Annotated in this window: 44 protein-coding genes and 3 pseudogenes (1 of these 47 running past the window's edge); 21 read left to right on the forward strand and 26 right to left on the reverse strand. The window is 67.2% G+C overall.

The genetic code is table 11. From position 1 onward, the window contains the following. Nucleotides 1–466 precede the first annotated feature (466 nt). Nucleotides 467–1261 (forward strand): pyridoxamine 5'-phosphate oxidase family protein, encoded by a 795-nt coding sequence (locus B0I32_RS59305; RefSeq protein WP_219912468.1) that lies wholly within the window; start codon nucleotides 467–469, stop codon nucleotides 1259–1261. Nucleotides 1262–1289: 28 nt separating this feature from the next. Beyond that, nucleotides 1290–2894, forward strand: coding sequence for an MFS transporter (locus tag B0I32_RS52120; protein WP_106252545.1), 1605 nt, complete (start codon nucleotides 1290–1292; stop codon nucleotides 2892–2894). Between the two features lie 438 nt (nucleotides 2895–3332). Here B0I32_RS52120 and B0I32_RS52125 read toward each other — a convergent pair whose 3' ends face one another. The 3 genes from B0I32_RS52125 to B0I32_RS52135 form a co-directional block, all read right to left on the reverse strand. After that, a complete protein-coding gene (locus tag B0I32_RS52125) occupies nucleotides 3333–4553 on the reverse strand; it encodes an ABC transporter substrate-binding protein (RefSeq protein WP_146178636.1) in 1221 nt (406 codons plus the stop codon). A gap of 173 nt (nucleotides 4554–4726) precedes the next feature. Then, nucleotides 4727–7291: a DUF7824 domain-containing protein gene (locus tag B0I32_RS52130; RefSeq protein WP_146178637.1), complete on the reverse strand. Its 2565-nt coding sequence runs from the start codon at nucleotides 7289–7291 to the stop codon at nucleotides 4727–4729. 275 nt (nucleotides 7292–7566) lie between these two features. After that, entirely contained in the window at nucleotides 7567–8298 is a 732-nt protein-coding gene (locus B0I32_RS52135) for an SDR family NAD(P)-dependent oxidoreductase (protein WP_219912469.1), read from the reverse strand. A gap of 851 nt (nucleotides 8299–9149) precedes the next feature. Between B0I32_RS52135 and B0I32_RS52140 the strand changes: the two genes are divergently transcribed. Then, the gene (locus B0I32_RS52140; protein ID WP_106252550.1) at nucleotides 9150–10073 is read left to right on the forward strand and encodes an LLM class flavin-dependent oxidoreductase; all 924 of its coding nucleotides are present in this window, start codon (nucleotides 9150–9152) and stop codon (nucleotides 10071–10073) included. Nucleotides 10074–10149: 76 nt separating this feature from the next. Here B0I32_RS52140 and B0I32_RS52145 read toward each other — a convergent pair whose 3' ends face one another. Continuing rightward, nucleotides 10150–10800, reverse strand: coding sequence for a winged helix-turn-helix transcriptional regulator (locus B0I32_RS52145; protein WP_146178638.1), 651 nt, complete (start codon nucleotides 10798–10800; stop codon nucleotides 10150–10152). A gap of 176 nt (nucleotides 10801–10976) precedes the next feature. Between B0I32_RS52145 and B0I32_RS52150 the strand changes: the two genes are divergently transcribed. The 7 genes from B0I32_RS52150 to B0I32_RS52175 all read left to right on the forward strand — a co-directional run bounded on the left by B0I32_RS52150 (nucleotide 10977) and on the right by B0I32_RS52175 (nucleotide 19242). After that, nucleotides 10977–11672 (forward strand): DUF899 domain-containing protein, encoded by a 696-nt coding sequence (locus B0I32_RS52150; RefSeq protein ID WP_106252553.1) that lies wholly within the window; start codon nucleotides 10977–10979, stop codon nucleotides 11670–11672. Further along, nucleotides 11669–13108, forward strand: a complete 1440-nt coding sequence (locus B0I32_RS52155; RefSeq protein WP_106252555.1) for an MFS transporter — start codon at nucleotides 11669–11671, stop codon at nucleotides 13106–13108. The genes B0I32_RS52150 and B0I32_RS52155 overlap by 4 nt, the downstream gene beginning before the upstream one ends. A gap of 1528 nt (nucleotides 13109–14636) precedes the next feature. Beyond that, the gene (locus B0I32_RS52160; RefSeq protein ID WP_106252556.1) at nucleotides 14637–15515 is read left to right on the forward strand and encodes an SDR family oxidoreductase; all 879 of its coding nucleotides are present in this window, start codon (nucleotides 14637–14639) and stop codon (nucleotides 15513–15515) included. A gap of 109 nt (nucleotides 15516–15624) precedes the next feature. Further along, entirely contained in the window at nucleotides 15625–15855 is a 231-nt protein-coding gene (locus B0I32_RS57075) for a hypothetical protein (RefSeq protein ID WP_146178639.1), read from the forward strand. A 163-nt stretch (nucleotides 15856–16018) separates the two neighbouring features. Further along, nucleotides 16019–16369, forward strand: a complete 351-nt coding sequence (locus tag B0I32_RS52165; RefSeq protein ID WP_106252558.1) for a winged helix-turn-helix transcriptional regulator — start codon at nucleotides 16019–16021, stop codon at nucleotides 16367–16369. Nucleotides 16370–16660: 291 nt separating this feature from the next. Beyond that, nucleotides 16661–17308 (forward strand): TetR/AcrR family transcriptional regulator, encoded by a 648-nt coding sequence (locus B0I32_RS52170; protein ID WP_106252560.1) that lies wholly within the window; start codon nucleotides 16661–16663, stop codon nucleotides 17306–17308. Between the two features lie 341 nt (nucleotides 17309–17649). Then, on the forward strand, nucleotides 17650–19242 hold the full coding sequence (locus tag B0I32_RS52175; RefSeq protein WP_106252562.1) for a glycoside hydrolase family 99-like domain-containing protein: 1593 nt from the start codon (nucleotides 17650–17652) through the stop codon (nucleotides 19240–19242). Between the two features lie 289 nt (nucleotides 19243–19531). Here the strand turns inward: B0I32_RS52175 and B0I32_RS52180 are convergent, their stop codons facing one another. From B0I32_RS52180 to B0I32_RS62070, 12 genes and pseudogenes are all read right to left on the reverse strand, one after another. Next, entirely contained in the window at nucleotides 19532–20119 is a 588-nt protein-coding gene (locus B0I32_RS52180; RefSeq protein ID WP_106252564.1) for a cupin domain-containing protein, read from the reverse strand. A gap of 63 nt (nucleotides 20120–20182) precedes the next feature. Further along, nucleotides 20183–21070 carry a zinc-binding dehydrogenase gene (locus B0I32_RS52185; RefSeq protein WP_181308734.1) on the reverse strand — a complete coding sequence of 296 codons (888 nt, stop codon included), beginning with the start codon at nucleotides 21068–21070 and terminating at the stop codon, nucleotides 20183–20185. Nucleotides 21071–21200: 130 nt separating this feature from the next. After that, nucleotides 21201–22022, reverse strand: coding sequence for an SDR family NAD(P)-dependent oxidoreductase (locus tag B0I32_RS52190; RefSeq protein ID WP_281262676.1), 822 nt, complete (start codon nucleotides 22020–22022; stop codon nucleotides 21201–21203). Continuing rightward, nucleotides 21982–22443 carry a 2,4'-dihydroxyacetophenone dioxygenase family protein gene (locus B0I32_RS52195; protein ID WP_219912470.1) on the reverse strand — a complete coding sequence of 154 codons (462 nt, stop codon included), beginning with the start codon at nucleotides 22441–22443 and terminating at the stop codon, nucleotides 21982–21984. The genes B0I32_RS52190 and B0I32_RS52195 overlap by 41 nt, the downstream gene beginning before the upstream one ends. A 167-nt stretch (nucleotides 22444–22610) precedes the next feature. Continuing rightward, entirely contained in the window at nucleotides 22611–23528 is a 918-nt protein-coding gene (locus tag B0I32_RS52200; RefSeq protein ID WP_106252569.1) for a LysR family transcriptional regulator, read from the reverse strand. Between the two features lie 206 nt (nucleotides 23529–23734). Then, on the reverse strand, nucleotides 23735–24496 hold the full coding sequence (locus tag B0I32_RS52205) for a glucose 1-dehydrogenase (RefSeq protein WP_106252571.1): 762 nt from the start codon (nucleotides 24494–24496) through the stop codon (nucleotides 23735–23737). 21 nt (nucleotides 24497–24517) lie between these two features. After that, nucleotides 24518–25576 carry an ABC transporter permease gene (locus tag B0I32_RS52210; RefSeq protein WP_106252573.1) on the reverse strand — a complete coding sequence of 353 codons (1059 nt, stop codon included), beginning with the start codon at nucleotides 25574–25576 and terminating at the stop codon, nucleotides 24518–24520. Continuing rightward, nucleotides 25573–27054: a sugar ABC transporter ATP-binding protein gene (locus tag B0I32_RS52215; RefSeq protein ID WP_181308736.1), complete on the reverse strand. Its 1482-nt coding sequence runs from the start codon at nucleotides 27052–27054 to the stop codon at nucleotides 25573–25575. The genes B0I32_RS52210 and B0I32_RS52215 overlap by 4 nt, the downstream gene beginning before the upstream one ends. Before the next feature lie 68 nt (nucleotides 27055–27122). Then, nucleotides 27123–28322 (reverse strand): sugar ABC transporter substrate-binding protein, encoded by a 1200-nt coding sequence (locus B0I32_RS52220; protein WP_106252577.1) that lies wholly within the window; start codon nucleotides 28320–28322, stop codon nucleotides 27123–27125. 174 nt (nucleotides 28323–28496) lie between these two features. Then, nucleotides 28497–28811, reverse strand: a complete 315-nt coding sequence (locus tag B0I32_RS52225; protein WP_106252579.1) for a putative quinol monooxygenase — start codon at nucleotides 28809–28811, stop codon at nucleotides 28497–28499. Between the two features lie 63 nt (nucleotides 28812–28874). After that, complete coding sequence (locus tag B0I32_RS60655; protein ID WP_483870148.1) at nucleotides 28875–29249, reverse strand: IclR family transcriptional regulator C-terminal domain-containing protein; 375 nt, start codon at nucleotides 29247–29249, stop codon at nucleotides 28875–28877. Nucleotides 29250–29497: 248 nt separating this feature from the next. After that, nucleotides 29498–29743: pseudogene (locus tag B0I32_RS62070) on the reverse strand (helix-turn-helix domain-containing protein); the annotation flags it as partial. Nucleotides 29744–30034: 291 nt separating this feature from the next. Between B0I32_RS62070 and B0I32_RS52235 the strand changes: the two are divergent. Further along, nucleotides 30035–30271, forward strand: a complete 237-nt coding sequence (locus B0I32_RS52235) for a hypothetical protein (protein WP_106252581.1) — start codon at nucleotides 30035–30037, stop codon at nucleotides 30269–30271. Nucleotides 30272–30668: 397 nt separating this feature from the next. Here B0I32_RS52235 and B0I32_RS52240 read toward each other — a convergent pair whose 3' ends face one another. Beyond that, nucleotides 30669–31253, reverse strand: a complete 585-nt coding sequence (locus tag B0I32_RS52240; protein ID WP_146178641.1) for a hypothetical protein — start codon at nucleotides 31251–31253, stop codon at nucleotides 30669–30671. A 343-nt stretch (nucleotides 31254–31596) separates the two neighbouring features. Then, nucleotides 31597–31755 carry a hypothetical protein gene (locus B0I32_RS59310; RefSeq protein WP_219912471.1) on the reverse strand — a complete coding sequence of 53 codons (159 nt, stop codon included), beginning with the start codon at nucleotides 31753–31755 and terminating at the stop codon, nucleotides 31597–31599. A gap of 385 nt (nucleotides 31756–32140) precedes the next feature. Here B0I32_RS59310 and B0I32_RS52250 point away from each other — a divergent pair, with 385 nt between their 5' ends. Further along, on the forward strand, nucleotides 32141–32815 hold the full coding sequence (locus B0I32_RS52250) for a DUF3558 family protein (protein WP_106252585.1): 675 nt from the start codon (nucleotides 32141–32143) through the stop codon (nucleotides 32813–32815). Nucleotides 32816–33675: 860 nt separating this feature from the next. Here B0I32_RS52250 and B0I32_RS52255 read toward each other — a convergent pair. The 4 genes from B0I32_RS52255 to B0I32_RS52275 form a co-directional block, all read right to left on the reverse strand. Beyond that, the gene (locus B0I32_RS52255; protein WP_106252587.1) at nucleotides 33676–35121 is read right to left on the reverse strand and encodes a family 43 glycosylhydrolase; all 1446 of its coding nucleotides are present in this window, start codon (nucleotides 35119–35121) and stop codon (nucleotides 33676–33678) included. Nucleotides 35122–35192: 71 nt separating this feature from the next. Next, the gene (locus tag B0I32_RS52260; RefSeq protein WP_146178644.1) at nucleotides 35193–38306 is read right to left on the reverse strand and encodes a discoidin domain-containing protein; all 3114 of its coding nucleotides are present in this window, start codon (nucleotides 38304–38306) and stop codon (nucleotides 35193–35195) included. A 184-nt stretch (nucleotides 38307–38490) separates the two neighbouring features. Further along, nucleotides 38491–41943: a DUF8189 domain-containing protein gene (locus B0I32_RS52270; RefSeq protein WP_181308738.1), complete on the reverse strand. Its 3453-nt coding sequence runs from the start codon at nucleotides 41941–41943 to the stop codon at nucleotides 38491–38493. 230 nt (nucleotides 41944–42173) lie between these two features. Beyond that, nucleotides 42174–43358 (reverse strand): ROK family transcriptional regulator, encoded by a 1185-nt coding sequence (locus tag B0I32_RS52275; protein ID WP_181308740.1) that lies wholly within the window; start codon nucleotides 43356–43358, stop codon nucleotides 42174–42176. Nucleotides 43359–43566: 208 nt separating this feature from the next. Between B0I32_RS52275 and B0I32_RS52280 the strand changes: the two genes are divergently transcribed. The 7 genes and pseudogenes from B0I32_RS52280 (at nucleotide 43567) to B0I32_RS52305 (ending at nucleotide 49693) form a co-directional block, all read left to right on the forward strand. Beyond that, nucleotides 43567–44868: an ABC transporter substrate-binding protein gene (locus B0I32_RS52280; protein ID WP_106252597.1), complete on the forward strand. Its 1302-nt coding sequence runs from the start codon at nucleotides 43567–43569 to the stop codon at nucleotides 44866–44868. Further along, entirely contained in the window at nucleotides 44868–45800 is a 933-nt protein-coding gene (locus B0I32_RS52285; RefSeq protein WP_106252598.1) for a carbohydrate ABC transporter permease, read from the forward strand. Before B0I32_RS52280 ends, B0I32_RS52285 begins: the two co-directional genes overlap by 1 nt. After that, nucleotides 45781–46596 carry a carbohydrate ABC transporter permease gene (locus B0I32_RS52290; RefSeq protein ID WP_106252600.1) on the forward strand — a complete coding sequence of 272 codons (816 nt, stop codon included), beginning with the start codon at nucleotides 45781–45783 and terminating at the stop codon, nucleotides 46594–46596. Before B0I32_RS52285 ends, B0I32_RS52290 begins: the two co-directional genes overlap by 20 nt. A gap of 16 nt (nucleotides 46597–46612) precedes the next feature. Next, nucleotides 46613–48478, forward strand: coding sequence for a DUF5107 domain-containing protein (locus tag B0I32_RS52295; RefSeq protein ID WP_106252602.1), 1866 nt, complete (start codon nucleotides 46613–46615; stop codon nucleotides 48476–48478). A 138-nt stretch (nucleotides 48479–48616) separates the two neighbouring features. After that, a pseudogene (locus B0I32_RS61900) lies at nucleotides 48617–48841 on the forward strand (helix-turn-helix domain-containing protein); the annotation flags it as partial. A gap of 34 nt (nucleotides 48842–48875) precedes the next feature. Continuing rightward, complete coding sequence (locus B0I32_RS60660; RefSeq protein ID WP_245956675.1) at nucleotides 48876–49163, forward strand: helix-turn-helix domain-containing protein; 288 nt, start codon at nucleotides 48876–48878, stop codon at nucleotides 49161–49163. A 146-nt stretch (nucleotides 49164–49309) separates the two neighbouring features. Next, nucleotides 49310–49693: a transposase gene (locus B0I32_RS52305; RefSeq protein WP_219912477.1), complete on the forward strand. Its 384-nt coding sequence runs from the start codon at nucleotides 49310–49312 to the stop codon at nucleotides 49691–49693. Between the two features lie 1193 nt (nucleotides 49694–50886). On the opposite strand, the gene B0I32_RS52310 is transcribed toward B0I32_RS52305, so the two are convergent. Next, on the reverse strand, nucleotides 50887–51465 hold the full coding sequence (locus B0I32_RS52310) for an MBL fold metallo-hydrolase (protein WP_106252603.1): 579 nt from the start codon (nucleotides 51463–51465) through the stop codon (nucleotides 50887–50889). A gap of 475 nt (nucleotides 51466–51940) precedes the next feature. Between B0I32_RS52310 and B0I32_RS52315 the strand changes: the two genes are divergently transcribed. Beyond that, nucleotides 51941–52579: a transposase gene (locus tag B0I32_RS52315; protein ID WP_106252605.1), complete on the forward strand. Its 639-nt coding sequence runs from the start codon at nucleotides 51941–51943 to the stop codon at nucleotides 52577–52579. Here B0I32_RS52315 and B0I32_RS52320 read toward each other — a convergent pair whose 3' ends face one another. The 3 genes and pseudogenes from B0I32_RS52320 to B0I32_RS61905 all read right to left on the reverse strand — a co-directional run. Continuing rightward, the gene (locus B0I32_RS52320; protein ID WP_146178646.1) at nucleotides 52580–53707 is read right to left on the reverse strand and encodes a hypothetical protein; all 1128 of its coding nucleotides are present in this window, start codon (nucleotides 53705–53707) and stop codon (nucleotides 52580–52582) included. A gap of 1870 nt (nucleotides 53708–55577) precedes the next feature. Next, nucleotides 55578–56954 carry an IS1380 family transposase gene (locus tag B0I32_RS52330; RefSeq protein WP_106252608.1) on the reverse strand — a complete coding sequence of 459 codons (1377 nt, stop codon included), beginning with the start codon at nucleotides 56952–56954 and terminating at the stop codon, nucleotides 55578–55580. Nucleotides 56955–57216: 262 nt separating this feature from the next. Then, nucleotides 57217–57588 (reverse strand): annotated as a pseudogene (locus B0I32_RS61905) (transposase); the annotation flags it as partial. Here B0I32_RS61905 and B0I32_RS62075 point away from each other — a divergent pair. Then, nucleotides 57473–57671 carry the 5' end (the start) of an NB-ARC domain-containing protein gene (locus B0I32_RS62075; protein ID WP_483870149.1) on the forward strand. Its footprint extends 263 nt past the window's final position, so the window shows 199 of its 462 coding nt (coding positions 1–199); it begins with the start codon at nucleotides 57473–57475; its stop codon lies off the right edge, out of view. The pseudogene B0I32_RS61905 and the gene B0I32_RS62075 sit on opposite strands and share 116 nt — an antisense overlap.

The following is a 57671-nucleotide window of genomic DNA, read 5'->3' on the forward strand; positions in this document are numbered from 1 at the left end:
GTCAAGGGCGCGGGCGGCGGCGCAAGGGTCACCATACGAACGAGCTGACGACACTCACCGATACTACACCCAACCAAGTTGCTACTTGTTTTTCCTTATCTTAACTACTATTTTCGCAGCTATGCTGCTTGCCGCCGGAACCACCAGATTCAGCGGGATGGACGTCATGCGCAAATACGCCCGGCAGGTAGTGCCGGTTCGCGCCCAGTTAAGACCCTGGGGCAAGTCGCTCCACTCGCTCGCACCCGTGGCTGGAGATTCACCAGTCCTTCCAGACTGAGCCGGGCCCTTTGTCGACTCCGCCCGCCGCAACGCCGAAGCGCTCCTAGTCACTTCAGCTGATCGCGGCAATCGCCCCCCTGTGAAGAAGACACCCGATGGGCAAGTCCGCCCACTCGCCGCATGTCCGGGCGCCTGGCCGGCGCTGGCCGCGTCGCCGCTGGAGTCATCGCTCGCTGGGACACACTTGTCCGTCGCACGCGAGGCCGGGGACATTGCGGCGGCGCTGACGCAAGACCGCCACAGCAGCCAGAGCTACCAGCTGACCTGCCCGCATGCGATCAGCTTCGGCAAGACAGCGGATCTGGCCGGCAAGGCCGCCGAGCGCATGGTCCGTCACATCAACGTCGCAGCCGTCGGCACACCTCCCCACAGCTTGTCTGATGGGCCGCGGCGTTGCGTCGACACGGGCTCGGCGTCCCCTCCCCTGCCTGATCCACCCCGTTCGAAAAGAAGTCCGAGAGGAGCAATGACGGTGAATGTCAAGGAGCCAGCCGCCGAGCAGGTGCTGGGCGTCGACGGGGAAAGGCCGGCACCGTGGGCGGAGGCGCGCGAGCGGCTAGCCGGGGCACATGCCTACTGGACCGCGACGAACCACCCAAGCGGCCAGCCGCACGTGCGGCCCGTGTTCGCGGTCTGGGTGGACGAGGCGCTGTACCTCTCGTCAGATCCGACCGCCCGCAAGAGCCGCAACCTCGACGGCGACGCCCACTGCTCGATCGCGACGTCCTGCCACGATCTGGACCTGGTGGTCGAGGGCAAGGCCGAGCGGGTCACCGACCCGCGGCGGCTCCAACGCATCGCCGCCGCGTACAAGGCGAAATACAACTGGCCGGTGACCGTCGATGGCGCCGCGCTCACTGCCCCCTACGCGGCGCCGACTGCGGGCGAGGGCCCTTTCGCCGTCTACGAGGTCGACCCGGTCATCGTGTTCGGCTTCCCGACCAGCGGCAAGTTCGCGCCAACGCGTTGGCGCTTCTGACGACGGCAACGTCTGAGAGGAAATAATCATGGACACCACACCGACGACTGGTTCCGGCGCCCGTGCCGGGCGCAGAGAGTGGCTGGGACTGGCCGTGCTGGCCCTTCCCACCATGCTGTTGGCGCTCGACTTCAGCGTCCTGTTCCTCGCACTTCCCCATCTGAGTGCCGACCTGGCCCCCGACGGCGCGCAACAGCTGTGGATTATGGACATCTATGGCTTTATGATCGCCGGGTTCCTCGTCACCATGGGCACCCTCGGCGACCGCATCGGCAGGCGGAGGCTGCTGACGATCGGCGCCGTCGCCTTTGCCGGAGCCTCGGTGCTGGCGGCCTACTCGACCTCGGCCGAGATGTTGATCGCCACCCGGGCGCTGCTCGGAATCGCGGGCGCGACGCTGATGCCGTCCACGCTGTCGCTCATCACCACGATGTTCACCGACGGCAAGCAGCGCGCCGCGGCGATCGGCGTGTGGATGGCGTGCTTCATGGGCGGCACGGCCATCGGCCCGGTGCTCGGCGGCGCGCTGCTGCAGTGGTTCTGGTGGGGCTCGGTGTTCCTGATGGGTGTGCCCGTCATGGTCCTGCTGGTGGCGACCGCGCCTGTGCTGCTGCCCGAGCACCGCGACCCTGCCAGCGGCAAGCTAGACCTGGCCAGCGTCGCGCTGTCCCTGGCGGCGATCCTGCCGGTCATCTTCGGTCTCAAGGAGATCGCCAAGGACGGGTTCGCCATCGTGCCACTCGTGGCCGTCGTCGCCGGTGTCGTGTTCGGCGTGCTGTTCGTACGCAGACAGCGCGAGCTCAACCACCCGCTGATGGAGGTGTCGCTGTTCGCCAACCGCGCCTTCAGCGGCGCGCTCGGCATCATGCTGCTCGGTGTCCTCACCGTCGGTGGAAGCACGCTGCTGTTCGCCATGTACCTGCAGGACGTGCAGGGCATGTCGCCACTAGCGGCTGGGCTGTGGATGCTGCCGCACACCGCGGCGCAGATGATCGGTGTGGTGCTGGCGACGATGCTGGTCCGCACGATCCGGCCGGCATACGTGATCGCGGGCGGGCTGGTGATCGCGGTCGTCGGATTTCTGATCGTCTCCCAGGTGAGCGCCACGGGCGGAGTCACACTCGCGGTGGTCGGCTTGTCGATAGCGTTCTTCGGCGGGGCGCCGATCGCCGGCCTCGGCGTCGATCTGATCGTATCGTCCGCGCCGAGCGAGAAGGCGGGCTCGGCGTCGTCGATCTCCGAGACCAACATCGAGTTCGGCATGGCCCTGGGCGTCGCGGTGATGGGCAGCATTGGCGCGGCCGTCTACCGGAGCCGGATGGCGGACATCCCGCTGCCCGCGGACGCAGACGATGCGGGCAACACCTTGACGGCCGCTGCCGCAGCGGCGGCCAAGCTACCCGATGAGGCAGGCGCGTCGCTGGTCGCCGCGGCCCGGGAGGCGTTCACATCCGGGTTCGGCACGGCAGCCGCCGTGTGCGCCGGGATCGCCGCGGTCGTCGCCGTGCTGGCGGTGACCCTACTCCGCCACATCCCGGCCGCTGGCGCCGCCGAAGCGGCTACCGCTGAGTCCGGTGCCGGGGAAAAGGCTACCGCCGACGAGGCGACCAACCTCGAGGCGTCGAGCCCCTGATAACACAGAGCCACGACCACATCCGCGAGCATAGAGCGTTCGCACCGAGAGCCGGCCGGGCATGCGGCACGCCCTCATGCCCGGTCGAGATTCCATCAGCTCGGAGTAGGAGCATCAATCAATGACTCGTCGGAGTATGAAATGGGCGCTACAACACGCTCGGACACTATGTGAGACCTCTCTTGATCGCCCTGGCTATGCTTGGCGTTCTGAACTAACTGCACGGCGTGGTGAGATCGTCCGTGGCCACGGGGTGAGGACTACGAGCGCTGAATAGATGGCTTGCTCAAGGTACCCACTCACGGGAGGAGATCGCTCCCCAACCCTTCTCAGCGTTCCAGAATTTCACCAGACAACATCCGCTGGGCCCCCGGGCCAGGCCTGGCAGCCTGGCGGGACGGCGGCGGCACCCGTTTCCGGCAGCGTGCCTTCCCTTTACTAGCCTGCGATGAGGGCGTTGGCCTCCGTGATGAACTTCCGTGCGGCATTGTCAGGCCTCATCCGGCCGAAAAGCACCTCATCCGTGTAGCGCGTGAGGATGTCCTCCATGGCGCTGGCGCCCTTCGGCGGGGCAGCGGGCGAGTCAGTGAGCTCGCCCTTGATCTCATCGAGGAATGCCAGCGTCTTCTTGTCGATCTCCGGAAGCTTGTCCCGCACCGCCGCCAGCACCCTGGAATTGGCCGGCAGGCCGCGGTCACTGAGGATGATCGCGCCCGCCTCCGGGTCGTTGATCAGGAAATCGATGAACTTTGCTGCCTCGGCCTGACTCGCGGACTTCGCCGAGGCGCTGTAAAACATCGCGGGCTGCAGGAACATGCCGCCGGCGGCGGCACCTTCTACCTTTGGCATCCGCAGCAGCTCGACCTCCTTGCCGCCGGAGGCCTTGCTGATCGCGCTGAGCTCGTTGCTCCACCACATCCCCATAGCGCCGGTGCCGGTGGCGAACAACGACCGGTCCACTCCCTGGGTGCCGAGCTCGACGCTCTTGGCAACCTCGGGAGAGCCCTTGGCCTTGATCAGCCTCCGGTGGACCGCCCACCATGCCTTGATGGTCTCGGGCGACATGCCGATCTTGTTGCCGTTGTAGAAGGACTCGCCCCGCTGCGCGGCGAAGATCTGCAGGAAGGCCGGGTTGAATGCCTGCTGCGTGCCGTAGACCTTGCCCCCGGTTCCCGCAGTGATCCTCGCTGCCAGGTTGATGTAGTCGTCCCAGGTCCACGCGGTGTCGCGGGGCAGCTTCTGCCCCGCGCCCTCGATCGCCTTCGGGTCCGCGACCAGGGACCAGGCGTTGACTCCGGTGGGAACGGCGAACTGCTTGCCGTCCATGGCGCCGGCGGCCAGGACCTTCGCATCGAGGTCGGAAGTGCTGACCTCGCTGGACAGGTCGGCGAGCGTGCCGCGTTCGGCGTATTCCCGCAGGCCTCGGATCTCGAGGGTGATGACGTCAGGCGCATCACCGGCGGCGACCTTCTCAGCCAGCGTCTCGTAGTAGGTGCCGAAGCCGGAGAACTCTCCCACGACGTTGATGGCCGGGTTCTTCGCCTCGAACCTCTTGATCGCCTCTTCCGTTCTCTGCTGCCGCACGTCAGTGCCCCAGTAGGAGAAGCGCAAGGTGACCTCGCCGTTGGCGCCTTCACCACCGCAGGCCGCAGTGATCATCAGCACGGCGATGGCCAGCGGTGCCGCTGTCCACCTCTTCCTGCTAGAGCCCACGGCTCTACCTCCTGGGGATAGGGGGAAGGACCTGCTTTGGTCCTGAGGTGGTCCATGATCGGCTTAGTCGAGCTTCGCACCACATGCGGGCTTCACGTATCCGCTGCCACGAGCGGCGGTCATGACGAGATCACCTCGTGTAGGTGGCGCGCCTCGTGGAGCAGCAGGCTCTTTCCCTCGCGTGCCGCCAGCTGTGACAGGCCGGGAATGTCGCCACGGGCTCCTGCGCGCGTAGCCGCCCGCCGGGCCACCTTGAGCAGTTCGCCCAGTCCCGCCCTCGCCTTGTTACCGGTATCGGGCAACAGCCGGGGCAGGGCTTCGGCCAGGACCGCCCATACTTCGACGTGCGCGCCCGCCGCCACGATCTCGGCAAGCATGCCCGCGATCCTGGAGAGCTTGACCTGCTCGGTGATGATGCGATCGGCGACGGCCCGGCCGAGGTCCGCGGTGGGCAGCTCTCTGCAAGCGGCAAGGGTGATGAACGCGTTCGCGGCGGCGGCCCACTGCATCGGGAGCCGGTTCCCCATGCCGATGACGATCGTGCTCGCGGTCGCGGCACCCACCGGGCCGTCACCGTGCACCAGGGCTTGCACCACCTCCACCTGGCCATTGGTGTCGTCGGCGAACAGCGGGAGGAACTCCAGGACGTGCGCGGCCACGACCTCCCGATGGGACGGCAAGATGGGCGGCCACCACGCCATCTCTCGTGGTGAGAAGGCATCTGGGCTGACCGCGCACAGTGTGGCCAGCTGCTGGGGAACGCCGGCAGGCGGTGTGAGCCTGGCATGCCCCACCCGGGCGGTTCCGCGACCTCCCTCCAGGTTGATCGTCTCGAACTCCCACGTCACCTCAGGGTCGGGCAGTCCGCCGTCGCGCAGCCAGGCCGCCGTTCGCCGGCCCGCATCGGAGAGCAGCTTCTCCGCCCTGATGCTCAGCGCCGGGTCGAGCGAACGGGGTAGCCGGAGCAATGCCTGGAGGAAGTCGGCCTCGAGCGGCTCGGTGTCACCCAGCCGCTCCAACCTCGCGAGCAGTGTTTCGGCGGCGACATGGCCGGTGGGCTCGGTCGGCGTGGCCAGCAGCACGGGGATCGTCCTGTCCCGTTCGAACAGGGAGATGATCTCTCGAAAGCGCCGCTTGGCCAGGTTCCCCAAGGCCGGCGCGCCTGTGGTGCGGCCTTGGTGGTTCAGCAGTGCGGACAGCTCGCGACCGTCCGCGGGCGACACTACCGCCAGCACGCAGCGCCGCAGCAGAGACCGGTACTCCTCTTTCACTGCACCGTCGCCGTAAATGGCGGCGCGCGCATCGAACGGGTGCCGCCATGTCTCCCGCCACCAGGGCTGCAAGGCCGCCACGACGCCCGTACGATCACCGTGGGTCAGCTCGACCAGGGCGGCGAGGATACGTTCGAATTGAGCGGGGTCGTTAGGCCAGCGGAGCCTGCCCAGCTCATCGGCCAGCCCGTCCACTGAGGTGATGGGCGGTGGCAGGGCGGGCAGCGGTGTGGCCATCGGCGTGGGCGCGGCCTCGGCCTCGGTCCCGGCCGGGTCCGCCGCTCCGTAGGCAGCGGCCACGCGCTCACGCAGTTGGGTGGGCAACCGGTTGGCCGCCTCGCGGATCAGCTCCCGGCTGGGTGGGGCCGCGTGTGGAGCCAGCCGGACCGCCAGCCGCACCGCGCGTTCGCGCAACGCGGGCGTGTCCACGTCGAACACCGGTGCCAGCGCGGCCAGGGCGACGGCGCCTCTGGGCGGGGGCGCGTCGGCCATCCACTTTACCCCGGCTGCGATGTTCTTCTTCTCCCGCCGATGAGTCAGCGCCTGGACCGCCTCGGCGAACAGCTCATCGTCGAGCGCTCCCGCTCTGTCTGCCCGGCCCAGTTCCTCCAGCACGAGCCGTAGAACCGATGAGGAGGCCGATGGCAGCAGGTTGACGCAGTCGGCCACCGGGATCTCGGCCACCTCAGGCCGCAACGCCCGCCGCAGCGTCACGAACTCACCGGAGCCATCGCCCCCGGCCAGGAACCGGCCCATGCAGCCGTCGAGCAGCAGTTCCCTCGATACCCTGCCCGCCCGGGCCAGGGCGACCACGTCCTGAATGAGGGAAGAGCCGTCCGGCCAGCGGTAATTCCAGGAAGACAGCCTTTCGGCCACGCCCGCCGCTGAGAACAGGCGCGGCAGCATGTAGTCGAGCAGCCGATCCTCGGCCAGCAGCGCGCTGCTGGCACTGGTGTACCGCCGCTCGGCCAGCCGCTGGACCCAGCCGGCGACGAACGCGTCGTTGTCCGGCGGCTCGATGCTTGTCTCCTCCACCAGCGCTGCGGCCAGGTCCCAGCCCGCGGGCGGTTGCAGACGCTGCCGCTGTGCCCTCGCGGGCGGCCGCAGTCTGCGCACCAGGCGCACGGCCAGATCGGCACGCCACTCCTCGGGTCTTGACCGGAGCAGCAGGCTGATCCGCGCGGCGTCGGCCTCTGGCTCGCTCACCCAGCGCAGCTCCCGCCGGTCTAGCCATTTCGCCACCTGCTCCGCCCCGCTGAGGCAGGCCGCCCCGGCCAGGCGGTAGCCGGGCGCCAGGCTCTGAACTCCGCGCCGTTCCACCACCCCACTGCGGAGGCGTTCGGCCAGGTGAGCGGGCAGCTGCCGGGCGACTGCCCGTCTGCCCGGGGCGCTGAGGCTGTCCAGGAATCGCATGAGCTCCTGGACGACGCCGGCCTCGACGTGGTCGAGGACCTCCTGGATTGGGTTCACCTTGGCCCCCTGAGGGTCCACACCTGTTGGCACCGAAATCCGCCCCTGGACAACCAGGCGCGTTCGCGCCGGATCCTGAACATGTGTCCGTATCCACACTGGTGCGCCGCCGGATTGCCGAAGACGCATGCGTTGAGACTGTTGGCCAAACGCCGCAGGTCCGGCTGGCGCTTCGTACGCCGGACTGCTTGCCGTCTGGCGATGCCAGGTCGCCGGATTCAGGACTTGGCGTGCTTGGTTGTTGCCATCGTGGCGAGCGCGCGCTTCAGCGCCTTGGCCGGACTGCTCTGCACCCGGTGCCCAGGGCCTGCGCCATGACGTGGGGGAAGATGTCCTTCTCCTGGTTCTGCACGCCGTCGAAAACGGCTCGCGCGAACGATTCCGGGGATGCCGTCGGGGCGGCGAACCCGAGAGTCGCGTCGGTGTCGGCCCGGGCCGGTCAACATGGCGTGGACGGTGACGTCCTGACTGGTCAGGAGCGTGCGCTGCGCCTGTGTCAGGGAGTACGCGGCCGCCTTGGCGATCGAGGAGATAGGGATGACCGGCAGCGGGGCCGCCGCATCCAGGTTGTTGATGATGACGCCGCGCGAGCGGACCAGCAGAGGCAGCAAGGCCTGCATCACATCGTGGAGCCCGAAGAGGTCGATGGTGAGATGCTGTTCGAGTATGGCACGGTCGCTGAGGTCGTCGTACAGAGCCACCCCGGCGTTGTTGACCAGAACGTCGAGCCAGGGCACCGCTTGGACGGCCTGCTGCGTCTGAGCGGCATCGGTCACGTTAAGGATCAGCGGTGTGACCCGCTCGTCCGAATGGGCGAAGGGCTCACGCGGGCCGGCGCACACCCGCCGGGCACCCCTGCGCAGAGCTTCCTCCACCAGTGCCTGCCCGACCCCCCGGTTGGCGCCGGCGACAAGACCGTCCTTACCCGCGAACGCCGTCACGTCAGACACTGGGCGTCCCCATTTGTGAGAGCTGCTTCTTCGCCACTTGCGGCATGCGAGGCACCTTAACGGGGAATACTTTTGTGATGCAAGTTATGCAGGAGATGGCGGATACTGGGAAGGGACCTACGAATCCCCGGTGTGCCCGATAGCACGCAGCCTGGAGGTAATCGGCGAATGCTGGAGTCTGCTGCTCTTTCGCGCCGCCTTGTTCGGAGGGGCTATTCGCTTCAGCGACTTCCCGCGCCACCTGGGCATCGCGGCCGACGTTCCCAAGACCCAGCTCGACGGCTCCGTCGAGGAGGCATCATGCGGCGTCACAGGTACTCCATGCAGTCCGAGTTCGCGTTTCTGCTGATCGACTAGAGGCAGGTGCAAACGCCGACGGCTCGGGCTCGCCACATGGGGTGAGGTACGGGCGACCGACGTCGCGATTTTGGCGCCGCTGGAGGAGCCGATTCGCCGAGGACTGAAAGGATCCAGAAGAGCGATGAGCGGCCCGGAAGATCGGGGCAGGTCACTTCCGGACTGCTCATCGTTTCCTTACCCGGCCTGGCTCGGGAAACGCGTCTAAAGCTCCTGCGGGCTGGGCGACCACGCGTTGTATTCGCACGGCCAATCCTCCCGTAAATTTCAACTCAACCCGCCGACTCAGACGACGATCATCCTAGCGAGTCGATCTCCGCAGGCAATGCTATTCCCTGCCAGTCGTCGTCCTTTTCCTGTCAGTCAGGTGGGACGTTTCACGGCCGATCCATGATGGTCCATCGCGTTGCGTTCCGGGCAACCGCGTTTTGCTCGTAGCGGAACACGGGTGATGGTCTGCCGGATTCATCCGCAAGTGCGAGATCCTGCACCGTATGACGATATTTTCCCTCCAGGCCAACCTCACCGACGTCGGCTCTTGGACCGACCTGGCGCAACAAGCCGAGGCCATAGGCTTCGACGCGTTGCTGACCGCCGACCATCCGGGGGTCACGGCCTCCCCGTTCGTCGCGCTGGCGGCAGCCGCCTCGGTCACCTCGACCATCGGCCTGGGATCGTACGTCTCCAACGCGGGCGTTCGAGAGCCACTCCTTCTGGCCGCGGATGTCGCCACGCTGGACGTTCTGTCCCACGGTCGGGCCCGGCTCGGGCTGGGAGCCGGTCATACGCCTGGGGAATGGGACGCGGTGGGGCGCAGCCGTCCCGATGTCGGCGGCCGGGTGCGGCGGTGCATAGCCGTGGCCGAGGCCGTCCGGGCATTGCTCAATGGCGAGGAGGTCACTGTCGACACGCCCGAACTGGCGGCGCGCTCCGCTCGGCTGAACAAGCCCACGCCTGTGCAGAGCACAATCCCCTTGACCATCGGAGGGGCCAACTCGAACCTCCTGCGCTGGGCGGGGACGCACGCCGACATCGTCGGCCTGACGGGCTTCGGACGTACGCTTTCCGATGGGCACAGCCATGAGGTTCGCTGGCGCCCTCAGGAGATCGAGAGGCAACTGGAGCACATCGCGAAAGGTGCCGCCCAGCGCGAGCGGCCGCCGGCTCTCGAAGCGCTGGTGCAGCATGTCCAGGTGACCGACGACGCCAGCGGCTCGGTCGCCGACATGGCCCGACGCACCGGCCTCACCGAGACAGACCTGCTGGCCTCGCCCTTCGTTCTCGCCGGTACGGAAAAGGAGATCCTTTCCGCCATCCGGGAACACGAGAGGCGCTGGGGGATCACCCGCTATGTGATCCGCCTCGGAGCGGTGGATGCGATGGCCTCACTCATCCCCCATCTGAGCACGGCGACCTGACTCTGACGCCGAACAGCGGAAGGAGCCCTCCGCCCCTGGTCCGGCGGGTGGCCAGTTGGACCAGGGCGCGGCTGGCTTACAGTCCCACCGCCGCCAGGAACCGTCGGGCTGCCTCGATGTCGCCGGTCAGGGTCATTCGCCCTGATCCCACCGCCGTTTCCAGATCCTCCCCGTTGGTCACCAGCAAGCCGAGGGTCTTGTGGTCGGTGGCGATGACCGCGTCGGCGGGCACGGCCGCCGGGCCTCGCGCCATCTCCGTCAGCCTGCCCCTGTTGACGCGCACGCAGAAGGTGTCGGCGCCGATGCGGATCTCGTAGTTCGCGCTCCAGTCCGGCTCATCGGAAGGGCTGAAGGTCGAGCGCAGCGAGAGCATCAGCGAGTTGGGCCGCATCTCACCCGTACGGGGCATGATCGGTGTGCGGGAACCCCACAACCCTAGTGCGGTGACGATGGGTGCGAGTTCGGCTCCCCAGGTGGTCAGGTCGTACACCCGTGAGGCCGCAGGCGGGGGAAGCGTGCGACGCTGGAGTACGCCCGACTCCTGAAGTTCGCGCAATCGGTGGGACAACACGTTGGGGCTGATGTCGGGCAGGCCTGCCTGCAGGTCAACGAAGCGCTGAGGGCCGAGCAGCAGGTCACGGACAATCAGCATCGACCAGCGCTCACCAAGGATGTTCATCGCGAGCGCGACACCGCACCCGTCGTCATATCTGCGTTTTGCCGCCACGCCTCCAGGATAGCTCTTTATAAAATCTAGGAGTAGACACTCCTAGATTAGGACTATCGCTGTTATCTTCGTCGGTAGAGCCTCCGGGGGCGCTGCTGTGTCGGCAGGGTGGGCTGGGCGTGTCGTGCCTGGTCTTCGGCCCCCGTGGGACATGATGTCTGGATCAAGGAGATGCCATGAATCTTCCGCCGATTGTGTCGCCCGAGGAGTGGCAAGCCGCTAGGGACGAGTTGCTCGTCAAGGAGAAGACCCCGACCCGGTCCCTGGACGCACTCGCCGCGGAGCGGCGCAGGCTGCCGGTGGTCGCCGTAGAAAAGGAGTACGCCTTCGAGGGCGTAGAGGGCAAGGCGACCCTGGTCGACTTGTTCGACGGGCGGCGCCAGTTGATCGTCTACCACTTCATGATGGAGCCGGATTCGGATCATCGCTGCCCAGGGTGTTCGGGCGTCGCCGACAACATGGGCAACATGTCCCACCTGCGGGCGCGTGATACCAACCTGGTGCTCGCGTCCCCTGCGCCGCTGACCCAGCTGTTGGAGTTCCGGACGCGGATGGGCTGGACGCTGCCCTGGTACTCGAGCCAGGGCAGCACGTTCAACGCCGACTGCGGTCTGGATGGCGGCTTCGGCCTGAGCGTCTTCCTGCGAGACGGCGACCGCGTCTTCCGCAGCTACTTCACCACCGCCCGGGGCGTGGACCGGCTGCGCACCGACTTCAATCTGCTCGATCTCACGCCCTATGGCAGGCAAGAGACGTGGGAGGACTCCCCGGAGGGGTGGCCGCAGACCGCGGCCTACCAGTGGTGGCGGCTGCACGACGAGTACGAGACCCAGTCTGCGGTGCCGATGGCAGACGGGGAGGTCAGGGTATGAACGGCGTCTCCACTTCGACGCACCCCTTTCGCCCGGGCTGGACACTCGCTCTGGTGTCGGTCGCCGCGTTTCTGACCTCACTGGACGTGATGGTGGTGGTGACCGCGCTGCCCACCATCCAGGAAGAGCTGAACGCGAGCCTGGCCGATCTGGAGTGGACGGTCAACGCCTACAACCTGGCATTCGCCTGCCTCATGCTCATCGGCTCCGCGCTCGGCGACCGATTCGGCCGCTTGAAGATCTATGTGCTCGGACTTTCGGTGTTCACGCTGGCCTCGGGCATGGCCGCACTGGCCCCCTCGGTGGAGGTTCTCATCCTCGCCCGCGTCCTGCAGGGGATTGCGGCCGGCGTGGCGATCCCGGTGAGCCTCACGCTGCTCGGCGACGCCTACCCACCGCACAAGCGTGGCCGGGCGATGGGAATCTGGGGCAGCGTCTCCGGCGCGGCGGTCGCCGCCGGGCCGGTGGCTGGCGGCCTCATCACCGAGGGCTTGTCGTGGCAGTGGATCTTCTGGCTGAACGTGCCGCTCGGGGTCGCCGCCACGATCTTGGCCGTGGCACTGATGCGGGAGAGCTTCGGTGCACGGTCGAAGATGGACATCGTCGGCCTGGGGCTGGCCTCGCTCGGTCTGTTCGGGCTGGTCTGGGCGGCCGTCCGGGCGCCTGGGCTGGGTTGGGGGCACGTGGAAGTAGTCGTCATGGCGCTGGGCGGCGTTGCGATGATGGTTGGCTTCGTGTCCTGGGAACGCCAGGCCGAGCATCCGGTGCTGCCACTGCGCTACTTCCGGGCGAGAGGGTTCACCATCTCCAACGCATCCGCCTTCTTCATGCACTTCAGCCTGATCGGCTCGCTGTTCATCATCTCGCAGATGTTCCAGATCGGGATGGGAGCCAATGCCCTCGAGGCCGGACTGCGGATCCTGGCGTGGACCGCGATGGTGCTCGTGGTCGCCCCGATCGCGGGCCGCTTCTCCGACAGGTTCGGCGCGCGTCCGTTCATTGTGGGCGGCCTGGCTCTGATGGCGGCCGGCTTGACCTGGCTTGGCGCGGTGGTCGGCACGGACACCGGCTACCTCATCCTGCTGGCCCCACTGGCGTTCGGTGGCATCGGCATCGCCATGAGCCTGCCGAGCACGATCAATCTGGCTCTCAGCTCGGTGCCCATGGAGGACATGGGTGTCGCCTCCGGCGCCAACAACGCCATGCGGGAGCTCGGAGGTGTCTTCGGCGTTGCCTTCCTCGGTGCGATGTTCGCGGCGAACGGCGGGTACGCCACGCCCGCAGCGGCTATCGACGGATTCCAGGCGGCGCTGTACCTGGGCGGTGCGATGGCCCTCGTCGGCATGGTCATCGCACTGTTCGCACCCGGCCGCCCCCCAGCCGATGTCTCGGCTCCGGCTGCCCCGGAACTGAAGGGCGCGAAGACCGGCGGATGAACTCCGGCGTGTCTCCGGGCTGGGGACGTATGCGCCGGGCCACGCTGCCACCCCACGAAACCCGCCACGGACGCGGCCGAGACGTCGTGACGGCGTCCGTCCGGTGCTTTCAGGGCCTTCGGCCTCCTACGCGCCAGGCGAACGGTCCCTCCGATTCAATGCTCTCCCCCACGTGAGCCGACCATGGATCACGACGAACATATTCCGCCGAGCCGTCCGAACCTCGTACCGAGTCAGCCACCGGGTCGTTCCGCGTTTCCTTCCCGTTCTTGAGGGCGGGGAGGAAGCGGGGAACGGCCGGCCGCAGTGGTGTTCTGGTGGTGTCGGTGGTGGTCGGTAGCTTGGTGGACGTAACCCGCTTTCGGCTTCAGCCGTCGCCGGTTCAGGTGATGATCGTGCTGGAGCATTGCGGACGTGCCCGGTTGGTGAGAATTGGGCCCGTTGAGCAGCACGCGCGCTGGTGGCCGGGTCGCTCGAGGGCGCCGGAGTCTGCCAAGCAGTGCCGGCGGCTCACCCAGGAACGGCCCGATTCCGGGCGGCTGCGCGGGGGTCGGTCATCGTGCGGCAACAGGCTCTGAAGGACCTCGTGCAGGCGACCGCGAACTTCTTCGGCAGCACCCACCGCAGGCCCAGCTCTTGGCAGGCGCAGGCAGGGGTGAGGGGTTCCGGATCGTCGCGGTCAAGCCCTGTGACGTGCGCCGCCTGCCCCGCCGGAACGGCGAGGTGAAGATCCCGAACGGCTGGGGGCGATTGTGGCGGACCCGTGCCGTGCCTGAAGGAGTCAAGTGTACCGCCTCACCCGCGACCGTGCCGGCCTCCGGCATGTAGCGTTCGCGGTGATCCCTGAACCGGTGCCGGCGCCGGGCCGGGCGAGGTCGCGGGCGTGGACCGGGGTGTCGCCGTCAGCGCCGCCCTGTCCATCGGACAGGTGGTGACGCTGTCCGGCCCACGCGGCACCGAGAAGGCGCCGAGCCGCAACATCCGTCAGAAGGCCGGCGAACCGGGGGCATTCTCGCCGAATAGGGCCGCCTGCTGGCCCGGCTGGAGCAGAAGGCCCCGGGCCTGATCGTGAGAGCAGTCCTGCGTACACGGTGAAGGCGGCTGAGTTCGCGGCGGGCATGCCGTCAGGTCGTCCCTGCTGTGGTCTCAATGATGCGGATGAGCAGGAGGGCAAGCCAGCAGAGGATGACGTGAGCGCGATGAACTCCTCGATCCGGCGATAGAGCGGTCGCAGGTCGATGATCTGTTCACGTCGTGCTAGCCCCGCTCCGCCTCCACTCCATGGCCAGGAACTGCCGTTGCGAACGCACCGTGGGGCTGGCGTGCGGCAAGCCGCTCTGCAGGTCGCTGCAACGCTTCGCACTGTAGCGCAGCTCTCGGACGATCACCAGCGGGCAGCATCCCCTGATCAGATCAAGAGCACAACCAGCGGCGCACGGGTCGCCATAGGTGGGGGCGCCACCTCTTCTGTACGGAATCCGCATAGATTACTTGTTTTTTTGTAGTGACTAGTACTAATGTTGTTGCCATGATTCTAGTCACCGGAGCCACAGGGCTGAGCGGATCAGCGATCGTTCAGGAATTTGCCCGGCAGGGCGCCCCTGTGCGGGCACTGTTCAGGAGCCCCGACAAAGCCAGGCCGCTGCACGGGCTGGCAAACGTGGAGTTGGTCGAGGGAGATATGCTCCGCCCCGCGTCGCTGACTAAAGCCTTGCATGGCGTGGACCGCGTGCTCATGATCTCCTCTGCTGAGAAGCGGATGGTGGAGACGCAGTGCGCCTTCATCGACGCAGCCAAGGCGGCGGGCGTACCCCACATCGTCAAGCTGTCTGGCAAGGAATCGGGAGTCGGCTTCGATCCCGCCAAATTCCAGGGGACACGCGAACATGTGGAGATCGAACGCTATCTTGAGGCGTCCGGCCTGGCCTGGACGCACCTGCGCCCCAGCCAGTTCATGCACCGCTATCTGCCCGGAGCCCTCACCGGTGTGGACGCCAGCCGGCGCGAGCTTCGCCTGCCGATAGGCGACATCCGGTTGGCGCCCGTCGATATCGAGGACATCGCCAAGGTCGCCGTCGCGCTGATGCGTTCGGACGGTCACGAGGGCAGGGCCTACGACATGACAGGGCCGCAGGCCCTGACAATGACGGAGGTCGTCGAGCACATCTCCAAGGCCACCGAAACTGCCTTCAGATATGTGAATGTCTCCCTGGAGGACAAGCTGCGCGAGTTCAAAGAAATGGGCGTGCCCGATGCGTTCGCGCAGATCATCGAGGAGCAGCTCGTCGAGCGCAGCCGCCATCCCGAGTCCCACGTCCGTACGGAAGTCCACGACACATTCGGCGTGCGGCCCACACCCTTCGCCGAGTTCGCCCGACGCCACGCCAAGGCATTCCTCGGTCAGTGACCGCTGCTCCGGCCTGCGGATGCTACGGCGGCACCAGGCCGGAGTGGCCTTGGTCGGTAGCGCAACGACCGCCCTGTCCCCACCCTTCGCACAACGCTACGGAGCATCCATGACAGCCGACCAGCCCCTCATCTGTCCGCGCTGCCATGGCGTGATCGCCGGCGTGCCCGCCACCGCCTACACACGTGCCCGGGGCCGGCTGATCATCGCCAACGGCTACTGCCGAGGTGGTTGCTCCGATCCCACACCCCGCCCCGCAGATCAGGATCTCGCCGAGAAGAGCGTGATGCCCCCTGAGCCGACCGTCAACGCACCAGCGACGGCCTCGGCCTCCGTGTGATGATCTCCTGACGAAATCAACGTGGTGAGCCCTCGGGATCGGCGGTGACCAACGTGGCGGAGCCGTCGGTGCCGAACAACTCCAGCCTGCTCACCGGCAGCTTTCTGTTTGGGTCGTGACAGCCACTGCCGTCCTATAGGCACCGTTCGCTACTCTGGGAACCGTGGGTGACTTCCAAGGTCCCGGCGACGTCTTTCTCGCCGATTGTCCTGCCCGCCTGGCCGTCGAGGTGATCGCCGACAAGTGGTCGGTCGTGGTGCTGTACGCCCTAAGTCGCGGGCCACGACGACACGGTGAACTGGTCGAGTTGATCGGCGGCATCTCCAAGAAGATGCTCACCCAAACGTTGCGGCGCCTGCAGCAGTACGGGCTAGTCGACAGACGAGCACACGCCGAGGTGCCTCCACGGGTCGAGTATGAACTCACGGAACTCGGCAATACCCTGATCGACCCCATCGCCCTGCTGACCGCCTGGGCCGAGGAACACGGCGACGCCATCTTGGCGGGAACCTAGCTGCTGCCGGAGACGACTTTCGATATCCGGCACGGTGACCGTGACAATCGCAGCACACGGCCGACCGGCTCATGCGGGCTCGCGCATCATGACCGGGCGCGCCTCCACGTCCGTATCCGCGAACGCAGACCGCCACGATCGGCCTGCTGTTTCTACGCGGCGTAACCTACGCACCAAAATGACCCATCACCGAGAGGAGCCGAGCGGGCCCGGAGAATCTCGAAAGGGTCGCGCACCTGGGGTGTCAGACTCAACAGTCTGCTTTGGCGGCCTGTCCCGTATGCTGACATCATGAGTGCAGCCGTCCCGGCGCGTGGCCGAATCGACAAGCGGCAGGCGATCCTCACCGCCGCGTTCGCCGTTTTCGCCCGGGCGGGATACGCCCAGGCCGGCGTGGACGTGATCGCGGCAGAGGCGGGAGTGGCGAAGGCCACCGTCTACAGCCACTTCGGCGACAAGGAGACCCTGCTCCGCGAGGCCGTCGCCGCCTCGGCAGACCAGGCGCTGGCCGACAACCTGGCCGCGATCGAACGGATCACCGATCGCGGTCACGACCTCCGTGCGACCCTGGAAGGAGTCGGCCTCCGCCTGCTCCAGTGCTACTGCGACGAGCGGTCCTGGGCGCTGCGCCGACTGCTTTCCGCTGAGATCAACCAGTTCCCCGACCTCCTCGACATCATCCACACGCGCGCGGCTGACCGGATCACCGACGCCCTGGCCGACAGGCTGGCCCGCCTCACCGTCAGCGGCCACCTGCACACCTCCGACCCTCTCCTGGCCGCCGAACAGTTCTTCGCCCTGCTGACCGGCCCGATGGACAAGCGGGCGCGTCTCGGCACACGCCAGGTCCCCGCTGCCGAACTGCGCGCCTTCGCCAACGCAGCCGTCCACACCTTCCTGCACGCGTTCGCGGTCGCCGACTCGCGCCCTGCCCGATGAGCATGTCTGAGTTTCTTCCGCCTTGCGCACCGCCACGCCACCACGAAGGCTTCCGAGCGCGGTGATTAGCATGGCCTCCACCTCAGCACTCATGAGAAGTGCTGCTGCCCATCTGAGCTTCTTTCCTGCCATCCTGGCCCCCGCAAAGACCCAATTTCGTCCACGGCAATCCGGCGAGAGACAGCGAATCGTCCGCTTAGTCAGGGAATGCAGCCGCCGCCCCTCGTAACGATGCCCTCTCATCCACCGCGTCCACTACGCCGTACCTTTCGCTACTCTCCGACCACAACCAGTCGAGCGAATGAGATCCCTTGAGAAGTGTCTGGAGGGCAGGGGCCGCGATGATGATCGCCGCCGCCCTGCTGGCGGCCGGTTCCCCCGCCCCGAGCGTGAATGCGGCGGCCACCGCGGCAGTGGCCAAGGTCACTGCTCCGGTACCCATGATGGAACTCCTGGCGCCGGGCGGGCGCGGCCGACTGTACACGCTGTCGACCGACGAGGCGGCCGCGGCGGTGAGCCGGTATGGGTTCACCCGGGAGTCTGGGCAGGTGGGCTACTGGCGAACAGCGGCGTTCACCGACTCCCAGCCTGTATACCGGCTGCGCTCCGGATCCTCCTACCTGCTCACGGCAGCGGCCTCGGAGCGCGACCACCTGGTGGCCGGCGGACGGTTCGAGGACGAGGGCGTCGTCGGCCATCTGGGGCAGCGGTACACGCCCGGCACGAAGCGGCTGATGCGCTTCAGCAGGTCAGGCGAATGGCGAGTGGCCTTCGAGGATCACGGCCAGCAACTGACAGCCGCGGGGTACCGCGTCGACGGGCCGCTCGGCTGGGGGCACCCCGAGTGGATTCGCGCCGGGGCCATCTATTTCGGCACATTTAACCCGAAGTCGACCGATCTCATTACCGCCACGAGGAATGTCTTCGGACGCGACGGCGACTGGTGGGGCGGCGTACGCGACTTTTCCGGTGCGGATCCGGCCGTACCGAAGAACACCCAGGGTTGGGAAGGGGACTTTTCCCATCTGCAACCGGAGATCGGGTTCTACGATGACTCCCGACCAGAGACCCTGGAGAAACACATTGCACAGGCCACCGGAGCGGGCCTCGACTTCTTCCAGTTCTACTGGTACTGGAATAGCGTTCTGCAGAGTTCCCCCGAGCAATTCGAGGCATCACTGACCGCCTTCGGCCAAGCCGGCAATCGGACCAGCATCGACTTCGCGATCACTGTGTGCGCCCATCCGTGGGGCGGTCTGCAGATCCCCACGAGCGATTACACCACCGTCGCCAAGCGGCTCGCCCGTACGATCTTCAACCAGCCCAATTATCTGCGCGCCAACGATGGGCGGCTGATCCTGGGACTATGCGACCGGCGCGGGCTCGGCGATGGCAGCGACTCCGACACGCGGTCCTTTGTGGACGCCGTCCGCACGCAGGCCCAAGCCATCCTGGATGAGGACGTGCTCGTACTCGGCTACTGGGAGGCCATGCTAGACCCGGCAGCACCCGCACGTTGGGGAGCCGATGGCGCCTACTGCGGCGTGCGTATCGACCACGTCAAGCGCTACACCGACTACGTCGCCGAGATGCCGGCCTACTTCGACGCCACACCCCCTCAGTTCATGAGGTGCGCAGCCGCCAATTTCGACGAGCGCCCCCGCTACCCGCACCTCGTCGCGGACCGGACTAAGATCCGTTACTACACGGACCAGACGCCAGCGTTGTTCGCTCAAGGCCTGGACCACATCCGCGCCGACATCGCGAGCTCCCGCCGCGTCTCCGCTGTGGACAACTTCGTCAGTATCTACGCCTGGAACGAATGGCACGAGGGAAGCATCATCGAGCCCAATGCCAGGGACGGGTGCTTGTATCTCGGACTCATCCACGACCGGCTCAATCTGCAGAAGGGCGCCTCATGCCGGACTGATTAGCCGTCGGAGACGATCAGCCGCGGCCGGTCCCGACGACGCGGCCGACGCTATTTCCGAGACGTTTCTCACCGCGTCGCGGCACATCGGCGATGTGCCCGAGGGGGAGGAGGCGCTTCTGTGGCTGTACAGGGTGGCCCGCCGCATTCTCGCCACCCAGCAGAGCCGCGAGGCTGTCCAGGAGGCACCGGCGAGTTCCGGCACAGCGGGCTCAGCGGCGAGTACGCCGAGACGGCACACGGGCCGCCAACTCGGCCTCGCCCCCCCGGCTGGCCGGAGGAGGCGAGGTCCGTCAGTCAGGCAGACCGGCGTCGAAGCTCATGCCGATCCTCTCCAGCCCCTTCAACGCCTCCTCCCCGAACAGCCGGACGATCTCGGCACCGACCGCCGGTGTCAGGACGATGTCGTTGAGGGCTTCTTCGGCCGTTCCCTGCACGACCGCCATCAGGTAAGCGGTCTCGCCGCTGACGTTCCTGAAGGCGCGAGTCACCCCCGGCGGTACGGCGATCATGTCCATCGGCTCGAGATGCAGGTCGTGCTCCCCATCGTCCCCGAACAGGATCTGCCAGGTCCCGGTGATCGGCATAAAGGTCTCGCGCGTCTTCATGTGGGCGTGCAGCGCCGGGCCGTCCCCGGGCGGACATTCCACGATGAAGATCGATGTGCCGGGATCGCTGGTGAGGGCTGGCGGGGTGTTCGCCCCCTCGGTGTCCTTGATCGAACCCAGCAGGAAGAAGATGTTCTTGGCCGCCACGTATTCATAGGCCGCCACAGGGATGCCGACCCGGGCGACGTACTCGTCCTTGTTCGGCTGGAGGGCCTTGAACCTGGCCACGTACTTGTTCATCTCGTCTGGCGTGATGTGCACGGTGAGAGTCATGAAGATCTCCTAGGAGAGGACGGCGAGTGTCTTTTACCGGTTCGCGCCGCACGGTCGGCGGCGTCAGAGCGAGTTCGCGGAGAGGACGATCTTTCCGCCCGCGGATGCCTGGGCGACCATGCTGAGGGCTTTGGCCGCGTCCTCCAGCGGCATCGTGGTGACCGGCGGACGAGGCTCCACCGCCCCCTGTCGCCACCATCCCACGCAAGTTCGCAGCGCGTCACCCACGCGGTGAGGTTCGCGGACGGTGTAGGCGGCGATGTCCTCGCCCAGCACGGCGATGTTGCGGATGAGAACGTCCAGCAGGCTGATGTTTGGGATGTTCCCCGACGCGTAGCCCGCGGTGACGACACGCCCTTCCCAGGCCACCGCCTCGAGCAGTTGGGGGAAGACCGCCCCGCCAACCAGGTCCAGGATGACGTCGGCACCATGCCCCCGGGTGAGATCGGCGATCTGCGCCGCCAGCTTGTCTGTGGAGGCGAGCACGGCATCGGCGTGCGCCATGGTCTCCGTCCCGTCGCGCGTAACCGCTATCACCTGCACCGCGCCCAGCTGCCGGGCGACCTGGACCGCGGCGTGGCCGACGTTGCCGTTGGCGCCGCTGACCACCACGACATCGTTCGCATTGACCTGGGCCCGGTGGTGCAGGCACATGAACGCGGTCCCGAAAGCCACCGGGAAGGCGGCGGCCGTGTCGAGGTCGGCACCGTCGGGAACGCCCGCCACGGTGACGGCGTCGACGACGACCTCCTCCGCGTACGCGCCCCAGCACACCAGGGCGACGACCCGCTCCCCCAGCGAGAGCCTGTCGACTCCCGCTCCCAGCTCGGTCACCGTCCCGGACAGCTCGAACCCAGGCACCGCGGGAAGGTCAACGGGAATCTGGAAATTGCCGCTGAGCTGAACGAGTTCGGCGAAGTTGACCCCTACCGCGTGCACCTTGATGCGCACCTGACCCGGGGCGACAGGGGGCGACTCCGCGGCCACTCCGGTCAGCCGCTCAGGCCCGCCGAATTCAGCGAATTGCACTTTTCTCACTGCTGTTCCTCCTTTCATAGCCATGTCATGTCGATGATCTGGATCAGCGCGCCAGCCATCCGCCGTCGATGGCCAGGACATGGCCGTTGACGTAGTCGGACGCCGTCGAGGACAGGAACACCGCCGCGCCCACGAGATCTGCCGGCTGCCCCCACCTGCCTGCGGGGATCCGTGCGAGGATCTCGTGGTTGCGTTGCTCGTCCGAACGCAGGGCCGAGGTCACTCGGGTCGCGAAGTAGCCGGGCGCAATCGCGTTGACCTGCACGTTGTGGTGGGCCCATTCGTTGGCGAGGGCGCGGGTGACGCCAACGACGGCATGCTTGCTTGCCGCGTAGCTCAGGGTGCGGATGCCCCCCTGGAAGCTGAGCATGGAAGCGATGTTGATGACCTTGCCCCGCCGACGGGAGAGCATCTGCTGTCCGGCTTCCCGCGTGAGGATGAAGAGGGCGTTCAGATTGACGTCGAGAACGTCGTACCAGTCGCTGTCGGCAAACGCGCTCGCATTCTGCCGGCGGATGATGCCCGCGCAATTGACCAGGATGTCCACCTGTGCGTCGGCGAGCTCCGTTCGAAGCGTGCCCTGCAGGGTCTCAACCTGCCCGAGATCGATGATCACTTGCCGGGCATCGCGGCCGTAACCGCGCACCAGAGCTTCCGAATCGCTGAGGTTCTTCTGCTCGGACAGCAAGATGAGGTCGGCGCCCGCAGCGGCCAGTCCGGCGCTGATGGCCTGGCCGAGTCCGCTACCCGCGCCGGTGACGAGAGCAGTGCGGCCGCGCAGTGACATCAGCTGCGAGACATCGAGCGAGGCCAGGGCCGTGATCTCAGGCGACAACGGGAAGGGGAGCGAGCCGGTGGCGGGCACAGTAGTCCAAGTACTTGTCGAGTTTCGTCTGGGCTGTCTCGATGAACGTCACCTCGCCGGCGTCGTTCAGATAGTCGATCCGGCCGTGCATCGAGAACAGGGTCACCATCTCGTCCTCGCCCTCGGTGACGAGCGTGTGCACATCCCCCGCGGGCTCGTACACGTAGGAGCCGGGCCCCGCCGTCCAGTCGTGCTCCAGATAGCGCCAGGATCCCTGCAGCACCCAGGCTTCGACGGGGAAGGGATGGCGGTGGCGGCTGATCACTCCCCGGCGCGTGACCTTGAGCAGATTGGTCCAGGTCCCCGAGACCGGCGACAGGCGCAGCGGCTTGAACCACACGCCCTCAGCCTGCGGCACCCAGGGAAGATCTACGGGATCGACTAGTTGGTCCCCCATCGGCGTCAGGTCTACGGTCGTCATGATTTCTCCATTTCCCGGCCTATTCGGCGCGACTGGCATTACAGTGGCCCAGCGCCTTCGCAGCGTCCATCGCGCTTTCCAGATCCCGGCTATCTGCAATTGCGATCAGCCCACGAACGCGAATGCGGCTGCCGGCTTTACGCGCTCATCTGGTCTTCTGCGGCACGTCACAAGCGCAGGTCTAGCGTCCCCTGCGGGAGCGCAGTGATGAGCAGCAGCTCGAAGAGCGCGCGGGCCGCGCTGGACCACACCATCCCCTCGCGCCAGAACACGCCGACGTCGCGATGCAGCGTCTCATCGGCCAGTCGCCGGACCATGACGCCGGCGTGCTCCGAGGTGCGGACCGCGAGTTCGTTGGTGACGGCCACGCCCAGATTCTCCCTGACCAGGGACACGAGCGTCTGCGGCTGGTTGGTCACATAGGTGACGACGGGTGAGACGCCACGCTCCATGAGCATGAGAAAGGGCTCGCTGTCATGCTCGAAGGATCGGCCGGTGAGAATGAGGCCCTCACCCTCCAGCTCCGCCAGTGGCAGATTTCCGTCGATTGACGCGAGCCGGTGCAGCGGATGGTGGACCACCACCATCCGCTCTCGCCAGAGCAGGCGGTGGGTCAGGTCACGTCGCGTCGTGGCCGGCTTGGTGGGCCTGAGCGCCAGTTCGACGGGGCCCTTCTCCAGCAGCTCGTCCAGCAGTACGGTCGCCGTCTCGTGGAGCTGGAGGTGCACACCGGGGTAGGCGTCCCGGTATTCGGCCAGGAGACGCGGCACGAACGCGGCAGCCGCGCTCGGGTAGGTGCCCAGGATGATGTCACCGCTCACGAGCCCGCGAACGGCCTGGATGGCGGCCTTGCCCTGCTGCAGGGCGGCCACCGTCCGGCGGGCGTGCTCGACGAACGCCGACCCCGCGTCGGTCAGCTGCACCGGGCGGGCGGAGCGGTCCAGCAGGACGGCGCCGACCTCACGTTCCAGGCTGGCCACATGGGCGGAGATCCGGGACTGCGCGCGGAAGGTTGCCTCCGACGCCGCGTGAAAGCCGCCATGGTCCACCACGGCGAGGAAAGTCGTTAGCCAGTCGATCTGCATGGCATCTCGATCTTCTGTACACCGAACGAAACGTCCAGTGACCGGTCATTCGCATCAGGCTACAGAACGGTTCCCCACCAGCAAAGATAAGACGACAAGATCATGGCGTGGCCCGTGTGCCACCCTGCGCGGGTGACGCTCGCCTAGTGTCCGGACCGGACCGTCCACCGCCGGCCAGCCCCCGGCTGCGCGCGCCGCCGCCGCTCTCATTGGGCGCAATAGCCACCGTCGACCAAGAGATCGCTGCCTACCACGAAGGACGCCTCGTCGGAGGCTAGCCACAGCACGGCCTTGGCCACCTCCTCCGGGCTGCCGGTTCGCCCGATGGGTTCGCCCGCGATGATGTCGTCGATGGCGCTGGGATTCTGCGCCACCGAGCGCTCGAACATCGCGGTACGGATGATCCCGGGCAGGACGGCGTTGACGCGGATGTTCTGGTTGGCCACCTCCAGAGCCACCGAGCGGGTGAGTCCGAGGACCGCGTGCTTGGTGCCGGCGTAGTGCGCCAATCCAGCGCCTCCCACCCGTGACATCGCCGAGGCCATGTTGACGATGCTTCCGCCGCCCTGCCGGAGCATCTGGCGCACCTGGTATTTCGTGCACAGCCACGCGCCCCGGAAGTTGACGGCGTTCACGTAGTCGAAGATGTCGTCGTCGACATCGACGATGGGAGCGATCACGCCTTCCAGCCCGGCATTGTTGAACGCGCAGTCCAGGCTGCCGAACTTGGCGACTGTCACAGAGATCGCGCGTTGCACATCGGCCGACTTACTGACGTCGGCTCCGATGGCGAGGGCAACTCCCCCCGACTTCTGGATTCGCTCGACCAGCGATTCGACGCCCTTCGCGTCGATGTCCACGACGGCGACCTTCGCCCCCTCGGCCGCGAACGCCTGAGCGGTCGCCGCCCCGATTCCCGAGGCCGCCCCGGTGACGAAGGCGGTCTTTCCTGTGAATCGTCCAGCCATGCTCTTCTCCTATCTGCGGTTTCACACCTGCTGGTGCCGGGCGAAAGCTCTCGACAACGCGACGCCGAGGACCAGAGCGGCCCCATTGAAGATCTGTTCGACGTAGAACGCCACTCCGGACAGCGCGAGCCCGCTCACGGTGGTGCCGATGAAGTACACGGCCACGAGCGTTCCGAGCACGTTGTACTTGCCCGGGCGGATGGTGGTGGCACCGAGGAAGGCGGCCGACACGATCGGCAGCAGGAGAGCGGGACCGGCGGTAGGGCTGGCGCTGGCCGCGCGGAACACCTGCATCACGCCGGCCACGCCCGCCAGCGCGCCGGCCAGGGCGAAGCTCGCCACCGTAAGGCGCTGCACGTTGATGCCGACGAGCGCCGCCGCCTTGGCGTTCGAGCCGACGGCTTCGAGTTGCCGTCCGAACGGGGTGCGGGCCATCAGGTACCACAGGATGGCGCCGGCCGCGGCTACGAGATAGAGCAAGCACGGGATGCCCAGCCACTGGCCCGTCCCGAACTGCTGCCACTGGTCCGGGATGCCGTCGCTGATCGTGGTGCCCTTCGTGTACCACGCCAGCCCTCCGGCGAGCACGGAGCTCATCCCCAAGGTGGCGATCAAGGAGTTGACCCGCAGGCGTGTCACGAGCAGGCCGTTGACGACACCGATCACGCAGCTCGCGACGATCGCCGTCACGATCGCCAGCGGGGCGGGGAAGCCGAGGTTCCCCACGGTGGCGCCGGCGACGATCGCCGAGACTCCGATGGAGGCGCCGAGTGAGAGGTCGAAGTGACCGCCGATGAGCGGGACGATGGCCGCCAGGCCGGCCACCGCCAGGACCGCCTGGTTGGCCGCGATGTTGCGGGCGTTGGTCATCGTGAAGAACGTCTCAGGCACGGTGGCGCTGAACACGGCGACGCAGAGGACGAACACGCCGACCAGCGCGTACTTTTCCAGTGATCCGACCACAGGTGTGGGCAGCACGCCCACTCTCACCGTCCGTCGTCCGACCGTGGCCGGTGAGGTGAGGCCGTCGGGGTGCTGATTCGTGTCCACGGGCGTCTCGGAACTGATGGGGTTGCTCATGCTGCCTCCTTCGGCATTTGGTGCAGCGCCGAGGCGAGCGCGGCGACGTTCAGTCCGGCAAGCGCGTGCTCCGTCACTACGCGCCCCTGGGCCATGACCAGGACGCGGTCGCACAGCCGCGCCAGTTCGTCCAGGTCGGTGCTCGACACCAGCACGGATGTCCCGCTGCGGACCGCCGCGCGGATGAGGTCGTAGATCTCGTTGCGGGCTGCGATGTCGACTCCCTGGGTCGGCTCGGCCAGCAGCAGCAGGCGGGGGCTGAGCGCCAGGCAGCGGGCGAGAAGGACCTTCTGCTGGTTGCCGCCGGACAGCGCCCCCACTTCGATCTCGACGCCGGCGGCCTTGATCCCGAAGGACCGTCTGGCTACTTCGGCGTCCGATCGCTCGCGCCTGATCGACAGCCACCCTTTCGACCAGAAGTCCCGGAGCCTGGGGGCCGTGAGGTTGGACCGCAGCGAAAGGTCGAGGAAGCAGCCGTCCTGGTGCCGGTCCGCCGGGGAGTAGACAAGCCTCTCTCGTAGCGCGTCACGAGGACCCGCGGGTTCGTATCGCCGGCCGTCGATGAGCATCGTCCCGGCGCTCGCCCGGCGCAGCCCGAACAGGACCTGGAGCGGCTCGTCGAACCCTGATCCGGCCAGCCCGGTGAGCCCGAGGATCTCTCCCTCCTCAATGGTGAGATCCAGGCGCTCAAGACCCCGCGAACGCAGTCCTGACACGACGACTCCGCCCGTGCGGCGACGGGGACCCGCGGGCCTGGCTCCTGTGCCGCGGTCGCGGTGCCGCGTCACGTCCTGCGCGGGACCGACGATGTGGTCGATCAGCTGGTCCTGAGTGAGGGACTCCATCGCCGCCGTCAGCACGTTGCGGCCGTCGCGCAGCACGGTGACCGTGTCGGCCACCGCGCGCACCTCTGCCAGACGGTGACTGATGTAGATCACGGTCTGGCCGCGGGCGCGATGGCGGTTCAGGTGCTCGAGCAGCAGGTCGGCGTCCGGGCCCGGGAGGGAGGCCGTGGGCTCGTCCAGGACGAGGACGCCGGGCTGCCCGTCCGTGACGTTGAGAGCTCGAGCAATGGCGACCATCGTCTGCTCGGACGGCCTCAGATCCCCCAGCCGGTCGTCCGGCCGCAGCGTCAGTTCGAACCGGTCCAGCAGCGCCCGGGCCTCGCTCCGGACGGCGGGCCACCGGATCGGGGTGATCCTGGCCGTCTGCATGGAGGTGCCCAGGGCGAGATTCTCCGCGACGGTCATGTCGGGGAACAGTCCGAGGTCCTGGTGGACGAAGCGCAGCCCGGCCTGCCGGGACATCGGCCTGGTGAAGTGGCGGGCATCCCATCGATGACCGTTCACGGTGATCGTGCCGGTGTCGGCCCGGTGCACCCCTGCGAGGATCTTGACGGTGGTGGATTTGCCCGAGCCGTTGCCGCCCACGATGGCGTGAATCTGCCCAGGGATCACGTCGACGTCGAGCTGTATCAAGGCCTTCGTAGCGCCGAAGTGTTTCGAGACGTCCCGGATGCTGAGCGCCGGGCCTGTGTGCGGTGGGGTCATCGCCCGTCCCAGATCTTCCGGTAGTTGGCGCGGAAGTCGACCGGGGCCTCGAAGCTGCCTGTCGGGGGAACGTTCCCGGCGTCCACTGCATACAGTCCCATCCCGGATGGGACCTGCTTCTGACCGGCGAACAGGCGGATCAGTCCGTCGACCGCCGCCCATCCTGACCACACGTGCGGGATCCCCATCGACGCCGTCTGGCCGCGGTCCTTGCGGATCAGGTCCAGGCTCGGCTGATTGCCCTCGTTGCCGACGACGAAGAGCGAGTCCTTGCGTCCCGACTCCATCACCGCAGGGGCGACGGACAGGCCGACCCCGTCGAAGGGGATAAAGATGCTGTTTGCCTGCGGGTTCTGCAGCAGCGCCGCCTGAGCCTTGGCGGTAACGCCGGGGCCGAGGTCCGAAAGGCTCAGCGGGATCTTGTGGACCACGCATTCCTCGCACTTCTTGTTGTCCTGCAGGAAGAGGTCCGTCGCCGCCTTGGGCGCGGCCAGATCCTGGATGTGGAAGACGAGCGTGTCGGCCTTTCCGTCGGTCGCATCGACGATGAGCCACCCCTTGGCCAGGCCGATCGTCTTCGCCCACGTCGCGTAATCCACCGGATTGCCGTCCAGTCCCGCGTAGGTCACCGTGGTGTCCAGAAGCGGGGCCTCGAGACAGTCGGCGGCGTAGATGCCCGCCAGTTTGATGCCGGCCGCCCTGGCCTCCTGGAGCGCTCCCTTCACGGGTGCGCAGTCGAAGGCGATGATGATGACCGCGTCGGCCTGAGCCGACCTCGCCTGGCGAATTCCGGCCTGCCACTTCGATGGGTCTCCGGCGCCGTCGAAGACCGTCGGGGTCCAGCCGGCCGCCGTGACGGCCTCCTTGGCCCCTTCTGACAGCAGATGGCCGCCCGGATCGCTCTCCAGGAACGAGATGATCCACACCTTCTTGCCCGGCGCCGGGCGCGGCGCGGAGGTGGGAAGGGGGCCGGTGATGCCCTTCTTCATCTTGGCCGCCACGCAATGGGCGAAGGCCACGTATGGTGGCCCCGCTGGGACAGAGGACCAGTCATCGCAGTTGGCGGCGGCGGGGACCTGTGTACGAGTGAAGGCGCCCGGCCGGTCCTCGCCGGCCGGGCTCGCGGTGCACGCCGACATGACCGCAAGAGCACTGAGTGCGGCGGCCACTACGGCGAGCCGACGTTGACGCTGCATGTCCAACCCACTTCCTTCGCCTACGGAGGCGGCATGGCGCGGTGCCAGGTGAGGGGAGTAAACAAGGGCTCCGTCGGCCGCACCAGATCGGGGGCGAGCAGGACACGATCCGGAAACCGGATCAACATGGCGGTGTAACGTTCGAGTGGTTCGGCAGTGAAGTGGACGGCTCCGTCAGCGCGGGGACGTGATCGGCATCCCGTGTCCGGCCAGCGGTTCCAGCCACGAAAGCGACGCCGACTCCACGAGCTCCTCCATCTGCCGGCCGAGCTCCGCCCGCCGCGGAGAGCGGGAGTGCTCGTCGAGGGCCTCCTGGTCGGCATAGACCTCGACCGCGACGACGGTGCGCGGGCTCTCGGGCTCCGTGAAGAGCTGGAACACGACGGTGCCCCGCTCGGTCTTGACATGATCGGCATAGGCGGTGAGCACCGCCAGGAGGGTCTCGTGCTCGCCGGGACGTGAGGTGAGCCTCGCCAGAACTGTGATCATGAAATCTCCTAGTGTCGAATCGGTGAACGTGAAGGTGGGTGATTTGCGCCTGCACTGACGCACTCAGGCGGCGCGGCCGACCGCACGGGAAAGACTGAGGGCAGCCGTGTGAACGGCGGAGGTGACGTGGTCGAGACGCATCCGCGTGCTCCAGCCGGAGGCGGAGATGGCGCCGATCGCGATAGTGCCCTGGTCGAGGATGGGGGCGGCCGCGCACAGCACCCCGGTCCCCGACTCCTCCCGGTCGTAGGCCACACCGTGGTCGCGGATCGTCTCCAGCTGGCGGGTAAGGAGCCCCGGCATGGTCAGTGTGCGGGCGGTAAGGCGTGGGAGACCCGCCGCCAAGACCGTGTCGAGAACGTCAGCCGAGGAGAAGGCGAGGATATTACCGACGCCCGTCGCGGCCGCCGGAAGACGGCCGCCGACCGCCGAGGGCAGATTCGGACTGTCAGGAGCGTCGAGTACTCCAGGTAGACCACTTCACACCCCTCGAGTACGGCCAGATGCACGGTCTGGCCCGTCGCCTCGCGCAGATCCGCCATGTAGGGCAGAGCCGCCTGGCGCAGAAGTCGGCGCCGCGGCACCCGCTGACCGAGTTCGAACAGCCGTAGCCCGAGGCGTATCCCGGTGCCGTGCCGTTCGAGCAGGCCACAGCTCACCAGGTCCGCGGCGAGTCGATGAACGGTCGAACGCGGCAGGCTCGTACGTCGGGCGATCTGCGTGACCCCGAGCAGGTTGTCGCCCGGACTGAAGGCGCTGAGGATCGCGGCGATGCGCTCCGGGGGTGTGCCCTCCCCGGACCTTGAATGCATAGGTCGAGCGTATGGCACGAACACGCAGGTTCCGCGAATGTGTTCCGTCTTGTGGAACGGCTTCGTTGTCCTGGCCACACAGTCCCTGTCGCAGACGGAGGAGGAATCCGTGAACGACATCCAGGGGACAGCGGACCGGCTGATGAACGCTTACGCGACAAAGGTGTCGATCGACCGCTCACAGCCACCCATCCGTGGATGTCGCTGGACGACGCCTACGCCGTCCAACTCGCACAGGTCGAGCGGTGGGGCCGGATCACGGCCACTTGACCGCCTCGATGTTCCATCTGGACGGTGCCCCGATCGACGTCGGCCGGTTCTTGCAACCACGCATGGAGCCGGAGATCGCTCTCGTGCTCGGCAAGCCCTTGGCTGGTCCCGGCCTGACGACGGCCGACACCGTCGAATGCGGTGGACTACCTGCTGCCCGTCCTGGAGATCATCAACTCGCGGATCCACGATTGGAAGATCAAATTTGCTGACACGGTCGCCGACGACGCCTCCAGCGGAGGCGTCGTCCTGGGCGCCCGGCCGGTGCCCCTCCAAGCCCTGGACCTGCGACTCGCCGGCTGTCTGCTGTGCCGCGACGGGCACCTCGTCCAGACCGGTGCACCGGCGCGGTTCTGGGATCACCGCTTAACGCGGTGACCTGGCTGGCCAACACCCTGGGCGAGCGGGGCAGCACCCGACCGCGGAGAGTGTAGGCACCCGACCCTCCCCGGCCCTAAACGCGTTCCCCAGGTCATCGCCCCAATCCGAGCTCACGTGTGACTACCAACTGCGGAACCCGGGCGCCGCCACAGCCCGCTTTGCGCGATAGAGCGCCATCGATGCCAACCAGGGCACATGCGAAGTTCGGAAGTCAAAGACAAGCTGAGCGCTTACGGTCGCCGACAGCACGGGCGGTCGGCTGGATGCCGCTGTCGAGCACCATGCGGTTCGGCAGCCCCACCCGTATCCGCCCGCAGGCTCGGAGCGGCCTCCGCCGGTACGGAGGGGGATCGCTCCAGTTTCGCGGTCCTCCTCCGTACCGTCACCGCAGACGTTAGTTCGGCTGCCTGAACTGGAACAGGATGGGACCGTTGAGCTCCCAAGCCGGCTCCTTGATCAGGATGCTGTTCTTGTGCGCCTCGACGGCAAGGCGCCACCGGCCATTGTTGGACATGCGGTACACCTTGACGTCGCCACCCGCCTCGGTCGATCCCGGCGCGTAACCGAGCACTCCCTCGTAACGGAAGTTGCCGGAACTGACTAGCTTGTCCCGCTCGGTGACCGACCCCGTCACGATGTACGACGTCTTCTTCGAATAGCGAAGCCGGTACAGCGGCTTGCCGCCGTCGAACGGTGCGGGCGACAGGTAGTACAGCGGCGTCTGCGTGACCGTCCAGCCGTACTTGGTGACAGCATTGTTCTTCTCCGACTCGCTGGCCGTGTAGAAGTAGCCGCCGTCCTTGGTCAGCAGTTCGTAGACCTTCACTCGCTGGGCGGCGACCGTGGCCGCTGACTCGGCCTTGACGGCCGTATCAGCGGTGGCCTGCGTGGTGGCGACGGCGAGGGACAGCGAGGCGCCCAGCATCACTGCTAAGCCGAGGCCCACGGGACGGGGCATGCTGCCGAACAATATGGCCATGTATCTGTTTTCTCCTTCGGAGTAGCCTGCATGTACTGCTCGTCGTGTTGCGCTAGCGGGCGCCAACGGCGGCATCCTGGTCACAGGGCCGCAGGTCAGCAGCACTCTACGCAGGAGCCAGGTCGGGCGAACATCGCTCGCAGATCTTGGCAGGAATGTGGTGCTCGGTGACACATTCACCACTCATCGCCCTCTAGGCATGAACGTCGTCTTCGGCGACTGCGCCGGCAGGATCTCGCGGCCCCGCACCGGTGAAACACCGTTGTCGAGGGTCGTTGCCGCGTCGCCGGGTGGAAACGCCGCGCGGTCACCGTCATCGACGGGGTTCAGGGGTGTGGGGCGGTCAGGACCTGGCCAGTTCCGCGACGGTCGACGCCACCTCCGCCTCGGTGGTGCGGGCGGCCAGGGCGGGAGTAGGGTTGGCGACCGGTTCCAGGCCGACGCCGAGCGCGTATCGGGCGGCCGCCGCGGAGCCGAGCAGGGTGGCGTAGGGGATTCCCACTCCTCGAGCCTCACCACCGTCTCGACCGGGCGGTAGCGGTCGGGCTCTGTCCGGCGGGCAGCGTACGTGTCGATGAACAGCGGCTCGTAGCCGTCGCGAAGCACGCGGTCGGAGACGTACAGGAAGCACGAGCCGCTTAGTCCCCGCAGAAATTTGCGTGCTTCCTAACTGGGCCAGAGGAGATGCTCAACGCTAGCCCTGGGAGGCCGGGGGCGGCCGGTGGCGAAAGTGCGGCGGAGATTGGCCGGAACCACTCGTCTCGCATGCCGGAGGAGCTGCGACACTCAATGGTTGCCGTACAGGTCACGACCATTTTGCGGGGCGGTCGGAAGAGACTTCTCATGGGGGGTGGACGGTGCCGAGGCTACGTAGCCTGCCAGGGGTGATGGTGCTGGTCGCAGTGGTCACAGGCTGTGGCCTCACACCGGCGGCCGCACCCTCCTCCCCCACTCCCACGACCGGCCCGTCACGGCAAGAGGCCGGGCCCACGTCGAAGCCGCCCGTCGAAGCCGCCCTGCTCAAGGCGCCCAGTAACCCTTGCCGTGTGCTGACCCCGTCGACCCGGGCGAGGCTCGGGGTGCGGCAGGGAGTCAAGGACCGGCTCGACCCGGCCTGCAAGTGGCGCAACGACCCCGGCGACGCCCCGCCGTTCAAGTTCCGGGATCTCAGCATCACCTATGACGCCGGGTTCAAAGAGTTCGCCGATTCGGTGAAGGACGCGAAGAAGAGCTTCGCGACCAAGAGGAAGAGCGACTACCGGCAGCCCAGCGTCTTCGGTGGGGCTCCAGCGGTGAAGGGCGTAATCCAGCAGGTCGGCACCGCCAAGGCGGGCCAGCACTTCGACGAGGGTTACTACGTGTACTTCGTCTACGAGATCGGCGAGGCCCAGCGCGGTGAGGGCAAGGCCGTCCTGCGCAAGGGCAATTTGCTGATCACGATCAGCTTTAGCGGTGCCGACGTGCCCGGGCGCAGGATGCGTGACGGCAAGCCCATCGGCAACGCCACCGCCCAGGACGCGATCGACATCGTGGCGGGGCAGGCCATCGCGGCAGTGCGGTGACACCGCTACCTCGGGCTCGCCAACTGCACTCCTGCTCCATCCTGATCATGCACAGCCAGTCCACCACCCACAGCGCGTGGTCGCGCCGGGCCTGTCCAGGGCCAGGATTTTCGAATTCGAGGAGATTTTCGATGACATCGCCGGGCTTGAGGGATCTCATGCTTGGGGAGCTCCTCGCAGACTTATGCGGACCATTTCTGGCCCGCGACTCCCTCTTCCCCTCGCTCCACACACTCGTTCTTGCTCAAGGTGCCGTAGTAGACCTTCGTCCCCGGCTTGCCCGTCCACGTCGGGCTGGGTTCCGCGCCGGACGGGCTCGTCCTCGCGGGAGGGGAGGCTGGAGACGAGATCAAGAGAGGAAGCGTCCCGGGAGTCGTCGACGACACAGGTGCTGGGGAACGGGCGGGGGACGAAGCGGGGGCGACCGCGCCGGCGAGCCGGATCCTCTCCCGGGAAGCGCCCGGCGCTTCCGCTGTGGCCACAAATGCCGGGGCGGCCACGGCGCTCGCCACAAGGGTGAGAACACCTGCCGCCCAGGAACTCACAAGTCCGGCCTGCCGCCCGCTATCTTGCCGATATGTCACCTGAACTTCTCGTGTGACGGGGCCGCGAAGATCACGAAGCGGGTGGGCAGGAACCAGCGCGGAGCGGACCGCGGGTGTGACATTGCCAGCCGGGCGGCGGTTCGACCCTGAGAGGCTGAGGAGCTGAGGAGCCGAGCCGTCGTGCCCGCCCGGCCGACATTGCACCACCCCTGTATGATCACAGCTTGCGCGAGGAACCTCCAGTCTTGCTCCCGCCATTCTGCGTGCTGTTTCTGCCACCTTTCCCTAGAGTCCGCCGGCCGTTGCCATCCGCTGTCATCCGCCGTACACCTCGATGCGATCGAGGCTGATCACGGTGCTGCCGGAGGCGGGGTTGCGACTACCGGTCACCCGAACGCGCAACGTGTGCGGCCCCGCCGGTAGGGCGGGGCTCAGGTAGTTGAGCTCCTCGCCGACGCGGATACCGCTGTAGTAGTCCAGGTGCTGTTCGGGGCCGTCGTCGATGGAGATCGCCGCGATGCCGTTGCCCCAGTCGCGCACGCTGAGCAGGGCCACCTGCGTGCCGGTGAAGCGGATCGTCGCGGTCGCTCCCGCGCGCCCGCTCCAGTGATCGTTGCCCTGGAAGCACTGGTTCCCGCAGCCGGAGCCGGACTGCCACGTGCCGGCGAGTTGGACCTGGTTCTGGCCGGTTCCCAGGTCGAAATCGTTGATCACCGTAGTGGGCGCTCCCGGGTCGCCCGAGGGTAGGGCCTGGGTGGTCCCGGCGGAGAGGGGGCGGCCGAAGTTCGGAGTGCCGTCGGCGTTCCAGGTGAACTTCTGCACCCGGGTCGTACGGAAGGAGTAAGTGTAGGCGCTGGTGTTCTTGCCGTGGTAGGCGATCCAGTCCTCGGTGCCGTCGGGTGAGCGGAAGAAGGAGTGGTGGCCGGGTCCCCATACGCCGGCCGCGTCGTCGCGCCAGAACACCGGCCCGGGATGCTGCGTCCAGTTGGCGGGCACCATCGGATCTGCCCCGTTGGCGATGCTCTTCATCCACAACTGGTAGTCGGGCTTGGCGGTGTCGCAGGCGGAGTAGGTGAGAAAGGTCCTGCCGTTGCGGTAAAGCGGGGTGGGGCCCTCACGTACCTCGGTGCAGCCGCCGTCGGCGGGGATCGCGACCCGGCCGCCGGTGATCGACCACGGGTCGCTCATCCGGGCGATGTACAGCTGTGCCGGCCCGCCCATGCCGCGCCCGGGGCCGGCCCAGACGAAATACTGCTGCCCGTTGTGGGTGATGGGCTCCCCGTCGATCGCATACTCACCGAAGTCGGCGATCTTGGCCTTGAACGTGTACGGGCCCATCGGGTCGTTCCCGGCCGACTCCAGGACGTACATGCGGTGGTTGGCGTCCACGCCGTCGGAGGCGGTGTAGTAGACGTACCAGCGCGAGCCGACCTGCCGGAAGGCGGGCGCCCATATCTGGGTATTGCGTGACGGGTCGGTGTCCTGCCAGACCACGTGTTCGGGCGCGGCCAGCAGGGTGGCCAGGGTGGGTGACTTCCAGATGCCGATCCGGTCCCCGCGGGTGGTGGCCAGGTAGTAGGAGCCTTCGTGGTAGAGAAGGCTGGGGTCGGCGCTGGGGTTCAGCGGGTTGCGGAAGGTCTGGGCGGCGGACGCGGCGCCCTGGCCGGGCCGCTCTGCGGCGGCTGCGGATGTGACAGACAGCGAAGACAGCAGCAGGCAGAGGGCCGTCCAGGCCGCCGCCGTTCGCGATGAGAGGCCCATGATTCTCCTTCGCGCAGGGGATGTCCGGCCGGGGACGCGGGCCGGCGCCCGCGTCCCCGGCCGGACGATGTTCAGCGGACTTCCAGCTCGGCGAGCTGCAGCCGCGGGTCACCGACCGGGTCGGCGGACAGCTTCGTCGCGGCTATCCGGACGTAGCGTGCGGTGACCGGGGCGAAGGACAGGGTTTCGCCGGAGATCCCGGGCCGCGCCTGGCCGGCCTTGGTCGCCACTGTGCTCCAGGTGACGTTGTCGGCCGACACCTGGAGGGTGTAGTCGACTGGGAACCCGGCCCCCAGGGCCTCGCCGTCCGAGCGCGGGCGCAGGACCACCGAGGTGAAACGCGTGGGTCCGGCGAGGTCCACCGTGGCGTTCGCGGTGGACGCGCCGTGGCTGCTCCAGCCCATGGAGTAGCCCGGCGCCGAGCGCGTCTGGCCATCGGTGAGGGCGGTCCGGGACCATCCGTCACCTTCGTAGGAGCTGCTCGTGCTGACCGCCCGGCCCGCGGCGAGATTGCCTCCCGCCACCTCGATCTCGGCGAACTGCATCCGGTAGTGGCCATTCGGGTCACGACCCAGCTTGGTACCCTCGACCTTCACGTAGCGCACATCGGTCGTCGGGAACGGGAACGTCTGCGCGCCCGTACCGGGTGTGGCGAAGCCCGTACGCGTGGCCACGGTCGTCCAGGTGGACCTGTCAGCCGACACCTGGACGGTGAAGTCCACGGGAAAGCCCTGCCCGATGTTGCCGGTGTCGCCCCGCGGATACAGATCCACCCGGCTGATCGGCTTGGTGGACCCTAGGTCCACGGTGATCGACTCGGTGTGGTCGGTGGTCAGGTTGGAATGGCTGCTCCAGCCCATCCTGCCTGTGACCGAGCCGCGCTCGCCGTCGACGACACCCTGGGGACTCCAGCCGTCGCCGTCGTAGGAGCTGGTCGCGGCGACCGCGCGGCCCTCGGCCGGGTTGGTCTCCGGGTTGACCTTGACGTTGTCAAAGCGGGCGGCCGCGCCCCCGGTGATCAGGGCGATGTCGCCGGCTTGGTAGGCCTTGTCGGTCACGGTCAGCAGCGGGGCGGCGTTGGCGCCCGCGTACACGGTGATCGTGTCCCCTCTGGCGACGACGCGCAACCTGGACCGTTGCCCGGGAACGTAGCCCGGAACACTGGCCCTGGCCAGCGTGGTCTCGCTGCGGACGATGAAGACCTCGCCGTTGTTGCGCTGGGCGACGAGGTATCCGGTGTCCATCTCGGTGCCGCTGAAGTTGCGGACCATCAACCCTGCCCAGTTTTCCTGGCCGCCGGTGGCGCTCACGCCGGTGATCCTGAGGTCGACGGAGGCCGCTACGTCTCGATAGGCGCGGCCTTTGAGGTTGACGACGGCCTTGTCCCAGCCAGCGCCAGCCTGGGGCTGCACGAACTCTCCACCGGAGACCGACCAGGAGCTCTCCTGCTGACCGCTGGCGCGATTGATCGGGACGAGCCAGTTCTTGGCGGACGAGGCGTCGGAGAAGTCGTCGGTGTACGGGAACTGCGACTCGGCGTCGGCCGAGGCGAGCGCGTCCAGGATCTGCTTGTGCCGCTCGGTCACCGCCTGGCCCGACCGTTCGAAGGTCGCGATATCAGTGATCACCGTGTCGGCGATCGCCCGCGCCGTCACAGGCTTGACGGCCGCGAGCTGGTTGAGCAGCTCGTAATCCTCCGCACCGTCGAGCTGGGTCTCGCTGCGCACGCTATCGTAGACGTCGTAGCGCGCCTTGTCGGGCCGGACGATGTAGCTGTCGCCGTTCTGCGGGCCGTCGAAGGTGTCGTAGCCGCGGAAGACGTCGTCGGGCTTGTACGCCCAGTAATTCCAGCCCCAGTGCTGGAAGCCCGTGCCCCCGATCTTCCAGACCAGCCAGGGCAGCAACCGCGACTTGGCCAGGTGCATGCCGATGAGCCGGTTCACCTGGTAGTCCTGCGGCACGATGCAGACGTAGAGCCACAACTCCTTGCCCTTGAGCCGCTGGGCCTGCCAGTAGCCGGTGTGGTCTTCGTAGTTGTCGGTGTACGGCGTGAAGGTGGTGATGTTGTCGGCCGCGCCCGGGAGGAAGGTGTAGCCGTGCGCCTCGTTGGTCAGCGGGTCGGGGAAGTAGGTGGTGTAGATGTCGTAGAACCACGTGGCGGCGGTGACCTGGGCCGTCTCCGTGGGTTCGTCGAGCGCGCTCATGTAGAACTTGTCGGTCCAGCCCTTGGCGTCCAGGTGCGCCTTCAGCGCGGGAAAGAGCTTGTTGAGGTAAGCGGTGGTCTCAGGAGTGTTCGGATCGACCAGTACCTTCTGCGGCTTGCCATCAGACCCTCGCTTGAGCATCTCCAGTTGCGGGCGCTTGCCGCCGATGTCTCTGTTGGGGTGCGGCTCCAGGAGGGTCGGCGTGTAGATGTACTGCATGGCGCCGGCGTCCTCGAACAGCTCCACGAACCGGTCGAACGTCGCCCAGCCGAAGCTGTAGTTGCCGGCCGCGTCGATCGTGGTGTCGGGGATCAGCAGTGCTTGGAAGTCGGCGTAGATGACGTTGTTGCGGTGCTTGGCCTGGTTCCTGGCGAAGGACGCGATGACCTTCCACCAGTTGGGGCTGTAGGCCGCGGCGTTGGCGTACTGCTCGGGGATGGCCAGCTCCGCGCCCTTGTAGTCCCACCCGACCGAAGCGAACCAGTTGTTCTGCTTCAACGTCGATTGGTTGGCAGGCGGCACGGTCACCGGGTAGACGCGCACCGTGACCGGGATAGGGACGTCACCAGCACTGCTCTTGACCGTGACCGAGCCGGTGTAGACCCCGGCGGGCTGCCCTGCCGGGACGTGCACGCTGTAATGGTAGGCCTGGGCGTAACCCACATTCACCGAGATCGGCGTGTTGTCGACGAGCGCGTCATAGAAGGACGTACCACCAGCGGGCGGCACCTCGTATTCCTTCAGCCAGATGCCGTCCCCATGCATGACGACGTTCGGATGGTTGTACTGCCGCCTGACGGTGATCTCGCTCACCGGGATGCTCGCGCCTCCGGGCCCGCTCAGCGCGGTGGCGTTCAAGGAAACGCCGGTTGCCGCCGAGGCCGGCCGGTACAGGACCTGTGCCGCCTCGTATTCTCCCCGGGCCGCGTACAAGGTGATCGAGGTCGCGGGGTGTGCGGGCGCGGTGCTAGTGGAGAACACGTGATCAGCGGAGTTCTGCACCCAGGCGACGGGTACTGCGGCTTGAACAGCGGCAGGCAGAAGCGGGATCAGCAGGCAGACCAGTCCCGCTAATATAGTGAAACGTTTCAATGGGGTTCCCTTTCGTGGCTTGTGCGGAGGACGGCTTGGCCTCGTGCCTCCTGGAGAGGCTGCGGGATGGTGGTCAGAGGGCGATGCCGCTGCCGAGTTCGGCGGCGTGCCAGGGGCCGAGACCGGGGGCGTCCTGCCAGGCGTGGCGCAGCGCACCGGCGGCCGTACGGGCGAAGTAGTGCACTCTGCCGGTGGCGTCCTGGGCGGCGGCTCCGTCGCCGGCCACGGTGATCGGCGAGCCGGCCACCCGGATGAGCGTGGCGTCCCAGGGCCCCTCGTCGGGGTGGCGCTGCCAGCTGTGGAACACCCGGCCGTCGGTCGTCCTGGCGAAATACACCAGGCGCCCGCTGGGGTCCAGCGTCACGGCCGGGTTCCCGGCGATCGTGACGGTGACGTGGCTGCCGCCGTCGTCGACGTTCGTCGTCAGCGGCAGGAAATCCCAGCGCCACGGGCCGTTGCCGGGCGTCGACTGCCAGCCGTGCACCATCCGGCCGCTGGTGTCGCGGGCGTGGAAGGTGAGCCGTCCCGCGATGGTCTGCGAGACCGCGGGCAGACCGGCGATGACGGCCGCCGCACCGGTCCCGTTCTGGTGGAGGAAGTCGGTGTTCCACTGTGCGTCACCCGGCGTGAGCTGCCAGCCGTGCAGGAGTTGACCGCCCGTGCTCTGCGCGAAGAATGTCAGCTTGCCGCTCGGGTCCTGGACGAGGGCGGGATCGCCGGTGACTCTGACCCTGCCACCGTCGCGGATACTCGTGAGGTAGGTCGATCGCCACGTCTCGCTGCCGGGCGCGTCCTGCCGGCCGAGGACGAGGAAGCCGTCCGTCGTGCGGGAGCAGTAGGTGAGCCGGCCGTTGATGTCCAACGCGGCGGCCGGGTGACCGGTGAGGCTGGGCCGGGTGCCGTTGTCGGGTGTCAGGTCGAGGAGCCAGCGCCGCCAGGTGCCCCCCGGCGTCTGCTCGCGGCTCCACTGGAGGGGCTGGCCGGCGCCGGTGGCGGCGATGAGGTTCAGCCGGGCCCCCGGGTCGAGTGCCGAGGCCACCGTGCCGGTCACGGGTCCGCGCAGGCCCTCGTCGGAGGCGTTGGTGAACTCCCAGACCGCCGGATCGGCTCCCGCCTGCCGGGCCATCGCGATGCCGCCGTCGGTTCTGGCCACGTGCAGGGCCGGCCGACGCCGGCCGTCCTGTCGTAACCAGGTTCCGGGCGATGGGAGGCCCGTGCGGCTGCGGGTGAAGCGCACGTTGTCCACGTACAAGGTGAGCGGCTGAGCACGGCGGGGTGCCCGCAGCTCCATCGAGGTGATCTCGGCCAGGTTGTTCGGCAAGTTGGTGAGCGGTACGCGCACCGCGTGACTCTTGCGCGGCGACAGGTAGAAGGGGTTGTCGCCGCCGAAGTGGACGGGGTCGTAGAAGTTGAGCTGCATGACGACGAGGTCGTCACTGTCGTTGTAGACGTCCATCTCCACCGCATCGAACGTCGACCAGTCGTTGCGGCCGATGGACCACTCGGGGTGGTCGGCGTGCAGGGTGTAGAAGAACGCGCCGGCGTTGTCGGCGTTCGCGGCGAACACCATGCGTGCCGACGAGCGGCCCGCCGAGGCGTGCTGGTCAGAGCGGGTGACCGTCACGTTGGTCGGCTTGACGCGGCCGACGTCGGCGTCGGACTCGAAGCTGTTGATGATGATCTCGTGCGGGGTGGCGACCGGGTTCACCTGGATCGTCCGGGTGAACCGGTTGGAGACACCGTTCGCCGACACGGAGAACGACACGTCCTTCCTGCCTTGGGTGAGATCGAGGATCAGCTCGTAGCTGTCCGCGGCGGCATTACCGCCGGTCCGGGCCCGTGTCACGCCATCGACGCTGAGTGTCGCGCCCCGCGCGATGTGAACAGTCACGGGGACGTGGTGCGCCGTGGGCCTGCCGATGTGGACGAGCGTCGGCGCGTCGCCGTGCAGTTGCGCGACCTCGGCGCCGACCTGCGCCCTGATGCGACCGAACAGTGCGGGATCGTCCTGGTAGGGCTCCAGCCAGTCGTGCAGGACGTCGTGGTAGGAGCGCAGGGCGGTCTTGGCGTCGAAGGTGACGTTCCACTGCTCGGCTACGGCGGCGGCGCGCTTCTCATAGTGAACGAGGTACTCGGCGTCCTCGAAGCCCTCCCGCAGGCCGTGCAGGCGGATGGAGCCGATGGGGCCGTCGACGCCCACCTGCCTGCCGGGGTAGAGGAAGTATCCGTCACCGGAGAAGTCCCACAGCGGGTTGGGGTTGGTCCAGCGATCCTGCCAGTTCTGGGTGGATCGGTAGTAGTCGGTGCCGTCGTAGGTGCCGAACACCGTGGTTGACCAGAACAGGTAGCCTTCGATGCCCATGTACTTCTGGATCCACGGCAAAAGGCGGGTGCCGACGAGGCTGTCGTGGATGAACACGCTCGGCGTCGGGAAGTTGTGGCCCCAAGCCGTGTACCACCAGACCAGATCGCCGCGGGCCCGTAGCGCCTGGACGAGGTTGGGCAACTCGGGTTTAGGCGCGGTGACGACGAAGGCCCATGCCCGGACGAAGTCGAGCAGGTCCTGGCGGGGCGGCCCGGTGAGGGTCAGGACGTGCGGCACGTCCGGGGCGATCGTGTCCACGAGCGCGAAGAGGTTCTTGACGTGCTGGTAGTGCACATCCTCCGTCGGCTCGTCGGCGTAGTAGAAGAACCCGCGATCCAGCAGCCCCAGCCCTTGCAACCCTGCCACGACCTGCCGCAGCTTGGCGGTGTCGGTCTGGAATCCGCGGTTGTTGTCGCCCGTGGTGTAGAGCGGGATGCGGTACTTGCGGATGCGCGGGTCGGTCAGGTACTCCTCGGCATGGGCCAGGAACGCCGCGGGATCAGGGTCCGGCCCGGGGCCGGGCGGGTAGCCGGGCACGGGTGGGCCCGGGTTGCCGCGAATGGGGATGTCGGCGCCCGCCAGGCGGAACCCGGCCTGGAAATCCCAGTACGTGCGCATCATCCGGTCGTAGGCGGCCGTGCCCCAGGTGAGCCCGTGGGCGGCGCCGACCTGCGGGTACCAGATGGCGCACGAGGTGTCGAAGCTGGGCGCGTCAGGGACCTCGAAGTTCCACACGTCCATGCTGAGCGGGATCGTGACCGGTGCGTCGCCGCCTGTCAGCGTAATGGTGCCGGAGTAGACGCCGGGCGCCTGCCCTTCGGGGATCTTGACGGTGAACCAGACGGCGGCGTTCTGTGAGGCGGTCGCCGTGACGGTCGCACCGGAGGTGAGAGGCACGAGGGCGTCGGGATACCAGCCGGCGAAATACTTCGGGTTGTCCTCCGACCGGGGCACCTCGACGTAGCGTTGCTCATAGAACGTGATCAGTGAACTGGGGATGGTGGCGCCCCCCGGCCCGGTCAACGCCGTGCTGGAGACGCCCACCTGGGCGCTTCCGGCTGCGGTGCGCACAATGATCTGGCCGGACTCGTATTCGTTGCGCGCCGCCTGTAAGGAGATCCGTGCACCGCGATCGGCCGGGATCGCCCGGTCACGACGCACCTTGTCAGTGGACGCAGGCAGCCAGACGGTCAGACTGGCCAGCGCCGCCCGCGCTGAATCCGCGGGCAGAAGCGGAAAGGTGACGCTCGCGGCCGCGAAGCCTGCCACGAATTGTCGGCGAGTGGGGTGGTTGGGGGGTGTGGAACGATCAAGTGAACCGGACATACCGGCCCCTCTCATACGCCTTTATAGACGGAGTCCTTACATTAACCTCCGCCGTCGAGAGGGAGTCAAGCGTGAGATGTGACTCCGGGCTCTCGCGGGCGCCGAAGTGGGCCGAGAGGGCCGCCCTGCTCGGTGAGTAGGGCGGCGAAGAGATGCTCCAATGCGAGACACACTGCTCCTAGGGCAGCGGAATCGGCGCCGAGACTGGAACCTCGCAGGTCAGGCGTGCGCAGGCACAGCAGGTCCAGCTCGCTTCTCAGCAGTGGCAGCAGCAGGTCGGCGTGCTGCGACATCGAGCCGCCGAGCACGATGAGCTCCGGGTCGAGGATCGAGGCGACGGCGGCCGCGGCGATGGCCATCTCACGGACGTAGCGGCGCACCGCCACCAGCGCCCCCGTGTGCCCCTCGGCCGCGGCGACCAGCACGTCGGCGACCGCGTCGCCGGTCCGTCCCGTGCTTGGCACGGCGTCGCAGAGCAGGAGGTATTCGATCGCCGGCTCCCACTTGAGCGCGCGGTGCATCGACAGGTCACCGGCCACATAGCCGAAGCCGCAGTGCAGACGGCCGTCGATGAGCAGGCCAAGGCCCGTACGGCGGCCGGCCTGGAGCAGGACGAGGTCGCGGACCCCCTGGCCGGCCCCGCGTCGGTGCTCGGCCAGCGCGGCCAGGCGGCTGTCGTTCTCCACCACCGCGGGGACGCCGAGCAGGGCTCGCAGGTGCCCGGTGAGGTCGACGCCCGCCCAGTCGGGGATCGAGCCGGACATGAGGATCTGGCCGTCGCGATCGATCCACCCGGTACTGGCGGCGACGGTCATCCACACCTGCCCCGGGGTGATCCCGCCCTGGCGCAGGCAGTCGGTCACGGTCCGGCCGATGGCCCGCAACCGCTCCTCGCGCGCCAGGGATGGGGCGGTGAGGTGGCGTACCGTCGTCAGCAGCGTGCCGTCGAGGTCGGCGAGCACGGCCCGCACGCTGTGCGCGCCGATGTCGAGGCCCAGCACGTATCCGGCATCGGCGCGGAAGCGATAGCGGTGCGCCGGGCGACCGCGCCCGGTGGCCACGGGCACCTTCTCCTCCAGCCAGCCGTGGCCCACCAGCCCCCGGACCACCTCGCCGACCGATGTCCGGGCGATGCCGATGCGCTCGGCGATCTGTGCCACCCGCAGGTCGCCGGACTCCCGGACGGCCGCGATGACCGCCAGCTCGTTGATCCGCCGCAACCGCCCGAGATCTGCCCCGTTGGTTACCATATCTGCCATATTATCGAAGGAGTTCTTCGGTATTGATTCTGTCCGACCTTCCATGCGATCCTCCTCACAACGCCCGGCGCGCCACCTCTCTCGGCCACGGCGAGAGGCACGCAACGTCGTCCGCGCCTCTGCATCCATCGGCCCCAGGCCTGCCCGTGACCGGATGCCTCCGTACCTCGCGTCGGCCCGCTACAGATAGAGGTGATCCATGATGCGTCGGTCAGTGTCGCATCGTCTCCCCCGCGCCATGGTCATCCTGGCCGCCGTCGCCGTCACGGCCTCGGCGTGCGGAATCGAGGGCACCAAGAACAGCAAGGTGGGGGCTCCCGAACCTGGGGAGACGATCACCTACTGGAGCATGTGGGAGGAGAACGAGCCGCAGGCCACGGTGATCAAGGAGGCCATCACTGCTTTCACCAAGGAAACCGCCATCCAGGTCAAGGTGGAATGGCAGGGACGTAAGGTCTTGCAGAAGCTCACGCCGGCCCTCCGCTCAGGCGACGTCCCGGATCTGGTCGACCAGGACGGCAACAGCGTTCGCGGCGCCATGGTGGCCAACGGCCAGCACCATGACCTGTCCGCGGTCATGTCCGCGCAAGTGCCGGGCGAGGGTAAGACGGTGGCCGAGGTCGGCCCGGGCCGCTACCGTGACCTGATCACCGACAGTGCCGGCAAGCCGTTCCTGGTGCCGTACGAGGCCCTCGGCTACGGCATCTTCTACAACGGCGCCAAGCACCCCGAGCTGGCCGCCGCATCGCCGGCGACATGGGACGACTTCATCGCGATGCTCGACGGCCGCAAGGCCAAGGTGGCGCTGGACGGCGACATCGGCTCGTACGCGGCGTTGTGGACCGTCCACGCCCTGGGCGCCGAGCTGGGCGCCGGCAAGGTGAGGGAACTGGCCGCCGACAAGACCGGCGGTGCCTGGAGCGGCCCACAGGTGCGGCCGGCCCTGGAGCGGATCGAGAAGCTGGCCAAGGGCGGGTACTTCGCACCCGGCTCCTTCGGCAGCAAATTCCCGGCCATGCAGGAGAAGTGGGCGGCTGGTCAGGCCGACTTCCTGCTCATGGGCAGTTGGGCTCCGAGCGAGACCCAGAAGTCCGCCCCGCAGGACTTCCAGTACCGCGCGCTGCCCTTCCCCGGCATGAGCGCCGTGCAGGCCGCCGTCATCGGTTTCGCGGTGCCCAAGCGGGCCGCCCATCCCGCCGCCGCGGAGCGCTTCATCGCCTCCTTCATGAAGAAGGAGCGCATGCAAGGCCTGGCCACCGTCGCGCTCAACATCACCACCCGGCCCGACATCCCCGCCCCCGAGCAGCTCGCGGACATCGCCCGGCAACTGACCAACAAGCCCGTCACCCCCTTCTACGAGGGCCTCGATACCCTCGGCACCTACCCTATCGAGGTGTTCGAGCCGGTGCACACGGAGTTCCTCAGCGGCAAGATCACCGCCGCGGAGTTCGTGACCAGGCTCGGGGAGAAGCAGGCCGAGTTCTGGAAGAAGAACTCCTGATGGCCGTGCTCATCCGAGAGCACACCACGGTCCACCGGGGCCAGGGACCGACGATCACCCGGCAGCGGCGACGGGCCTTCCTGATCCTCGCCCTGCCGGCGGTGATCCTCTACACGATCTTCTTCGTCGGGCCGACACTCGCCTCGTTCTGGGTGAGCCTGCACGCGTGGGACGGCGTCACCGAGATGCGCTGGCGTGGGCTGGACAACTTCACCCTGCTGTTCGAGGACGAGGTATTCCTCGCGGCCTTCCGCAACACGCTGGCCATCCTGCTGGCCGGCGGCCTGCTGGTCTTCATGCTCAGCTTCGCCCTCCTGCTGGGCATGCGCGCGATGGCCGGCCGCCGGTTCGCCCGGTCGGTGGTCTTCTTCCCGAACATCATCGCGCCGATCGTGCTGTCAGTGCTGTGGGGCTTCCTCTTCTCCACCGACGGCCTGGTCAATGCGGCGCTGGGCGGTGTGGGCCTCGATGCGCCCAACTGGCTGGGCGATCATCTGTTCCTGGTCATCTTCCTCGGACTGATCTGGACCAACACCGGCTTCTACGTGACCATCCTCATGGCCGCCACCGACCGCATCCCCCGCTACTTCTACGAGGCCGCCGAGCTCGACGGGGCCGGGCCGCTGCAGCAGTTCAGGCACATCACCATGCCCCTGAGCTGGGACGTGGTGTCCACCGCCGCCGTCATCTGGACCATCTCCTCGCTGAAGGTCTTCGACTTCATCTACGCCTTCGGCGGGACCTCCAACGACCTGCCGCCGATCCACACCTGGAACACCGCGGTGTTCATCTACGGGCAGACCTTCGGGGGGAGGGTGCCCGCCTACAGCTTCGGGTACGCCTCCGCCTCGGCGGTGATCACTCTGGTGTCCGTCATCGTTTTCGTCCTCCTGCTCCGCCGGGTGATGCGCCGTGATCCGATTCAGTTCTAGAAGCGCCATCTGGCTGATGGTGGCCGTCAACCTTGCCGTCCTGGCCTGGATGCTGATCACCTCGGTGCGCGAGCATCGTGAGATCTTCGCCACGCCGTTCGACTGGCCCGGTTTCGCCTGGGGCAACTACGCCGAGGCATGGCAGAGCGCCGACTTCGGTGTGGCCGCGGCCAACTCCTTGATCCTGGTGGCCACGGCCGCGGTGGCGGTCGTGATCGTCGCCGCGCCGGCAGGGTACGCCCTCGGTCGCAGCGTCGAGCGCGCCGCCGCCTCGCTCACGCTCTACTTCGCGCTCGGCATCGGCGTCCCGGTCCAGGTCATCGTGATTCCGCTGTTCGTGCTCATGGAACGGTTGTCCTTGGTGAACAATCTGTTCGGATTGTTCCTGCTCTACGTGGCGGTGTCGCTGCCGTTCACGGTCTTCCTGCTGACCGGATATTTCGCCTCGCTGCCCGGCGAACTGGAGGAGGCGGCGGCGATCGACGGGGCGTCGCGGCTGCGTACGTTCTGGACGATCATGCTGCCGCTGGCCCGGTCGGGACTGATCACCGCGTTCACCCTCAACGCCATCGGGCTGTGGAACGAGGCATTCCTCGCGCTGGTCTTCGTGCAGAGCACCGACAAGCAGACGCTGCCGCTCGCGCTGCTCGGATTCCTGGCCAAGCAGCAGTACAGCGGCGCCGACTATGGCGTGCTCTTCGCGGGCGTGGCCATCCTCGTGCTGCCCATGCTGCTGCTCTACGTCTGGCTCGGTCGGCGCATCATCGAAGGCATGACGCTCGGCGCCGGAAAGTGATCAAGGAGCTCATCGCTTGAGAAGAGACAGTCTCGAACTGCCCGTCGCCGAGCCCGGCCCCGCCAGCCCGCTGCCGATCCTGAGGGACAACGGGGTGCGGGCGGACACGAGGGCCGCCGATCCCGCCATGGCCGCCGCCATGGCCTACGGTCAGCCGTTCAGCCTGCTGCCGTACGGCATGCAGGACGACTACGGGCGCGATCGCCGGGTGCGCCCGGTGGACAGCGTCGTTCTGGAGAACGAGTGGCTGACCGCGACATTCCTGCCAGGCTTCGGCGGGCGGTTGTGGTCACTGGTGTACCGGCCCACGGGCCGCGAGTTGCTGTTCCGCAACCCGATCCTGCAGCCGGCGAACCTCGCGCTGCGGGACGCGTGGTTCTCCGGCGGCGTCGAGTGGAACCTCGGCGCGACCGGGCACTGGCCGTTGACGTGCGCGCCGCTGCACACCGCCAGGGTGGGCGAGGGCCTGCGTATGTGGGAGTACGAGCGGATGCGCGGCCTGGTCGTGCAATTGGACGTGCAGCTCCCACCGGGCTCCCCCGTGCTCTTGGTGCACGTACGCCTGCACAATCCGCACGCCACGGACGTCCCGGCGTACTGGTGGTCGAACATCGCCGTACCGGAGGCGCCCGGCGTGCGCGTGATCGCACCGGCCGACCGCGCCTACCACTTCGACTACGCCGAGACCCTGCATCACGTGCCCTTCCCCGACTGGAACGGCGCCGACCGCAGCTACACGACCCGGGCCACGGCGGCCGCCGACTTCTTCTTCGACATCGCCGAACGGCCCTGGATCGCCGCCCTCGACGAGGCGGGCAGCGGCCTCGTCCACACCTCCACCCGCCGGTTGAGCGGCCGAAAGCTCTTTCACTGGGGCACCTCCCAGGGTGGGAAGCGGTGGCAGGAATGGCTGAACGGTCCGGACGCGCACTACTTGGAGGTCCAGGCGGGACTCACTCGCACCCAACTCGAGCATCTGCCGCTGCCCGCGGGCTCCACCTGGTCGTGGACGGAGGCGTACGGCCTGCTGCGCGCCGACCCGCAGGTCGTCCACGGTCCATGGGACGAGGCCAGGAAGGCGGTGGAAAAGGCGGTGGCCGATCTGCTGCCCGAGACGACGATGGAGGCGCAGCACCGGTGGCTGGCCCGAACGTCCAGGCTGGCCCCCTCCGACATCCGCTACGGAGACTCCGGCTGGGGAGCGCTGCAACGGCGAGCGTCGGCACTCCCCCATAACGACGCGACCCCGTTCGGAGATGAGACGCTCGGAGCCGAGCAGCAACCGTGGTTGCGCCTCTTGGCGACCGGCCTGCTGCCCGTCCAGGACGTCCCCGCTCCGCCGATGATCGGCCAGCCGTGGCTGGGCATGCTCGAGGTCACCGCGAAGGACTGGCACGCGCACTACCATCTGGGCCTGCTCCGCTACGCGGAAGGCGATGTCGTCGGCGCCCGAGCCGCCTGGCGGACCTCGGGAAACAATCCCTGGGCTCTCCGCTGCCTGGCCGAGACCGATCTGATCGCCGGCGACCCTGCCACCGCAGCCGATCGGCTCCAGACCGCGCTGGCGCTGGCGCCCGACCTCCGCCAACTGGCGGTCGAAACGCTGTCCGCGCTGCTCAAGGCGGACCGTCCCGAGGAGGCGCTGGCCCTGACCGACTGGCTGCCGAATCGCGACCACGGCCGGATCCAGCTCCTGCGCTGCAGAGCCGCCATCGCGGCGGGACGGCCCGAGATCGCCGCCGTCATCCTGCGCGATGGGCTGGAGGTGGCGGACCTGCGGGAAGGGGAGGACTCCCTCCACTACATGTGGGCTGATTGCCACCGCGCTCTCGGCACCGATGAGCCACTCCCCCCGCGGTATGACTTCCGCATGAAACCGTGAGTTCGCGCTTTCACGCGAATCGCTGCGCATTCTCCTTGAATTCGCCCGATTTGCGTGCAGGAGCTACAGCGGTTGAAAGGCTGAGGTAACACGGCGTGTTTGCGTGCTCGCGGCTGGGTTCGGGAGTATGCCGGTGGGATGCGTTATCCGGATGGTGGTGGTCTGACCCCGGCGGCGCGAGCCAAGTGTGAACAGGTCCGCTTGGAGGCTGCCGGGCTGTTCGCCGCGGGCATGTCGCCGCCTCAGGTGGCCAAGAAGCTGCGGGTCTCACGCAAGTCGGCCTATGTCTGGCACCATGCCTGGCGCACGGCAGGAGCCGAGGCGCTGGTGTCGAAGGGACCGGGCGGGCAGCATTGCCGACTGAACGCCGCGCAGGTAGAGCGGTTGGAAGGCCGCCTTGGACGCCGGTCCGGCCGTGTGGGGGTGGACCGAGGACCAGCGGTGGACCCTGGCGCGTGTCACCGTCCTGGTCGGCAGGTTGTCCCACATCTCCTACACCCCACGCGGGATCTCTTACCTGCTGCATCGGCTGGGCTGGAGCCGGCAGATCCCCCAGTGCCGCGCCGCCGAACGCGACGAAGAGGCGATCGCCCCCTGGGTGAAGGCCACCTGGCCGATGGCGGAACAACGGCGCGGGATCAGGACGCGTGGATCTGCTTCGCCGACGAAGCAGGACAATCGCTGAGGCCGCCGAAGGCCCGTACCTGGTCCCGCTGTGGATGCACCCCGACCGTCACCGTCTCCGGCAAGGGCCACCGACGCGTCAACCTGGCCGGCTCCTCTGCCTCAAGCCGGGGCAGCGGACCCGCCTGATCTACCGCATGATGATCTATCGGCGCCGTTAAGAACGAACGCAAGGGGTTCAACGAGACCGACTACGCCCGTCTGCTGGACGCCGCCCATCAGCAGCTCGGCGGGCCGATCGTGCTGGTCTGGGACAACGTCAACAGTCACGTCGACGCCCGGATGCGCAGCTTGATCGACACGCGCCCGTGGTTGACGGTGTTCTACTTACCGACCTACGCGCCCGAACTCAACCCCATGGAAATCGTGTGGTCGCACCTCAAACGCGGGCTGGGCAACCCGGCTCCCTGCACGCTCGACGACCTCGCCGCGATCATCCACAGCCGGCTCAAGCAGATGCAGTACCGTCCCGATCTGTTGAATGCCTTCCTGGCGCACACCGGCCTGGTCACGGACCCGAGATCGACATGACACCCCGAACTTTCATCCTCTGTACTGATCCTCCTGGCACCTACCCGGGCCGGACATTCATCGGCAAGCGACGACGAGTGACGAACAACAAGATCCACCGCTACGTCACGGGTTCACCTCCTGCCCTGCTGGGCGCACGGAAAGAGCTCAGTCCATCGCCTATAGAACCCTCCAGACTTCAACCGAGTCAGCGAAGTCTTGAGATCTCGCCATCATATCTGGTTTACTCACCCGAGGCTGCAGGTGATGTTCGACTGTTCGGCGTGCCGGCTCTGAGCCAAGCCCGCCTTCGGTAGGCCAAAAAAGTGCTCCCATTACACCGCCGAATTCTTCGACGAGTAGGGCCGCGTCAGATTCCGGAATAACCCACAAGCCAAAGAGTCTATCATTAGGAAAGGGGGCTTTTGCGCGTTCTGCACATACCTTGAAGTACCATGCGTGCTTCTCACGAACATTCGCGACAATGCCTTCGGTAGGCCCATCATACCAGTCGAATATTAGAATGAGATCTAGCGTCACATCGTCTCCTACTATGCGTCTCGAATCACCATTCGCTGGCAGCGCACAGCCTTCGCGGCGAATAGTCCGGCGTACCGGCTCTCAGTAGTGCGTGAGCCCTGGGCAAATCAAGCAACATCGGCATCACCATTCTGCCTATGGTCCAGCATAAACTTGGAGCTTCTTGCCCTGCCCCGCACGAGCGTGACAACCCGCGCAGCCGGATACAGTCCTACTACGTCGCATATCCACGACTTTCACCTTCGGACAGCTTGAGTGTCGCAACCCGAAGTCGTGTCCCTGACCTCCATCGGCGAGGCCGGGCTGGACGTGCACCCGTGTGCGACATCTACGCCACCCGCAGCACCCCCGAGATCAGGGCGTGGCTGGGCACACACCCCCGCTTCCGCGTCCACTTCACCCCGGACCGGCTCCTCCTGACTCAACCAGGTCGAGTGAAGGTTCGGCCTGCTGACCGACAAGCTGATCCGCCGCGGCGTCCACTCTTATGCGAAGGCTCCCGAGAACGACATCGAGGCATGGATCGACACCTGGACCGACGATCCGCGACCGTGCACCTGGACCAAGACCGCCGACGAAATCCTCAAGTACCTGGCCGACTACCTCAGCTGGATTGATCCATCGACCACCGAAACCAGCAGAGTCCTTGAACTCAGAACTTCCGGCACATCACCCTAGCGGGGCGTGTCGGCACCGGGGATGAACGCGGCGCCGTGACCGGGGATCACGATGTCGGCCACCGCCAAGACCCGCTGACGCCCCAGGTGCAAGGCGTCGAGATCGACGGCGTGCCTGTCGCCTGCGGACGAGGCGTCGTTCCATACGTGAGTGAAGGCCGCTACCCCGCCAGGAGTGCCGGCGAGCGTGGTGATGTCCTCGTGGGTGTGCCCAGGTGTCCTGATCAGCTTGATCGACCGCGTGAGCTCGTAACCTTCGGCGTCCCGCCAGGTCCACTGGTCTCCGGAGTAGATCGCCCAGTGGTCATGGAATCTGGCGTTCGGGAACAGCGCCGCGTTCAGTGTGTGGTCGGGATGATGATGACTGAAGACGACATCGGTCACCGACTCGGCCTCCACGCCCAGCGCCCGCAACGGATCGATGATGAATGACCGATTCTTGACCATGCCTGGATCGGTCACCACGCGGACATCGCCGTCCTCGATATATCCGACCGTGCTTGCCACGCCGTCGTTGCCGTATCCCTCGTACAGGACGGTGTACGAGGCCGTCCTGGCGGCCGGAAGGTCATTCATAGGTTGCCCCCATAGGTTCCCAATCTCAGGAAAGCATGGAGGCCACGCCCGAGCAGCAACAGTAGCATTTCTGCCTACATCGGCATTTTTCCCGCCATTCCGGACAGGTGTGTCAGGTCTCGAAGACCCGACCAGGAAGCAAGGCGTTGCCGCGCGGTCACGGCAAGAGTCGTGCCGTCCGGGCGACGGTCAGGACGCTAGGCAGGCGATATCCAGCTTCGCGGGGGCGGCGAGTCAGACTCCAGCGGCGGCTACCGGGCGGCGCTTTGCACGTTCCTGCACTGGACGAACAGCGGACCGGAGATGGTGGATCCACCGTTACCCGCCCAGCGACTTCAGGGCTCGCGAACCCGGGGAATGCCCGGCACGCGGATGGAGTGAGCGGCCCCCGGGCGGAGATGAACGAACCGCCCGGCAGTCGGGTAGGCCAGGCGAGCGGGAACGCCGAGCAGCACTGGCTCGATTGCCATGTCGAATGGCAGAGATCTTGGTGGCGGGATTCCTGGCGGGGAGAGGGGCCCTCGCCGGGGCAGGGCCTATCATCACCGACACCAGCGGCCTGCTGGTCACGGTCGCGGTGCTGGCCGCCAGCTGGCGTAACCCTAATGGTGCCAAGACCGCCCTGCTGTCGGCGTACCTGACCACGCCGATCCGGTACGTCTTCGCTGACCAGGGGTTTGCCGGCCGGTTGGTGGACTGGAGCCGCCAGACCCTGCGCACCACCCTGGAGATCGTGCGCAAGCCTACTGGCCAGCGCGGCTTCAGCGTCATCTCCCGCCGTTGGGTGGTGGAAAGAACGCTGGCCTGGCAGACCGCCTGCCGCCGATCGGCCCGTGAGTACGAACGCGACCCCGCCGTCTCCGAGGCGGTCATCCGCTGGGCTGCCATCGCCGGCATGGCTCGCCGCCTCACCCGAGGAAGACCTGCCCACCACAACCGCGCTACATCTGTGACTGATACTGATCAGCCATCTCAGACGGCTCGAAGTCCATGCGCCGCACGGCATCGGCACCATCAACGCATCCCGGGGCTGGTGCACTTCGTTGGGCCAGCCGGCCACTGCCCGCTGCGGGCTCCGCCTCACAAGAGTCGGCTGCCGCTCATATATGCATGATCAGTCTTCGCCCGGCGGCGCCGGTTCCCGAATGGCGATCGCCGGATGGTCCTGATCGGCGATTTTCAGTGTGCCGATGGCCATGATGGTGCGGGTGCCGGGGATGTGGGCCAGGGCACGGATGCCGGCGTACGTGTCAGGGGAGGCCCGCATCCGGGGGATACGGGTAGTGACGCCGGAGGAGGTCACGTGCCAGGTGTCGTCGAGGGTATCGCCGCCGATGACGACGCCTCCAGCGCCGTCCCCGATGAGGTGATCGCAGCAGTACGGCCGCAAAGCGGCTGACTTCCGCTCGGTCCAGGCGCGGCCGTCCCAGTGAAGCAAGTAGGGTGGGGGCTCCTTCGGCTCCCAGCCACCCTCTCCATGGTTCCACGAGTATTCTCCTAGGGCCCATGCGTGGTCCTCGTCCACGGCGACGACCTTGTCCAGGCTGGCCCCAGCCTCGGGAGGCGTGGTGGGGTAGGTGTAGATGGGAGTCTTGGTGGTGCGCCAGGAGCGGCCGTTCCAGCGCATCGCGGCCGGCTGGGTCAGTTGCTCGCCTGCGATGCCAGGGCCATTCTCCCTGAATCCCACCGCCCATACGCTGGATCCGGACACGTCCAGCGCGGAAGCCGTTGCGGGCAGCGGAGAATCATCCGTCATCGGCTCCTGCCGCCCGGTGAGCACCTGGGGGTCGCTGACGGGGACGTCATGGTTCGCCGTTGCGGGCAGCGGAGAACCATCCCACCGTTGGCCGTCCCAATGCCAGATCAGCCGCCCTCCTACCGCCCACACGTCCTTGGCGCTCACCACTTTCACACTCAGCACGGGAAACGCGAGTCCCACGCCGGCACGCCATTGTTGGCCGTCCCACCGGAAGACCATCGTCCCGTTCGCCCCGGTGTGGAGCAACCAAACGTCACGAGGCCCTGATGCGCCGAGAAGCACGTCTTCGTTCGACCGGGTGGGCGGTAACGGCGATGCCACCGATCGCCATCCCCGGCCGTCATATGTCAGCAGATTGACCGTCCCCTTGTGCCAACCGATCGCCCAGACATTCTCGGGCCCGGTGGCCACGACGTCCGAAAGCTTGAGTGGCTGAGTGCCGACGTAGACATAACGCCAACCGCCCGCGCGCGGGGTGGGCATGCCCGGTAACCGCGTGCCGAACTCGTGCGCCGTAATCGGTGTCCCCGCCCTGTCGGTCGTCCGCGGCGGTGCGGACGGTCGGCCCGCCTCGCAGGCCATTGCCAACACGACCAGCCCTATCGCGCCACGCCGGACGGCGGCGGCCAGTCCTCGCATCCTTCCCTACCCTTTCCCCTCCGCTGACATGGACATGAAGTGACTAGACCCTGAATAAGGGAGGTCTGGAAGTCCACGATCCTTGCCTGGCCATGCCCAGCGTTGACGCCACATGTGAACCACCTTCTCAAACACGCACTCAGATGGGCAACAAATTCTACGAACGTCGAAGCAAGCGCTTCTGCCCCGTCTAAGATCTGGCGTTGCCGCGGCGAGTTCTGGCAGGAATGCCCGCCGGACCATGCTCGTGGGGCGGGTGCGTGCGCTACCCCTGGACGGCACGAGCGTGACCAGGCTCACTTATTGTAGTGCCTGTTCCTAAACCTGTGATCTTGGTCCTTGGTCGATAGGCAAGCCTCGATATGCCAACCAGCGCCCCAGGACAGCGGCGTCGGCGGGACGACTTGGCGTGCTTTCGGGATCGGGCGCCTTCTGTAGTCGAAGGAATCTCCTGTGGCTGGAAAACGACGCAAAATGGCAGCCCGCTATGTGTCGCCCGCGTGGTGGACTGTGACAGGGTCAGGCGTCCTAAATGGAGCAGTGTTCAAGGAGGACGTTATGCGCCGTATTACATTGGCAGTGCTTGCTGCCGTAGCCTTGGGTGGCTTGGCTGTCACCACGCAGGGAAGCTTTGTGCCGCCTTGGGCGGCGTCAACCCTCTGCAGCCAGTGTCACAACTTTGCCTAATCGGTTCTCAGCCCAATCAGCTGCTGACTGCGACAATCGATGGCGTGGCCCAGCGCGCGGCAGTGCGGACCTGCGCGAACTGCGGTCTCTCCCTGCCGGAGGGCTCGCGGTCGTCGCGCAGGTTTTGCTCGCCAGCGTGCCGGGCGCAGCAGTGGCGCCAGCTTCGCCGAGCGAGCGCGGAGTACGCGGCGGCGGTGGAAGACTTGGTAGCCCGGAGCATTGGTCGGGGGCCGACGACTCAGGAGATTCAGCAGCACCGACCACAGGCCCGTTGCCCGGTGTGCGGGCGGACCTAGTGGGCGGGCGTGAGTAACGCGCCGACGCCAACTACTGCAGCCGGCACTGCCGCACCGCGGCCTGGCGGGAACGGCGAGGAGAGGTGCCGAAGTGGCTGGCCGATCTTCGAGCGCACGCAGGACGGCAGCGTTCGTGATCCGCCACGCGTTCTCCAGGCGTCACGGCGTGACGCCTGGACGTAACAGTAACTAGTGTTCCGCGCCTGAAATTCGTCGGCAATATCGGGCTAGGGATTCGAGGATCTCTTCGGCGATCTTCTTCCACACAAACGGCCGCGGGTCGTCGTTCTACTGAGCGATCCAGCTCCGGATGTCCTTCTCCAGGGACTGGACGCTCTTATGCACCATGCGTGCCCAACTCCCGCGTCACCTGAGCATTGCTGACCCTCGGCTCCGCACACGCCAGCACGATCTTCGCCCGAATCGCCACTCGCGATGCCTCCGCCGACATGCCAATCAGCCGAGCACGCTCAACTTCCGTCAGGCGAATCTCCACTGCCGACGATCCTGAATGCGCCATACCGAGCAACATACGGACTTATCCGGCAAATTTCAGGCGCGGAACACTAGCCTCGATCTTTCACGATCACGGCGTGGTCGGCTAAGCGGTTCGGCTGAGGGTTGAATTGCGTGCTGTGGTCAGCTCACGGGCCCGGCTGTCGCGCCGAGTGGGCGGGGTTCCACGGGCCCGAGGGTGTTCCTTCCTGGTTGTAGGGGCGGCTTGGGGCTGGTCAGGTTGGTGCGGGCAGAGCTTGCAGGCGGGCCAGTGCGGCGAGGATGTCACGGGCCCAGGGCCATCGCCCCGCGATGCGCAGGCGTAGTCGGCGTCCGCCGCGCACCAGCCGTCCGGCCACCGCGAACAGCCTCAGGCGCAGGCGTTTGGGCTCGTAGCTGCGGGCGGTGGTGCCGGGCAGTGCGAGCATCTGCATCCAGGCCAGGAGTTCGCAGGCCAGGGCGACGAGTTCGCACCAGATCTGGTTGCGGGAGAAGTGGTGCAGGGGCAGGTTGGCCAGGCCGGTGTCCTTGGCGCAGCGGATGCGGTCTTCGGTGCGGGCCCGGCGGCGGTGGCGGAGTTCCAGGTCGGCGAGCTGACCGCGTTTGGTGTTGGTGACGAAGCAGGTGACGCGGCAGCCGTCGACGTCGGTGAAGCGCAGCTGTGCGCCGGGGTGGGGGCGTTCCTTGCGGGCGATGACCCGCATGCCCTTCGGCCAGCCCGGCAACTTCAGCAGGCCGGTCAGCTCGGCCACCCAGGCGCCGGGCCGTACCTGCCGGTCGGCGTCGTAGGCGGGCGTCCACGCGGACTTGGGCAGGCGCAGGACCGCTTGCTGGATTTCCTCGGTCAGGGTGAATCCGATCGAGTACGACAGCCGCCGGCCCGGCTTGGTCAGCCAGGCCAGGAACTCGTGGGTGCCGCCGCCGGAGTCGGTGCGGATCAGCACCTGGCGGCGGTGGTGCTGGGGCAGCTGGGCCAGGGCCAGGCGGGTGGCCTCGATGTGGTCGGCGGCGGTGTTGGAGCCGGCGTTGCCCGGCCGCAGCACGATGGCCAGCGGTTCGCCGGAGGCACCGGGGCCGTGGTCGGCGAAGACGGTCATCGGGTGGAAGCCGAAGGTGTGTTTCCAGGTCGGGGCGGCGTGCTGTTTGTCGGAGTGGGCGATGACGATGGTGGCGTCGAGGTCGATGGGGATCAGCTCGCCGTCGCTGCCCGGCGCCGCAGGTCCGGCCAGGTCCCAGGCGCGTTCGCGGGCGAGGGCGCGGGCCGCACGCAGGGCCTTGAGCGCCTTGCCCTCATCGCTGGCGAGGTGTTTGATCAGGCGAGAGACGGTCGGGTCGGAGGCCACCGGGCCGAACAGGTCGGGCTGGGCACGCAGCAGGGCGATGTCGGCCAGGCAGTCCCCGCCCAGAGCGAGAGCGATGGCCAGATCGGCCACGATTTTGCCGGGGTTATGCACCGCTCGGGCCGGTCGCCAGCGCTCCAGCTGGGCGGACAGCGCCCGGTCCAGGCCGGTGACGTGCAGGGTCTTGAGCAGCAACAGGCTCCCGGCATGGGACAGCAGCCCGGTGCCGTCGGCGGAGGCGATGATCGTGCGGTGGGAGGCGATAGTCTTCACGTGGAAAGTGCTTCTTGATCTGGCGCGGACAGGACTCTAGACAAGCCCCATCCTCCCAGCTCAGAAGCACTTTTCTCATGTAGTCGATCAACCCTCGCAAAATCCACCGCGAAAGCCCGAGGCTAGCGGTCGTCGCCGTCAGGGTGGGCGCCGTGGCGGATGTGGGCGCGCGTCGGCGGGTCAGGCGTCTGGTCATCAAGGTCACGGCCGTCACGTTCAGGAATGCCTCGCTGTGCGCGGCCAGTCGTTCGTAGTCCCGGCAGTTCCTGCTCGCCCTCATGATCCACGACAACGTGCGCTCGACGATCCAACGCCGGGGCAGCGCGACGAACCCGGCCTTGTTCCGGGGCCGTGACACGATCTTGAGGGTGAGGCGGAGCCGGGTTCTAGCCCACTCCACCAGCTCGCCGCCGTAGGCGGAATCGGCCCAGACCAAGGTCAGTTGAGGGTTGAGCAGCTGTAGCCGGGTGAGCATGTCCCGCGCGACGGCGCGGTCGGGCAGGTCGGCCGGGGTGACGATCGCGTTCAGCAGCAGCCCGCGCGTATCCACCGCAATGTGCCGCTTGCCGATCGTGGTCGTGGGCGGTGGACCTGGAACAGGGAAGACGGCCTTCGCCGTCCACGTCGCGCACATCGTCCGCACCGCTTTCCCGGACGGGCATTGGTTCGTCCGGCTGAGGACTTCTGATGGAAGAGCTCGCGACCCGGCGAACGTCC

Source organism: Nonomuraea fuscirosea, assembly GCF_003001935.1.
GTDB classification, from domain to species: domain Bacteria; phylum Actinomycetota; class Actinomycetes; order Streptosporangiales; family Streptosporangiaceae; genus Nonomuraea; species Nonomuraea fuscirosea.

Coding starts and splice junctions, on each gene's coding strand:
- B0I32_RS52120 (WP_106252545.1), top strand. CDS start 1,290: ATGGACACCACACCGACGACTGGTTCCGGCGCCCGTGCCGGGCGCAGA.
- B0I32_RS52125 (WP_146178636.1), bottom strand. CDS start 4,553: ATGATCACTGCGGCCTGCGGTGGTGAAGGCGCCAACGGCGAGGTCACC.
- B0I32_RS52130 (WP_146178637.1), bottom strand. CDS start 7,291: ATGCGATTCCTGGACAGCCTCAGCGCCCCGGGCAGACGGGCAGTCGCC.
- B0I32_RS52140 (WP_106252550.1), top strand. CDS start 9,150: ATGACGATATTTTCCCTCCAGGCCAACCTCACCGACGTCGGCTCTTGG.
- B0I32_RS52150 (WP_106252553.1), top strand. CDS start 10,977: ATGAATCTTCCGCCGATTGTGTCGCCCGAGGAGTGGCAAGCCGCTAGG.
- B0I32_RS52155 (WP_106252555.1), top strand. CDS start 11,669: ATGAACGGCGTCTCCACTTCGACGCACCCCTTTCGCCCGGGCTGGACA.
- B0I32_RS52160 (WP_106252556.1), top strand. CDS start 14,637: ATGATTCTAGTCACCGGAGCCACAGGGCTGAGCGGATCAGCGATCGTT.
- B0I32_RS57075 (WP_146178639.1), top strand. CDS start 15,625: ATGACAGCCGACCAGCCCCTCATCTGTCCGCGCTGCCATGGCGTGATC.
- B0I32_RS52170 (WP_106252560.1), top strand. CDS start 16,661: ATGAGTGCAGCCGTCCCGGCGCGTGGCCGAATCGACAAGCGGCAGGCG.
- B0I32_RS52175 (WP_106252562.1), top strand. CDS start 17,650: ATGATGATCGCCGCCGCCCTGCTGGCGGCCGGTTCCCCCGCCCCGAGC.
- B0I32_RS52180 (WP_106252564.1), bottom strand. CDS start 20,119: ATGACTCTCACCGTGCACATCACGCCAGACGAGATGAACAAGTACGTG.
- B0I32_RS52195 (WP_219912470.1), bottom strand. CDS start 22,443: ATGACGACCGTAGACCTGACGCCGATGGGGGACCAACTAGTCGATCCC.
- B0I32_RS52200 (WP_106252569.1), bottom strand. CDS start 23,528: ATGCAGATCGACTGGCTAACGACTTTCCTCGCCGTGGTGGACCATGGC.
- B0I32_RS52205 (WP_106252571.1), bottom strand. CDS start 24,496: ATGGCTGGACGATTCACAGGAAAGACCGCCTTCGTCACCGGGGCGGCC.
- B0I32_RS52210 (WP_106252573.1), bottom strand. CDS start 25,576: ATGAGCAACCCCATCAGTTCCGAGACGCCCGTGGACACGAATCAGCAC.
- B0I32_RS52220 (WP_106252577.1), bottom strand. CDS start 28,322: ATGCAGCGTCAACGTCGGCTCGCCGTAGTGGCCGCCGCACTCAGTGCT.
- B0I32_RS52225 (WP_106252579.1), bottom strand. CDS start 28,811: ATGATCACAGTTCTGGCGAGGCTCACCTCACGTCCCGGCGAGCACGAG.
- B0I32_RS52240 (WP_146178641.1), bottom strand. CDS start 31,253: ATGGCCATATTGTTCGGCAGCATGCCCCGTCCCGTGGGCCTCGGCTTA.
- B0I32_RS52250 (WP_106252585.1), top strand. CDS start 32,141: ATGGTGCTGGTCGCAGTGGTCACAGGCTGTGGCCTCACACCGGCGGCC.
- B0I32_RS52255 (WP_106252587.1), bottom strand. CDS start 35,121: ATGGGCCTCTCATCGCGAACGGCGGCGGCCTGGACGGCCCTCTGCCTG.
- B0I32_RS52275 (WP_181308740.1), bottom strand. CDS start 43,358: ATGGTAACCAACGGGGCAGATCTCGGGCGGTTGCGGCGGATCAACGAG.
- B0I32_RS52280 (WP_106252597.1), top strand. CDS start 43,567: ATGATGCGTCGGTCAGTGTCGCATCGTCTCCCCCGCGCCATGGTCATC.
- B0I32_RS52285 (WP_106252598.1), top strand. CDS start 44,868: ATGGCCGTGCTCATCCGAGAGCACACCACGGTCCACCGGGGCCAGGGA.
- B0I32_RS52310 (WP_106252603.1), bottom strand. CDS start 51,465: ATGAATGACCTTCCGGCCGCCAGGACGGCCTCGTACACCGTCCTGTAC.
- B0I32_RS52315 (WP_106252605.1), top strand. CDS start 51,941: ATGGCAGAGATCTTGGTGGCGGGATTCCTGGCGGGGAGAGGGGCCCTC.
- B0I32_RS52320 (WP_146178646.1), bottom strand. CDS start 53,707: ATGCCCACCCCGCGCGCGGGCGGTTGGCGTTATGTCTACGTCGGCACT.